Annotated in this window: 33 protein-coding genes and 1 riboswitch (1 of these 34 running past the window's edge); of the genes, 15 read left to right on the forward strand and 18 right to left on the reverse strand. The window is 71.9% G+C overall.

Annotated elements, in window-relative coordinates:
• Together RB614_RS32080 and RB614_RS32085 are read right to left on the reverse strand one after the other, a co-directional pair.
• Positions 1-748 carry the 5' portion of a branched-chain amino acid aminotransferase gene (locus RB614_RS32080; RefSeq protein WP_308716426.1) on the reverse strand. 350 nt of this gene lie to the left of the window's left edge, so 748 of the gene's 1,098 nt are visible here — the first part of the coding sequence; it begins with the start codon at positions 746-748; its stop codon lies beyond the left edge, outside the window.
• Positions 749-836: 88 nt separating this feature from the next.
• Positions 837-1,892: a 3-isopropylmalate dehydrogenase gene (locus tag RB614_RS32085; protein ID WP_308716427.1), complete on the reverse strand. Its 1,056-nt coding sequence runs from the start codon at positions 1,890-1,892 to the stop codon at positions 837-839.
• 126 nt (positions 1,893-2,018) lie between these two features.
• Between RB614_RS32085 and RB614_RS32090 the strand changes: the two genes are divergently transcribed.
• Positions 2,019-2,891, forward strand: coding sequence for an FAD:protein FMN transferase (locus RB614_RS32090; protein WP_308716428.1), 873 nt, complete (start codon positions 2,019-2,021; stop codon positions 2,889-2,891).
• 330 nt (positions 2,892-3,221) lie between these two features.
• A complete protein-coding gene (locus RB614_RS32095; protein ID WP_308716429.1) occupies positions 3,222-3,575 on the forward strand; it encodes a hypothetical protein in 354 nt (117 codons plus the stop codon).
• A gap of 71 nt (positions 3,576-3,646) precedes the next feature.
• On the opposite strand, the gene serA is transcribed toward RB614_RS32095, so the two are convergent.
• Complete coding sequence (gene serA / locus RB614_RS32100) at positions 3,647-5,245, reverse strand: phosphoglycerate dehydrogenase (RefSeq protein WP_308716458.1); 1,599 nt, start codon at positions 5,243-5,245, stop codon at positions 3,647-3,649.
• A gap of 361 nt (positions 5,246-5,606) precedes the next feature.
• Positions 5,607-6,788, reverse strand: coding sequence for a mannosyl-3-phosphoglycerate synthase (gene mpgS / locus RB614_RS32105; protein ID WP_308716459.1), 1,182 nt, complete (start codon positions 6,786-6,788; stop codon positions 5,607-5,609).
• Between mpgS and RB614_RS32110 the strand changes: the two genes are divergently transcribed.
• Positions 6,717-6,875 carry a hypothetical protein gene (locus RB614_RS32110; RefSeq protein ID WP_308716461.1) on the forward strand — a complete coding sequence of 53 codons (159 nt, stop codon included), beginning with the start codon at positions 6,717-6,719 and terminating at the stop codon, positions 6,873-6,875. The genes mpgS and RB614_RS32110 overlap by 72 nt on opposite strands.
• 138 nt (positions 6,876-7,013) lie before the next feature.
• On the opposite strand, the gene ilvC is transcribed toward RB614_RS32110, so the two are convergent.
• From ilvC to RB614_RS32130, 4 genes are all read right to left on the reverse strand, one after another.
• Positions 7,014-8,027: a ketol-acid reductoisomerase gene (ilvC, locus tag RB614_RS32115; RefSeq protein ID WP_308716430.1), complete on the reverse strand. Its 1,014-nt coding sequence runs from the start codon at positions 8,025-8,027 to the stop codon at positions 7,014-7,016.
• Positions 8,028-8,086: 59 nt separating this feature from the next.
• Entirely contained in the window at positions 8,087-8,602 is a 516-nt protein-coding gene (gene ilvN / locus RB614_RS32120; RefSeq protein ID WP_173041747.1) for an acetolactate synthase small subunit, read from the reverse strand.
• Between the two features lie 13 nt (positions 8,603-8,615).
• Complete coding sequence (locus RB614_RS32125; protein ID WP_308716431.1) at positions 8,616-10,460, reverse strand: acetolactate synthase large subunit; 1,845 nt, start codon at positions 10,458-10,460, stop codon at positions 8,616-8,618.
• Between the two features lie 158 nt (positions 10,461-10,618).
• On the reverse strand, positions 10,619-12,937 hold the full coding sequence (locus RB614_RS32130) for a putative bifunctional diguanylate cyclase/phosphodiesterase (protein WP_308716432.1): 2,319 nt from the start codon (positions 12,935-12,937) through the stop codon (positions 10,619-10,621).
• A gap of 135 nt (positions 12,938-13,072) precedes the next feature.
• Between RB614_RS32130 and ilvD the strand changes: the two genes are divergently transcribed.
• Positions 13,073-14,917 (forward strand): dihydroxy-acid dehydratase, encoded by a 1,845-nt coding sequence (ilvD, locus tag RB614_RS32135; RefSeq protein WP_308716433.1) that lies wholly within the window; start codon positions 13,073-13,075, stop codon positions 14,915-14,917.
• A 67-nt stretch (positions 14,918-14,984) separates the two neighbouring features.
• Here ilvD and RB614_RS32140 read toward each other — a convergent pair whose 3' ends face one another.
• Genes RB614_RS32140 through RB614_RS32155 form a run of 4 tightly spaced genes read right to left on the reverse strand, consistent with a single transcriptional unit; the run spans position 14,985 to position 20,685 of the window.
• Entirely contained in the window at positions 14,985-17,546 is a 2,562-nt protein-coding gene (locus RB614_RS32140) for a glycoside hydrolase family 2 protein (RefSeq protein WP_308716435.1), read from the reverse strand.
• Positions 17,547-17,552: 6 nt separating this feature from the next.
• Complete coding sequence (locus tag RB614_RS32145; protein ID WP_308716436.1) at positions 17,553-18,443, reverse strand: carbohydrate ABC transporter permease; 891 nt, start codon at positions 18,441-18,443, stop codon at positions 17,553-17,555.
• A complete protein-coding gene (locus tag RB614_RS32150) occupies positions 18,443-19,417 on the reverse strand; it encodes a carbohydrate ABC transporter permease (protein ID WP_308716437.1) in 975 nt (324 codons plus the stop codon). The genes RB614_RS32145 and RB614_RS32150 overlap by 1 nt, the downstream gene beginning before the upstream one ends.
• A 5-nt stretch (positions 19,418-19,422) precedes the next feature.
• Positions 19,423-20,685: an extracellular solute-binding protein gene (locus tag RB614_RS32155; RefSeq protein WP_308716438.1), complete on the reverse strand. Its 1,263-nt coding sequence runs from the start codon at positions 20,683-20,685 to the stop codon at positions 19,423-19,425.
• A 93-nt stretch (positions 20,686-20,778) separates the two neighbouring features.
• Between RB614_RS32155 and RB614_RS32160 the strand changes: the two genes are divergently transcribed.
• Both RB614_RS32160 and RB614_RS32165 read left to right on the forward strand, forming a co-directional pair.
• Positions 20,779-21,858: a LacI family DNA-binding transcriptional regulator gene (locus tag RB614_RS32160; protein ID WP_308716439.1), complete on the forward strand. Its 1,080-nt coding sequence runs from the start codon at positions 20,779-20,781 to the stop codon at positions 21,856-21,858.
• 180 nt (positions 21,859-22,038) lie between these two features.
• A riboswitch (ZMP/ZTP riboswitch) is annotated at positions 22,039-22,124 on the forward strand.
• Positions 22,125-22,149: 25 nt separating this feature from the next.
• Complete coding sequence (locus RB614_RS32165) at positions 22,150-23,418, forward strand: serine hydroxymethyltransferase (RefSeq protein WP_308716440.1); 1,269 nt, start codon at positions 22,150-22,152, stop codon at positions 23,416-23,418.
• 52 nt (positions 23,419-23,470) lie between these two features.
• Here the strand turns inward: RB614_RS32165 and RB614_RS32170 are convergent, their stop codons facing one another.
• A complete protein-coding gene (locus RB614_RS32170) occupies positions 23,471-24,022 on the reverse strand; it encodes a hypothetical protein (RefSeq protein ID WP_308716441.1) in 552 nt (183 codons plus the stop codon).
• Between the two features lie 311 nt (positions 24,023-24,333).
• The gene (locus RB614_RS32175; protein WP_308716460.1) at positions 24,334-26,985 is read right to left on the reverse strand and encodes an EAL domain-containing protein; all 2,652 of its coding nucleotides are present in this window, start codon (positions 26,983-26,985) and stop codon (positions 24,334-24,336) included.
• A 247-nt stretch (positions 26,986-27,232) separates the two neighbouring features.
• Here RB614_RS32175 and RB614_RS32180 point away from each other — a divergent pair, with 247 nt between their 5' ends.
• Positions 27,233-27,598: a PH domain-containing protein gene (locus RB614_RS32180; protein WP_308716442.1), complete on the forward strand. Its 366-nt coding sequence runs from the start codon at positions 27,233-27,235 to the stop codon at positions 27,596-27,598.
• A gap of 77 nt (positions 27,599-27,675) precedes the next feature.
• Here the strand turns inward: RB614_RS32180 and RB614_RS32185 are convergent, their stop codons facing one another.
• Positions 27,676-28,602 carry a 2-hydroxyacid dehydrogenase gene (locus tag RB614_RS32185; RefSeq protein ID WP_308716443.1) on the reverse strand — a complete coding sequence of 309 codons (927 nt, stop codon included), beginning with the start codon at positions 28,600-28,602 and terminating at the stop codon, positions 27,676-27,678.
• A gap of 78 nt (positions 28,603-28,680) precedes the next feature.
• Between RB614_RS32185 and RB614_RS32190 the strand changes: the two genes are divergently transcribed.
• The 4 genes from RB614_RS32190 (at position 28,681) to RB614_RS32205 (ending at position 34,923) form a co-directional block, all read left to right on the forward strand.
• Positions 28,681-30,825 carry an ArnT family glycosyltransferase gene (locus tag RB614_RS32190; protein ID WP_308716444.1) on the forward strand — a complete coding sequence of 715 codons (2,145 nt, stop codon included), beginning with the start codon at positions 28,681-28,683 and terminating at the stop codon, positions 30,823-30,825.
• Positions 30,822-32,051, forward strand: a complete 1,230-nt coding sequence (locus tag RB614_RS32195; RefSeq protein WP_308716445.1) for a bifunctional glycosyltransferase family 2/GtrA family protein — start codon at positions 30,822-30,824, stop codon at positions 32,049-32,051. Before RB614_RS32190 ends, RB614_RS32195 begins: the two co-directional genes overlap by 4 nt.
• Positions 32,052-32,152: 101 nt before the next feature.
• A complete protein-coding gene (locus tag RB614_RS32200) occupies positions 32,153-33,307 on the forward strand; it encodes a PQQ-dependent sugar dehydrogenase (RefSeq protein ID WP_308716446.1) in 1,155 nt (384 codons plus the stop codon).
• Between the two features lie 92 nt (positions 33,308-33,399).
• Positions 33,400-34,923 (forward strand): metallophosphoesterase family protein, encoded by a 1,524-nt coding sequence (locus RB614_RS32205; protein WP_308716447.1) that lies wholly within the window; start codon positions 33,400-33,402, stop codon positions 34,921-34,923.
• 43 nt (positions 34,924-34,966) lie between these two features.
• Here RB614_RS32205 and gatB read toward each other — a convergent pair whose 3' ends face one another.
• The 3 genes from gatB to gatC are packed head-to-tail and all read right to left on the reverse strand — an operon-like array spanning position 34,967 to position 38,235.
• Entirely contained in the window at positions 34,967-36,457 is a 1,491-nt protein-coding gene (gene gatB / locus RB614_RS32210; protein ID WP_308716448.1) for an Asp-tRNA(Asn)/Glu-tRNA(Gln) amidotransferase subunit GatB, read from the reverse strand.
• A complete protein-coding gene (gatA, locus tag RB614_RS32215) occupies positions 36,454-37,932 on the reverse strand; it encodes an Asp-tRNA(Asn)/Glu-tRNA(Gln) amidotransferase subunit GatA (RefSeq protein ID WP_308716449.1) in 1,479 nt (492 codons plus the stop codon). Before gatA ends, gatB begins: the two co-directional genes overlap by 4 nt.
• A 3-nt stretch (positions 37,933-37,935) precedes the next feature.
• Entirely contained in the window at positions 37,936-38,235 is a 300-nt protein-coding gene (gatC, locus tag RB614_RS32220; RefSeq protein ID WP_308716450.1) for an Asp-tRNA(Asn)/Glu-tRNA(Gln) amidotransferase subunit GatC, read from the reverse strand.
• A gap of 184 nt (positions 38,236-38,419) precedes the next feature.
• On the opposite strand from gatC, the gene RB614_RS32225 reads away from it, so the two are divergent.
• The 4 genes from RB614_RS32225 to RB614_RS32240 are packed head-to-tail and all read left to right on the forward strand — an operon-like array spanning position 38,420 to position 43,253.
• On the forward strand, positions 38,420-40,564 hold the full coding sequence (locus tag RB614_RS32225; RefSeq protein ID WP_308716451.1) for a HAMP domain-containing protein: 2,145 nt from the start codon (positions 38,420-38,422) through the stop codon (positions 40,562-40,564).
• A 1-nt stretch (position 40,565) separates the two neighbouring features.
• Entirely contained in the window at positions 40,566-41,762 is a 1,197-nt protein-coding gene (gene pgsB / locus RB614_RS32230; RefSeq protein ID WP_308716452.1) for a poly-gamma-glutamate synthase PgsB, read from the forward strand.
• Complete coding sequence (locus tag RB614_RS32235) at positions 41,759-42,250, forward strand: poly-gamma-glutamate biosynthesis protein PgsC/CapC (protein ID WP_308716453.1); 492 nt, start codon at positions 41,759-41,761, stop codon at positions 42,248-42,250. The genes pgsB and RB614_RS32235 overlap by 4 nt, the downstream gene beginning before the upstream one ends.
• Before the next feature lie 31 nt (positions 42,251-42,281).
• Positions 42,282-43,253 carry an NlpC/P60 family protein gene (locus RB614_RS32240; RefSeq protein ID WP_308716454.1) on the forward strand — a complete coding sequence of 324 codons (972 nt, stop codon included), beginning with the start codon at positions 42,282-42,284 and terminating at the stop codon, positions 43,251-43,253.
• Positions 43,254-43,929 lie beyond the last annotated feature (676 nt).

Genomic DNA, 43,929 nt, shown 5'->3' on the forward strand with positions numbered 1-43,929 from the left:
AGACGAAGAAGACGTTCATGCCGCCGAGCTCGTCGACGTACTTGCGCTCGACCGCGTCCAGGAACACGACCTGGTCGCAGCCGTGCTCGATGGCCTCGGCCTGGGCGGCCAGCGAGGCGGCGTAGTTGCCACCGCACTTGGCCGCGCCGGTGCCGCCGGGTGCGGCCCGCGTGTACTCCTGGGAGATCCACACGGCGACCGGCTTGACGCCGCCCGAGAAGTAGGCGCCGACGGGCGAGGCGATCAGAACGTAGAGATACTCGAGCGCGGGTCGCACGCCGAGGAAGACCTCGCTGGCGTACATGAACGGGCGCAGGTAGAGGCTGCTGTCTTCGGTCGCCGGGATCCACTCGCGGTCGATCTCGACGATATGGTGCAGCGAGTCGAGGAAGACCTGCTCGGGCAGGTGTGGCATCGACATGCGCTCGGCCGAGATGTTGAACCGCCGGGCGTTGGCGTCCGGGCGAAACATCGTCACACCGCCGTCGGCCGCGTGGTACGCCTTCAGCCCTTCGAAGATCTCCTGCGCGTAGTGCAGCACCGCGGAGGCGGGATCCATCGGGATCGGGCCGCGCGCCTCGACCCGGGCGTCGTACCACCCTTTACCGTCGGCGTACCGGATCGTGACCATGTGGTCGGTGAAGATGCGACCGAAGCCCGGGTTGGCCAGCAGCGCGGCGCGCTCGGCGGCCGATACCGGCTGAGGATTCGGACGGATCTCGAAGTCGAGCTTGTCACCACCGCTCATCGCGCTGGAACCTCCGTAACTATGGGAGTGCAGGATACCCCGAACGCTCGTTAAAAGCGCGGGGGTGAAGAAGGGGGAAGAGGAGCGGCTACGCCGCGGCAGCGGCGGCGAGCCGGTCGCCGACCTCGGCGGTGCGCAGCGGGGCACCCGGGGTACGGGACGCCAGCTCGGCCGCGACCGCCTCGGATACTCGACGGGCCTCGTCCGCGTGGCCGAGGTGGTCGAGCAGGAGGGACGCCGACAGCACGGCCGCGACCGGGTCGGCCAGGCCCTTGCCGGCGATGTCCGGAGCCGAACCGTGGACCGGCTCGAACATCGAGGGGAACTCGCGCGACGGGTTGATGCATCCACTCGCGGCGAGCCCGATGCCGCCCGTGACGGCGGCGGCGATGTCGGTGAGGATGTCACCGAAGAGGTTGTCGGTGACCACCACGTCGTAGCGCTGCGGCTGGGTCACCAGGAACATGGCGGCGGCGTCGACGTGCTGGTACTCCGTCTCGACGTCCGGAAACTCGGCCTTGACCGCCTCGAAGGCGCGCGACCACAGCGAGCCCGCGTGGGTGAGGACGTTGGTCTTGTGCACCAGCGTCACCTTGCGCCGCTCGCGGCGCTGCGCCCGGCCGAACGCGTCGCGGATGACCCGCTCGACGCCGTGCCGCGTGTTGAGGCTCTCCTCGGTGGCGACCTCGGCGGGCGTGTCGCGGTGCAGCGAGCCACCGGCCCCCGCGTACAGCCCCTCGGTGCCCTCGCGCACCACCACGAAGTCGATCTCGCCGGGCTTGACCTGGGCGAGCGGGCTGGCGGTGCCCGGCCAGAGGCGGGAGGGGCGGAGGTTGACGTACTGGTCGAAGGCGAAGCGGAGCTTGAGCAGCAGGCCGCGCTCGAGCACGCCGGGCGGCACGGTCGGGTCGCCGACGGCGCCGAGCAGGATCACGTCGTGCTGGGCCAGCTCGGCGAGCACGGAGTCGGGCAGCACCTCGCCCGTGCGGTGGTAGCGGGCGGCGCCCAGGTCGTACTCCGTCGCGGTGACCCCGGGGAGCACGGCGTCGATGACCTTGCGGGCCTGCGCGACCACCTCGGTCCCGATGCCGTCACCGGCGACCACCGCGATGCGTGCCACGTCGAACCCCTCCGGCCTATGCATGCTCGTGCTGAAGGAACGTTAATCGCCCGTCTCGGTTCTCGGTACGCGAGTCCCAAGATTTGGTACACAGGTCTTTCTCAGGCAATCCCCATGATCCGGTCAACTTGAGGGCCTACCTTCTCCATCATGACGATCCAGCGGGCCCCGTTGCCGAGCCGAAGCGTCGCACGGGCGGCGCGACCCAGAGACGGGCGGGGGCGCGCCGACCTCTGGCTCGGCTACCAGGGTCAGGCCAACCGGCCGTTCGGGGCGGCCACCGCGGCCGCCACCGGCCGCCTGGTCGCCCGGCACGCGGTGCACACCTCGGCCGCCGACTTCTCGCTGATGCTCGTCGCGCCCGAGTGGATGACCCGCCGCACGGTCAGCCTGGCCATCGCCGACGCGGTCGCCGAGCTCCGCGCGATCGACGTGACCTACAGCCCGCTGCGCCGCGGCAGCCTGGTGTCGCTGCTGCGCCGGGGCGAGGTCACCGCGGAGGCATACCCGCCGCTCGCCGACATCGTGGCCCGCTGCGACGCGATGCGCGCGGCCACCGACGGGTGGTTCGACGCGTGGGCGGTGCCGGGCGGCTTCGACCCGGGCGGGCTGCTCAAGGGCTGGGCGGTGGAGCGGGCCGCGGCCCGGCTGCGGGCCGCCGGCATCAGCGACTACGCCGTGGTCAGCGAGGCGGATCTGACGGTACGGGGCAGCGCGCCGCACGGCGGGCCGTGGCGCGTCGCGATCCACGACCCGCGCGAGCCGCGCCGGGTGGCGATGGTGCTGGAGATGACCGAGGGCGCGGTCGGCACCTCCGGCATCACCGGCCACCGGGGTCACGTCGTCGACCCGCACACCGGAGCGACGGTGCGCCACGTCGGCTCGGCCGTGGTGACCGGTCCCGACCTGGCCATCGCCGACGCGTACGCCACGGCCCTCTTCGCCGCCGGGCCGGCGGGGCTGGGCTGGTTTCCCACTGTGGACGGTTACCGGATGCTCTTCGCCGACTGCCGTCCCGCCTGAGCCGGGGCGGTGACCACGTCACCGGCGCGGAGGCCGGCCCGGGATCGGGCACGAGAGCTCTACTCCAGGGGGTAAGGAAGATCAGCCTCCGCGGTCTCGGCAAGTGACCGCGGAGGCTGATCGGCAGTTCGGGTACGCGTGGCTCGCGCACACGGGAGGTGCGGAAACACACCTCGCCGGCCGCGTCACCCGAAGACCGGCCCACGCGGTGCGTAACCAAGTGAACACGCTATCGATTCGGGCCGACCTCGCGCAAGGCAAGCACCCCCCGCAGCGTGTCGCGCGGGGTGGGCACCCCCGATCGTTCACCGGATGGCAATATCTGTGCCCGTGAGTTTTGACCTCGTCGTGTGGGCCCTGGACGATGGCGCCACGCCAGCGGACGTACGGGCGGCGCATGAGCTGTGCCGCGAAGGTGAGCACGCGGAGGGCGAAGTCGACCGCCGGATCGGGGCCTTCTACGCCGAGCTGACCGCCCGGTACCCGGACAAGGAGCCGGTCCCGGACACTCCCTGGGCCGACACTCCCCTGCACGTCGCGACCGACCACGTGCTGATGTGCCTCACCGAGTCGTGCGCCGACGCCGTGCTGGAGGCGATCGAGCACTTCGCCGGCGAGTACGACCTCATGCTCCTGGACCTGCAGGACGGCACGGTCTACCCGCCGCCGAGCCGGGTCGTATGACGCCCTCGTGATCAAAGCTCCCCTCAAGTCGCTAGAACGACTTGAGGGGAGCTTTGATCACGTAAAGGTGGCTACTCGTCGCGCAGGTCGGCCGCGCTCGCCGCGGTCGCGCCGATCACGTCGGCGGACTGGGTGAGCAGCTCGGCACCGACCGAGGAGTCGACGGTGAGCGTCATCAGCGCCTCGCCGCCGGCCTCGCGCCGGGCCACCTGCATGGCCGCGATGTTGACGCCCGACTCGCCCAGGATCGAACCGATCGCGCCGACCACGCCGGGCCGGTCCACGTACCGGAAGAAGAGCAGGATGCCGTCGGCGGTGAGCTCGATGTCGAAGCCGTCGACCTCGGTGAGCTTGATGGTCTCCCGGGTGCCGCTGACGACCACCGTGCCGGAGACGCTGACCGTACGGCCGTCGGGCAGCGCGCCGCGGACGGTCACCAGCGTCGGCTCGTCGACCGAGTCGGCGAACGTGGCGAGGTCGACCTCGACGCCCCGGTCGGCCGCGAAGAGCGGCGCGTTGACGTACGTGACCTGCTCCTCGACCACCGAGGCGAAGAGGCCCTTGGTGGTGGCGAGCTTGAGCACCGAGACCTCGTTGGCCACGGCCTCGCCCCGCACCTCGACGGTCACGCTGGCGGCCACGCCACCGGCGACCGCGGTGAAGACCTTGCCGAGCTTTTCCGCGAGCGGGAGCAGCGGGCGCACGTCTTCGGCGACCACGCCGCCGGCCTGCACGTTGACCGCGTCCGGCACGAACTCGCCCTGCAGCGCCAGCTTGACGCTCTTGGCGACCGCGAGGCCGGCCTTGTCTTGCGCCTCGGCGGTGGAGGCGCCCAGGTGCGGGGTGGCCACCACGTTGTCGAACGCGAACAGGGGCGACGCGGTGCACGGCTCCTTCGCGTACACGTCGATGCCGGCACCGCCCACGCGCCCCTCGGCGATGGCGTCGGCGAGCGCCTGCTCGTCGATCAGCCCGCCACGGGCGGCGTTGACGATCCGTACGCCCGGCTTGACGATCGCCAGCTCCTTTTCGCCGATGAGGCCCACAGTCTCCGGCGTCTTGGGCAGGTGGATCGAGATGAAGTCGCTCTCCCGCAGCAGCTCCTCCAGCCCGACCAGGCGGACGCCGAGCTGGGCCGCGCGGGCCGGCTGCACGTAGGGGTCGTACGCGATCAGGCGGGTGCCGAAGGCGGCGATCCGCTGGGCGAAGAGCACGCCGATGCGCCCGAGGCCGACCACGCCCACGGTCTTACCCTGGACCTCCACCCCGGTGTACTTGGAGCGCTTCCACTCGCCGGCCTTGAGCGCGGCGCTGGCGCTGGCGGTGTTGCGCGCGACCGCGAGCAGCAGCGCGAGGGCCTGCTCGGCGGCGGAGACGATGTTGGAGGTGGGCGCGTTGACGACCATGACGCCGCGGGCGGTGGCGGCGGGCACCTCGACGTTGTCGAGGCCGACGCCGGCCCGGGCGACGACCTTGAGGCGCGGAGCCGCGGCGACCGCCTCGGCGTCGATCTGGGTGGCGGAGCGGACGATCACGGCGTCGGCCTCGGCCAGCGCGGCGAGGAGTGCTGGGCGGTCGGTGCCGTCGACGTGACGGACGTCGAAGTCGTGCGCGAGCACGTCGATGGCGGCGGGAGCGAGCTCTTCAGCGATCAGTACGACAGGAGTCAATGCGACGGGTGTCATCTGTCCTCGTAGGGTTTTGTGGGCGGGTTGGTGGCAGCGCGTCGACCTTGAGTGTGTGGCCGTGACAGCGCGCCGCTCTGCGCTCTGCGCCTCCCCGCGAGCGGACGGCTCTCGCGGTCTCCGCCCTCCGCCACACCGGCCGCCAGGACGCGACGATCGGCGCGGGGAAAGCGTGCGTGCCCTCTTCGGCGATCGTAGGCGCACGAGGACGCTCCGTCGCTCCCGCGTCGGCGTGAGCGCCCTCACAACCCTTTACAAATGCGACGTAACCGGCGCCTGACTCCGGCCTCTCCCGCCCGTCGCTCCGCCCCTCGCTCGGACCGGGCCCTGCCCGCCCCGGGGGCGCCTACCCGACCGGGTGCCGATCGATGTCGGCGAGCACCCGCCCCACCTGCCGGAACGAGGTCGCCTCCGAGCTGAGCGCGTCGAGGAACGTGCCGAAGGAGAGCGAGCCCACGGGCGGGTAGATCCGCTCGCGCGGCGGCTCCTGCCCCGGCGCCAGCGCGCCCTCGCTGACCATGAACTCGAGGATCGCCTCGCGCACGGCCGGCAGCGCGACCGGCGAGTGGTACAGCACGTTGAGAGCCTGCATGCGCATGCCCTTGACGTGGTCCTCGCCCTTGTTGTCGTGGAAGTGCGGGTTACGCGTCTCGATCTGCAACACCGGTACGGAGTGCGGCAGCACCTGCGTCGCGACGACCGGCAGCACGCCGCCGAACTGCTCGAACAGCTCGACGTACTCGAACGGCTCCACCGCGAACCCACCGGCCAGCCGCATCCGCATGCCGAGCTCGAGGCTGAGCGCGTGCTCGCCGGCGTTGCCGGTGGCGATCACCTCGGTGCCGAAGCCGGAGTACTCGGCGACGAGGCGGTTGAGGAACATGTTGGTGACCTCGGAGCTGCGGCCGCGCCGGCTGAAGAAGAGCCGGCCGTCGCGCAGCTTGGGCTTGGAGTGCCAGGAGATGCGGACCATCGAGTACGGGCTGTCGGCCGAGGCCAGGTGCAGGCCGGCCGCGTAGGCCTTGCAGTACTCGTTGACCGCGCCGGGGACGTAGTTGTCGGCGTCGACGTAGCCCAGGTAGCGGCGGCCGGTCATGGCGGCCATCGCCATGCCGATCAGCATCGCCTCGCCCTTACCGGTGCGGACCAGGCCTTCGTCGTCGATCAGCTCCGGCATGCCGGCCGCTTTGACCGCAGCGGCGAGGCCGGGGTCGCGCTGGTGTATCGCTATGGCCGGCCGTTCCGCCGAGCGGCAGAACTGCTCCAGGCTCTGCACCTCAATCTCGTACCGATCGACAGGCGTGCGAGCACTGTTACTCACGAGAATGATGAGGCAGTCGTGCGGAATTCCAGAGAGCACACCCTCAATTACTCTGCGTGTCTCATTCATGCACGGAATAACGACGACCAATTGCTCTTCGACCGCTCGCATGGCGTCGGGCGGCACCAACTGGCTATGGGATCCACCCTGGTCAGCGCCGCGTTGCGCGCCCGAGTCCAGCTCGATGACGCGCTGAAGCTCATGGATCCGGACGGCGCCGAAGCGCTCGGTTCGGTGCGGTTGCTCCAGACGCATGAATCGACGGTACCTGAGGGTTCGATTAAGTGCGCGTAAGCGAACACAGATTGGGGGGTGGGTGGGGGGCGCCGATCGTAATAGTTCCACGCGCGCAATGTGCTGGTAACGCAGTCTCGGCCAGATCGTGATCAAGGCGCCCCCCGGCGAACCGGAGAGCGCCTCGCATACAGCCGACTAGGCGGTCTCGGTGATCGGGCGGTCGACCCAGCTCATCATGGCCCGCAGCTTCTTGCCGGTGTCCTCGATCGGGTGTGCGGCGCCCTGCTCCCGATACTTGTTGAAGTTGGGGCGGCCGGCGTCGTCCTCGGCGATGAGCTCGCGGGCGAAGCTGCCGTCCTGGATCTCGCCCAGGATCCGGCGCATCTCGTCCTTGACCCGCTCGTCGATGACGCGCGGGCCGCGGGTGTAGTCGCCGTACTCGGCGGTGTCCGACACGCTGTACCGCATCCGGGCGATGCCGCCCTCGTACATGAGGTCGACGATCAGCTTGAGCTCGTGGAGGCACTCGAAGTACGCCACCTCGGGCGCGTAGCCGGCCTCGGTGAGCACCTCGAAGCCGGTCTGCACCAGCGCCGAAGCACCGCCGCAGAGCACCGCCTGCTCGCCGAAGAGGTCGGTCTCCGTCTCCTCCTTGAACGTCGTGGAGATGACGCCCGCCCGGGAGCCGCCGATCCCCTTCGCGTACGACAGGGCGAGCGCGAGCGCGTTGCCGCTGGCGTCCTGCTCGACGGCGACCAGGCACGGTACGCCCTTGCCGTCCACGTACTGGCGGCGGACCAGGTGACCCGGGCCCTTCGGCGCGACCATGGCCACGTCGACGTCGGCCGGGGGCTCGATCAGCCCGTACCGGATGTTGAGCCCGTGCCCGAAGAAGAGCGCCTTGCCCGCGGTGAGGTTGGGCGCGATGGACTCCGCGTAGATCTTCCGCTGCGCGGTGTCCGGCGCGAGCAGCATGATGACGTCGGCCCAGGCGCTGACCTCGGCGGGCGTGCCGACGGTCAGGCCCTGCTCCTGCGCCTTCGGCCGGCTCTTGGAGCCCTCCGGCAGGCCGATCCGCACCTCGACGCCGGAGTCCCGGAGGGAGAGCGCGTGGGCGTGACCCTGGCTGCCGTACCCGATGACGGCGACCTTCTTCCCCTGGATGATCCCAAGGTCGGCGTCGTCGTCGTAGAAGACCTCAGCGGCCATTTCTTCCCTTTCTTGGTTCGTTTCCGGGCGTCCGCGGTGCCCGCGGCCGCCGAACGATGTCAGGCGGCGCGCAGCGCCGGACCCGTGGTGATCGAACGCGAGCCGCGCCCGATGGCCACCATGCCAGACTGCACCATTTCCTTGATTCCGTACGGTTCGAGGTCGCGCAGCAGCGCGTCGAGCTTGTCAGCCGTGCCGGTCGCCTCGATCGTGAGCGTGTCCGGCGCCACGTCGACGACGCGCGCGCGGAAGAGGTTGACCGTCTCCAGCACCTGCGAGCGGACCGGGCGGTCGGCCCGGACCTTTACCAGGAGCAGCTCCCGCTGGACCGCCACGGTCGGGTCCAGCTCGACGATCTTCAGGACGTGCACCAGCTTGTTGAGCTGCTTGGTGACCTGCTCGAGCGGGGACTCCTCGGCGTTGACCACGATGGTCATCCGGGAGACCTCGGGGTGCTCGGTCTCCCCGACCGCGAGCGAGTCGATGTTGAACCCCCGGCGGGCGAACAGGCCGGCCACGCGGGCCAGTATCCCGGGCTTGTTCTCCACCAGAACGGAGAGCGTGTGCTTGGTCATCTATCGCTCAACCTCACAGGTCGTCATCGTCGAAGCTCGGGCGCATGTCGCGAGCGAACATGATCTCGTCGTTGCTGGTGCCGGCGGCGACCATCGGCCAGACCATCGCGTCCTTGCCGACCACGAAGTCGATCACGACGGGCGCGTCGTTGATCTCCATGGCCGCCTGGATGGTCTTGTCGACGTCGGCCGCGCTCTCGCAGCGCAGGCCGATGCAGCCGAGCGCCTCGGCCAGCTTGACGAAGTCGGGGATGCGGTGCTTGTGGGTGCCCAGGTCGGTGTTGGAGTAGCGCTCGCCGTAGAAGAGCGTCTGCCACTGCCGCACCATGCCGAGGTTGCCGTTGTTGATGATGGCGACCTTGATCGGGATGCTCTCCAGCGCGCAGGTGGCCAGCTCCTGGTTGGTCATCTGGAAGCAGCCGTCGCCGTCGATCGCCCACACCGTGGTGTCCGGCTTGCCGACCTTGGCGCCCATCGCGGCCGGGACCGCGTACCCCATCGTGCCGGCGCCGCCGGAGTTGAGCCAGGTGTGCGGCTTCTCGTACGAGATGAACTGGGAGGCCCACATCTGGTGCTGGCCGACGCCGGCGACGTAGACCGCGTCCGGCCCGGCGATCTCGCCCAGCCGCTTGATGACGTACTGCGGGGACAGCGTGCCGTCGGTCGGGTCGTCCCAGCCCAGCGGGTACCGCTTGCGCAGGTCGTCGAGCTGGGCCCACCAGTCGGTGCGGTCGCCGGTGCGGCCGGCCGCCCGCTCGGCCGAGACGGCCTGGATCAGCTCGTCGATGACGTGCCGCGCGTCGCCCACGATCGGCACGTCGGCGGTGCGGTTCTTGCCGATCTCGGCCGGGTCGATGTCGGCGTGCACGATCGCCGCGTCCGGCGCGAACGAGTCGAGCTTGCCGGTCACCCGGTCGTCGAAGCGGGCCCCGAGCGCGACCAGCAGGTCGGCCTTCTGCAGCGCGTACACCGCGGCGACCGTGCCGTGCATGCCGGGCATGCCCAGGTGCTGCGGGTGCGAGTCGGGGAACGCCCCGCGCGCCATCAGCGTGGTCACGACCGGGATGCCGGTCAGCTCGGCCAGCTTGCGCAGGCTGTCGGTGGCCTCGGCCTTGAGCACGCCACCGCCGACGTACAGCACGGGGCGGCGGGCCGAGCTCATCAGCCGGGCGGCCTCGCGGATCTGCTTGCCGTGCGGGTGCAGCGTCGGCCGGTACCCGGGCAGCTCCAGCGTGGGCGGCCAGCTGAACGTGGTCTGTGCCTGCTGCACGTCCTTGGGGATGTCGACGAGGACCGGCCCGGGGCGTCCGGTGGAGGCGAGGTGGAACGCCTCGGCCAGCACCCGCGGGATCTCGTCCGCCGTGGTCACCAGGTAGTTGTGCTTGGTGATCGGCAGCGTGATGCCCTGGATGTCCGCCTCCTGGAAGGCGTCCGTGCCGATCGCCGGCCGGGACACCTGGCCGGTGATCGCGACGATCGGCACCGAGTCCATGTACGCGTCGGCGATGGCGGTGACAAGGTTTGTCGCGCCCGGCCCGGAAGTGGCGATGCAGACGCCGACCTTGCCGGTGGCCTGCGCGTACCCGGTGGCGGCGTGCCCCGCGCCCTGCTCGTGGCGGACCAGGATGTGCCGGACGGAGGAGTCGTAGATCGGGTCGTACGCCGGCAGGATCGTGCCGCCCGGTATGCCGAACATCACCTCGACCCCGAGGGCCTCGAGCGACTTGACGAGGCTTACCGCGCCGGAGACCTTGGCGGGGGCGGGCGGTGCCGCGGAGGTGGCGGCGTTGGCCGCGGCGGCGAGCATCGCCGGCGACGGTGCGCGGTGGGCGAGGGTCTCAGGTGTTGGTCTCGTCATGGCGTTCAGCCCTCTGGCTCGTGGTGGTGGTCTCGGGGTCACATCGGCTTTTTGCAAGGCACAAAAAAGGCCCGCGTGCGAACGCACGGGGCCAGCGCACTCTCCGAGTCGGAGAGTGCGCTCAGGTAAGTACTCGAGACGACCAAGTCGGCATGCGGCTAAGCCTGACGCATCTCACGCGCTGAGTCAACTGCTCTCATATTTTGGGCGCGGCGTGACGTTGGCCCTGCATTTTGGTCTCTGTCACTCTTCTGCCCGGGCACCGGCACGACCCGAGCGGGTGACGAGACGGACTCCAGCCGGGCCTCGAAGTGCTCGGCCGGCACCGGCCAGCCGGACAGGTAGCCCTGGCCGAGCTTGCACCCCGCGTCGACCACCATCGCCATCTGTGGCTGCTCGCCGATGCCCTCGGCGATGACCTCCAGCCCGAACTGGTGACCGATGGCGACGACGACCTTGACCATCTCCTTGACCACCAGCGAGTGGTCGATCTTGAGGATGTCGACCGGGAGCCGGCGGAGCTGGCCGAGCGAGGAGTAGCCGGCGCCGAAGTCGTCGAGCGCGATCCGCACCCCGGTCTCGCGCAGGTCGCGCAGCCGCCGGATCAGCTCCTCGACGTCGGTGGAGACGGCGTGCTCGGTCACCTCCAGCACCAGCCGCTGCGGCGGCACCCGGTGCGCCCGCAGCGCGTCCTTGACCTGGTCGACGTATCCGGTGGCGTGCAGCTCGCGGGGAGAGACGTTGACCGACACCCACACGTCGTGCCCCTCGGCCAGCCAGCGGGACAGCTGGTGGCAGGCCTGGTGCAGCACCCACGCGCCGAGCCGGTTGATCATCCCGCACTCCTCGGCGAGCGGGATGAACTCGTCCGGCCCCACCTTGCCCAGCGTGGGATGCTGCCACCGCAGCAGCGCCTCGGCGCCGACCGGCCGCACGTCGGGCAGGATCACGACGGGCTGGTACTGCAGGTGCAGCTCGTCGCGGTCGATCGCGCCGCGCAGCTCGTGCTCCAGCTCGGTGCGGCGGCGCAGCTTCACGTCGTACTCGATGTCGTAGAGCTCGACCCTGTTCTTCCCGTGCGACTTGGCCCAGCGCAGCGCGATGTCGGCGTTGCGCAGCAGCGTGGTCACGTCGGGGACGGTCGCGCAGCCGGCCAGCCCGATGCTGACCGAGAGGAAGACCGTGCCGGTCTCCTGCTCGTACGGCCCGCCGAGCGCGCCGAGCAGCCGGGCCGCGGCCCGCTTGGCCTCGGCCGGCCGGGCCCACATCAGCACCGCGAACTCGTCGCCGCCGAGCCGGGCCGCCACGTCACCGGGGCGCAGGTTCATCCGGAGGCGCTGCCCGACCTCGACCAGCACCGCGTCGCCCACGTCGTGACCGCGCATGTCGTTGACGTTCTTGAAGCCGTCGAGGTCGAGCGCGAGCAGCACCGCCTCGGCGCCGGCCGCCCGCTCCTCCTCCAGCGCGGTGAGCAGGCCGCGCCGGTTGGCCAGGCCGGTGAGCGGGTCGGTGTGCGCCAGCTCGCGGAAGTACGCCTCCCGGTCGCGCAGGCGCTCCGCGTACCCCTTCACGTCGCGCAGGGCCAGGAACTGCCGCCCCACCAGGGCGAACCCCTCCAGGCTGCCGACCACGATGCCGACCATGTCGAAGGTGCCGCCGCGGACCAGGTGGATCAACGCGGAGGCGGCCATCGCGGCCATCGGCAGGAACGCGTACGCACTGCCGCGGCGGCTCAGCTCCTCGTCTTCGAAGCCCTCGTCGCCGTCCGGCCCTGGCGGGGCGGCCGGCCGATCGGTGCGGCGGGCGGCGAACGCGACGACGCCGAGCGCGGCCGGCAGCGCCACCGCGCTCGCGTCGACCAGCGCGGCCATGCCCTGGCACACCCCGCCGGCCAGGCCCATGCCGGCGACGGCGGCGAGCGTCACGCCCGCGCCCACCCAGACGATCGGGCCGCGCGGCGCGGGGGCGCGCATCGCCGTGATCGCGCCGACGCCCAGCGCCAGCGCGGCGATCGCGGCCGGGACGAGCAGGGGAACGCACCAGAGCGGCGTGTGCTCGCCCAGCACCCGCGCCGGCTTGGAGACCGCCACCCAGCCCACGAACCACACCGCGGCCGCGATCACCAGGGCGTCGAGCAGGTAGCGCAGCGTGCGGGACCGGGAGCGCGCCGAGCCGGGGAGCAGGAGCAGGCCGGCCAGCAGCAGCCCGCCACTCAGCGCGACGCCGAGCGCCAGCAGGCCACCCAGCGCGGTCCGGTCGGGCTGGCCGTGCACGACATGGTCTCGCACGGCGACGCCGGCCACGATGCCGCCGGCGGTCGTGAGGGCACCGATGGCCACGCCCGCCGCGAGCAGCCGGTGGGCACGGCGGGTCACACCAGCGCGCGCTCGCGCCGACGCGGCCAGCAACACGACACAGACCAGCGCGAACACCACGCCTGCCGTCGCGACGGCCGCCACCACCGAGGGGAGGGGCACGCGAACAATGCTGCCGGATATCGGCGCACCGTGGGGGACTGCATGTGCGACTCGCACCTTATTGGCACGAAGCGCCTAATCGGACGGGTACTCCCTTCTCCGATCCCGAATATTGAAACGTGACAGACTGGTTTCATGCCTGAGCTGCGGTCGAAGACCTCCACGCACGGTCGCACCATGGCCGGCGCCCGCGCCCTGTGGCGCGCCACCGGCATGACGGACGACGACTTCGGCAAGCCGATCGTCGCCATCGCCAACAGCTTCACCCAGTTCGTACCCGGGCATGTGCACCTCAAAGACCTCGGCGGCCTGGTCGCCGACGCGGTGGCCGAGGCGGGCGGCGTCGGGCGCGAGTTCAACACGATCGCGGTCGACGACGGCATCGCGATGGGGCACGGCGGCATGCTCTACTCGCTGCCCAGCCGCGAGCTGATCGCCGACGCCGTCGAGTACATGGTCAACGCGCACTGCGCCGACGCGCTCGTCTGCATCTCCAACTGCGACAAGATCACGCCGGGCATGCTGATCGCCGCGCTGCGGCTCAACATCCCCACGGTCTTCGTCTCCGGCGGCCCGATGGAGGCCGGCAAGACGATCGCCATCGAGGGGATCGTGCACGACAAGATCGACCTGATCGACGCGATGATCGCCTCGTCCAACGACGCGGTCACCGACGACCAGCTCGGCGGCATCGAGCGCTCCGCCTGCCCGACCTGCGGCTCCTGCTCCGGCATGTTCACCGCCAACTCGATGAACTGCCTCACCGAGGCGATCGGCCTCGCCCTCCCGGGCAACGGCTCGACCCTGGCCACCCACGCCGCGCGCCGGGCACTCTTCGAGCGGGCCGGCCGGCTGATCGTCGACATCGCCAAGCAGTGGTACGAGGGTGACGACGCCTCGGTCCTGCCCCGGTCGATCGCCTCGCGGAGCGCGTTCGAAAACGCGGTCGCGCTGGACGTGGCGATGGGCGGCTCGACCAACACTGTGCTGCACCTGCTGGCCGCGGCCCGCGAGGCGGAGCTCGACTTCAGCGTCGCGGACATCGACGCGATCTCCCGCCGGGTGCCCTGCCTGTCCAAGGTCGCGCCGAACTCCCCCAAGTACCACATGGAGGACGTGCACCGCGCCGGCGGCATCCCGGCCATCCTAGGCGAGCTCGACCGGGCCGGCCTGCTCCGCCGCGACGTCCGTTCGGTGCACGCCCCCTCGTTGGACGACTGGCTCGCCGACTGGGACGTGCGCGGCGGCACGGCGACGCCGGAGGCGATCGAGCTCTTCCACGCCGCGCCGGGCGGGGTGCGCACCACCGAGCCGTTTTCGACGAAGAACCGCTGGGACCGGCTCGACCTGGACGCGGCGCAGGGTTGCATCCGCGACCGGGCCCACGCGTACACGGCCGACGGCGGGCTCGCGATCCTGCACGGCAACCTGGCGCCGGACGGCTGCGTGGTCAAGACCGCCGGCGTACCCGAGGAGGTGTGGCGGTTCGCCGGCCCGGCGCGCGTCTTCGAGTCGCAGGAGGCGGCCGTCGACGGCATCCTCAACAAGCGGGTCCAGGCCGGCGACGTGGTCGTGATCCGGTACGAGGGGCCGAAGGGCGGGCCGGGCATGCAGGAGATGCTCTACCCGACCTCGTTCCTCAAGGGCCGCGGGCTGGGTCGCGCCTGCGCGCTGATCACCGACGGCCGCTTCTCCGGCGGCACCTCGGGCCTCTCCATCGGCCACGTCTCCCCCGAGGCGGCCGGTGGCGGCCTGATCGCCCTGGTCGAGGAGGGCGACGAGATCGTCATCGACATCCCGGCCCGGTCGCTGGAGCTCAACGTCCCGGCCGACGTGCTCGACGCCCGCAGGATCGCGCAGGAGAAGCGCGTCAAGCCGTACACGCCGGTCGACCGCGACCGCCCGGTCTCGGCCGCGCTCCGCGCGTACGCCTCGATGGCCACCTCGGCCAGCGACGGCGCCTACCGCCTGGTCCCCTGACCGACTCCCCGTTGATCAGGGACCTGGTGGGCGTGTCGCGCGGCGCGTCGCTCCACCAGCTCCCTGATCAACGCGCGGGGACGTCGTTGACGCAGCGGAGGACGGGGTGGCGCGTCAGCGCCGGCCCGTCCAGAGTGGTGGCCGACGTGACGAGGAAGGTCGCGGACTCCCCCGGCAGCAGGGTGACCAGCGACTCGTCTACCGAGGCGGCCGGGTCGAGGCGGTCCGGAAAGAGGGACAGGTCGCGCAGGATCGTGCCGGCGTGCACCGTGACCCGCCAGCCGTCCGGGACCGGCTCGGCGGTGGCCTCGTACTCGGGGGCGGGGTAGGCGACGTCCTTGTCCTCGGCGAAGAACCACCACGCCCGCCGCCCGTCGCTCTCGGCCAGGAGCAGCTCGGCCGGGGGCAGCTCGGCCGGGGGCAGCTCGGCCGGGGGCAGCTCGGCCGGGGGCAGCTCGGCCGGGGGCAGCTCGGCCGGGGGCAGCTCGGCCGGGGGCAGCTCGGCCGGGGGCAGCTCGGCCGGGGGCAGCTCGCGGCGCGGGTCTTCGCCGCCGGTCAGCTCGCCGGGCAGCGGGAGCGTGACGGCGGAGCGCGGCGGCACGTCCAGGTCGACGGCGGTCTTGGCGCGGGGTTCGCCGGAGATGGCCAGGCGGGTGACGCTGGCCGGGCCCCGCCACGGGTCGGCGCTGTCGTTGACCGCCACGAGCACCAGGTCGCCGTCGCGCGGCTGGATCGTGAGCAGCCGGTCGGCGTACGCGCGGCGCAGCGCGTACCAGAGGGGCTTGCGCCGGCCGTCGCCGTCGATCGCCGCCCACGAGGTGACCGGCCAGCAGTCGTTGAGCTGCCACACGACCGTACCCATGCACAGTGGACGGAGCGACCGGAAGTGCTCGATGCCGAGCGCGACCGCACGGGCCTGGTTGACCTGGGTGAGGTAGTGCCAGTCGGCGAAGTCGCGGGGCGGGGGCAGGTGCGCGTCGAGTCCACGTTGGAGCTTGGCGTCGCCGTCGATCGCCTTCTGGTGGTGGAGCATGCCGGGTGAGTCGTGGCTCAGCGGTTCGTCGCTGATCGAGCGCCGCAGCGTGGCGTACGCGGGCGGGGCCTGGTAGCCGAACTCGGCGACGAACCGGGGGCGGTAGTCGCGGTAGTGGGTGTAGTCCTTCTGGTTCCACACGTCCCAGATGTGCATGCTGCCGTGCGCCGGCTCGTTGGGGTGCAGATCGGGGCGGCCGGAGTACGGGCTGCTCGGCCAGTACGGGCGCGTCGGGTCGAGCTCGGCGACGATCGCCGGCAGCACCCGCAGGTAGTAGCCCTCGCCCCAGCTGCGACCGGCCAGCCGCTCCGGCCAGCCCCAGTCGTGAAAGCCCCAGATGTTTTCGTTGTTGCCGAACCAGGCGACCAGGCTGGGATGGCTGGCGAGGCGGGTGACCTGCTCGCGCGCCTCGGCCGCCACCTCGGCCGCGATCGGCTCCTCCTCCGGGTAGGCGGCGCAGGCGAAGAGGAAGTCCTGTACGGCGAGGAGCCCCAGCTCGTCGGCGAGGTCGTAGAAGTCCTCGGACTCGTACCGGCCACCGCCCCAGACCCGGAGCAGGTTGACGTTGGCGTCGCAGGCCTGGGCGAGCCGTTCCGCGTACCGCTCGCGGGTGACGCGGGTGACGAACGTGTCGTCGGGGATCCAGTTGACGCCCCGGGCGAAGACCGGCACGCCGTTGACCACCAGGGTGAACGGGGTGCCATGCGCGTCCGGCGCGGTGTCGAGCCGCACCGAGCGGAAGCCGATCCGCCGCTGCCACGTGTCGACCGCGTCCCCGGCCGCCGAGCGCAGGGTGACGTCGAGCGGGTGGCGCGCCTGCTCCCCGTACCCCCTGGGCCACCAGAGCTCGGGATCGCGGACCTCGACCGTCACGACGGCCGTGCGCTCCCCCGGCGCGATGGTGGTTTCCGCCCGGACACCCGCCACCGCCGCGCTCAGCGCGAGCGGTTCGTCGCTGTCCCGCTCGACCTCCACGTGTACGGCGACCCGCCCGACCCCGTCCTCGACCGTCACCAGTGGACGGACGCCGGCGAGCCGGGCGGTACCCCAGCTGTGCAGCCCGATCGGCTGCCAGATGCCGGCGGTGACCACGTTGGGTCCCCAGTCCCAGCCGAAGTTGCAGGCCATCTTGCGGATGAAGTTGAACGGTTCGGGGTACGCGTTGGGGCGCTCGCCGAGCCGCGCCTGGACCTCCTCGGCGTAGCGGTACGCGGATCCGAAGTGGACCCGCAGCCGGTTTTCCCCCGGGCGCAGGTGCGGGCGGGCGTCGAACCGGTAGGAGCGGTGCATGTTGGCGGTGGTGCCGAGCGCGGTGCCGTTGAGGGTCACCGTGGCAACGGTGTCGAGGCCGGCGCAGGCGAGGTCCACACGGGACTCCTCGGTGCCGTTCCAGTGGAACGCCGTCTCGTACACCCAGTCGGTGTGCCCGATCCAGCGCAGGGCGGTCTCGTTGTCGTCGAGGTGCGGATCGGGGATGCGGCCGGCAGCCAGCAGGTCGGTGTGGACGCAGCCGGGAACGGCCGCCGGCACCGGGCCGACCGACGAGTCGGCCGATGCCACCGTCCAACCGTCGTGCAGCGGTCGAAGGACGCTCATGTTTGGTTACCCCTTGATCCCGGACAGCGCGATGCCCCTGGTGAAGTGCTTCTGGAAGATGAGGAAAACGATGACGGTGGGCAGGGAGGTGAGCAAGGACGCGGCCATGATGACCGCGAAGTGTTGCGGGTTGTACGCGTTCGACGCGTTCAGCCGGGAGAGGGCGACGGGCAGGTTGGCCATGCTGTCGCTCTGCACGATGATGAGCGGCCAGAGGAAGTTGTTCCACTCGGCCAGCACCACGAAAATGGCCATCGCGGCGAGCGCGGGCCGCATCAGCGGCATCACCACCCGCCACCAGATCCGCCACTCGCCCGCACCGTCGACCCGGGCGGCGTGCACGAGGTCGTCCGGGATCGAGCGCATGTACTGCACGAGGAAGAAGACGACGAACGCCTTGGCGAGCGCCGGGACGATGTACCCCTCGTAGCTGTTGAGCCAGCCGAGGTTGCGCACGATGAGGTAGTTGGGGATGAGGCTGACCTGCCACGGCACCATCATCGAGGCCACGATGACCACGAAGATGACCCGCTTTCCGGGCAGGTCGATCTTCGTGAGGGCGTACGCGGCGAGCGAGGCGAGCAGCAGCGACAGCACGGTGATGGCGGTGGCGACGAAGAGGCTGTTGAACATGAACCGCCCGAAGCCGCCCGGCACGTCGCCGAAGCGCTGGAAGAGCCCGGCGACCACCTGCTGGCCACGCTGCTCCGAGGTGTAGCTCGGGTCGTAGAAGGCGTCCAGCGACGGGTCGTTCGGCACGAAGCTGGGCGGGTTCCTGGTCAGCTCCGGCACCGGCTTGAACGCCGCGGTGAGCATCCAGTAGAAGGGCACCAGCATGGTGAGGCCGAAGAGGTACAGGGGGATCCGGCCGAGCGTGGGCCAGAGGCTCCGTCGCATCACAGCTCCCTCAGCGCGCGGGTGACCCTGAGCTGGATCATGCTCACCACGAAGATCACGACGAACAGCGACCAGGCGATCGCCGAGGCGTAGCCGAGCTGAAACTTCGTGAAGCCCATGTCGTAGAGGTACGGCACCAGCATGAGGCCGCTGTCCTGCACGCCGCCCACGCTGCTGACGCCCCGGAAGACGATGTAGACCGCCTCGAAGACCTGGAACGCGGAGATGAGGCTGGTGATGACGACGTACGTGGTGACCGGCTTGAGCTGCGGCAGCGTGATGTACCAGAACTGCTGCCACGCGCTCGCGCCGTCCAGCCGCGCCGACTCGTAGTGCTCCTCCGGGATCGCGTTGAGCCCGGCCACGAAAATCACCATGCCGTACCCGCAGCCGCCCCAGACCGCCATCACCACGAGGATCGGGATGGTGAGGCTGGGCGTGGCGAGCCACTGCACCGGCTCCACGCCGACCCACCCGATGACCGTGTTGGCGAGCCCGAAGTCCTCGACCGTGAAGATCCACCGCCAGATCAGCGCGACCGCGATGGTGGAGGTGACCGCGGGCAGGAAGAAGAGGGTACGCATGATCCGGTCACGCCAGCTCGTGCCGCGGAAGGCGACCGCGAGGGCCAGCGCGAGCCCGGTGGTGAGCGTGACGGCGGCGGCGACGTAGACGAACGAGTTGACGAGCGCCTTTCCGAAGCGCTCGTCCTCGAACCACAGTCGCCGAAAGTTGTCTATGCCCACAAAGGACGGTGGCTTGACCCCGTTGTAGTTGGTGAACGCGAAGTACAGGGAGTTGGCCAGCGGCCACACGAGAAACCCGACGAACAGCGCGGCGAACGGGAGCAGCATCAGGTAACCGGGAAGCGCCCGCCGCAGCCGCATGCGCCGCAGCTCGGGCGAGCGCTTCCCCGGGCGTACCCGATGGGAAACCTGGACCACCGCGGAGGGTGAGGTCGTGGTCGTCGCCATGGGGTCTATTTGAGGTTGGTGTTCATGATGGTCGCGGCCTCGGAGAGGGCCTTCTTCGGGTCGACGTTGTCGTTGACGACCGACTGGAGCTTCTTGGTGACCTCGGCCTGGCTCACCTCCCAGCCCTTGCAGTTGGGCGGGCCGCTGACCGTCTCCATCGTGGTCTTCAGCGTCTGCTTGACGTTGTCCGTGGTGTTGAGGGTGTCGATCTGGTCCGCCCGCGGCGAGAGCCACAGCTCGCCCGACTTGTTGTAGACCTCCTTCTGCAGCAGCTGGATGGCCTCGTCGGTGTAGAGCCACTTGATGAACTCGGTGGCCGCCTTCGGGTACTTCGTGTACGACATCACGCCGATGATCCGGCCGCCCACGAACGTGCCGGCGCCGGCCGGTCCGGTCGGCAGCGCGGCCACCTGCCACTTCCCCTTGAGCTGCGGGTGGGTGCTGTCGATCGCGTTGGCCACCCAGGAACCGTCGATCGCCATCGCGACCTCGCCGTTGGCCAGGCCGGCGGCGGAGTCGGTGGCCGCCTTCGGCACGCCGTACCTGCGGAACTGGTCGGCCCAGGTGGCGGTGGCGAGCACGGCCTGGTCGCTGTCGATGGTGGCCTTGGAGCAGTCGTCGGCGTAGAGGGCGCCGCCGGCCTGCTTGAGCCAGTTGAACCAGGGCAGCCACTCGAAGGTGTTCCAGTTTTCCACCAGCGGGGTCTTCACGCCGGCGGCCTTGAGCTTGGTGACCGCGGCGGTGAGCTCCTCCCAGGTCTTCGGCGGGCCGCTCAGCCCTGCCTTCTGGAGCAGGTCGGGACGGTAGAAGAGGAGGTAGAAGGCGTTGTCGAAGGAGACGCCGTACACCTCGCCGCCCGGCGACGTGATCGCCTTGAGCACCTCGGGCCGGGTCTGCGCCTTGATGTCGCCGATCTCCTGCGCGTTGAGGTCGATCATGCCGCCCAGCTCACCGAACTCGATGCCCCACGACATGCCGCCGGAGACGATGTCCGGCCCGGTCCTGGCGGTGGCGGCGGTGAGCACCTTGGCGTGGCCGTCGTCCCAGGAGAGTGCCTGGACCTTGATCGTGACGTCCGGGTGGGACTGCTTGTAGGTGTCCGCGACGGCCTGGAGCGCCGCCGCGTGCTCGTCGGATCCGGTGTTCCAGAACGTGAGGCTCGCGGGGCCCTCGGCCTCCTGGGCCGGCTCGTCGCCGCCGCCGGAGGTGGTGCAGCCGGCCACGAGAGCGGTTATCGCGGCCGCGGCCACCGCCAATCGCGTACGCATGGGTGCCTCCTATGACTCGCGCCACATCATCGATAGATTTCGACTGAACCGGTTTAGTAGGCACACGGTACGACCGGCCATCGGGAGACGTCAATGACATGGTGGGCCTGGTCGCGCGGTAGCGTAGGACGGCTTGTGGCTAAGGAGCGTGGCGTGAAGCGACCCACCATCGCAGACATCGCGCGGCGTGCCGGAGTCTCGAAAGGCGCCGTGTCGTATGCCCTCAACGGGCAGCCCGGCGTCTCCGAGGCGACCCGGCAGCGCATCATCGCGATCGCGCAGGAGATCGGGTTCAACCCCAACAGCGCCGCCCGCGCGCTCTCCGGGGCCACCGCCAACGCGGTCGGGCTCGCCCTCTGCCGCCCGGCCCGCATCCTCGGCATCGAGCCGTTCTTCATGGAGCTGATCAGCGGCGTGGAGGGCGAGCTCTCGGCCCGCTCGTACGCGCTGACCCTCCAGGTCGTCGCCGACCCGGACGCCGAGATCGCCGTGTACCGGCGCTGGTGGGGCGAGCGGCGGGTGGACGGTGTCTTCGTCTGCGACCTGCGGGTCGACGACCGGCGCGTGCCCGTGCTGGAGGAGCTCCAGCTCCCCGCGGTGGTCATCGGCGGGCCGGGCCACACCGGCACGCTGGCCAGCGTGTGGGCGGACGACGCGGCGGCACTGGTGGAGACGATGGAGTACCTGGTCGCGCTCGGCCACCGCCGGATCGCGCGGGTCGGCGGCCTGCCCGGGCTGCTGCACACGGAGATCCGCGGCAAGGCGTTCGTCGAGGCGGGCGAGCGGCTCGGGCTGGAGCAGTCGCTGACCGTCCCGTCCGACTACACCGGCGAGGAAGGCGCCCGGGCCACCCGCCGCCTGCTTGGCGCGGCCGGCCGCCCGACGGCGATCATCTACGACAACGACGTGATGGCGATCGCCGGCCTGGCGGTGGCCCAGGAGATGGGGCTGGCGGTCCCCGGCGACCTGTCGATCGTGGCCTGGGACGACTCCGCGCTCTGCCAGCTGACCCACCCGCCGCTGACCGCGCTGGGCCGCGACATCCCCGCGTACGGCGCGCACGCCGCCCGCCAGCTGCTCGCCGCGATCGAGGGGCGCGAGATCGGCGCCTACCAGGACGAGACCGCCCATCTCACCCCACGAGGCAGCACCGCCGCGCCAAGTCCCGCCTAGATAAAGCCCTGTCTGTGCGTGCGCCGCGGTGGGCTTGCCCCGCGGAGCCGGCAGCGGAGGCCGGGGAAGTCGGCGAGCGCCAGCTCGCCGCCGGCCGCAGCGGTGCCCGCGGGAAGGCCAGCCCGCCCCTGACGTCTTCTGGTGTCCGCGCCGCGGCGGGATGGGCGTTCGCTAAGCTCGTCGGGTACTCGCGACTGGCGCATTGAGGTGGAACCGACCACCGGGGAGCGACCACGATCGCGGCACCGCGCGCCTGGGTGCCGGTCATCGTTGACATGCCAGGAGGTCGCTGTGCACGTACCACCGATTCCACACCTGACCGCCGCCGACCCGGAGCTGGCCCGCCTCGTCGAGGGTGAGGCCCAGCGCCAGCACGACAAGCTTCGGATGATCGCCTCGGAAAACTACGTCTCCGAGGCGGTGCTCGAGGCGAGCGGCACGGTGCTGACCAACAAGTACTCCGAGGGGTACGCGGGCAAGCGGTACTACGAGGGCCAGCAGTTCGTCGACCAGATCGAGACGCTCGCGATCGAGCGGGCCAGGTCACTTTTCGGCGTCGACCACGCGAACGTCCAGCCGTACTCCGGGTCTCCCGCCAACCTCGCCGTCTACCTGGCGTTTCTCGACCCGGGTGACACGGTCATGGGCATGTCGCTGCCGATGGGCGGCCACCTGACCCACGGCTGGTCGGTCTCCGCGACCGGCAAGTGGTTCAACTCCGTCTCGTACGGAGTGTCGCGCGAGACCGGCCTGATCGACTTCGACGAGGTCCGCGACCTCGCCCGGCGCGAGCGGCCGAAGGTCATCTTCGCCGGTGGCACCGCGATCCCGCGGACGATCGACTTCGCCGCGTTCGCCGAGATCGCCCGCGAGGTCGGCGCAGTCCTCGCCGCCGACATCGCCCACATCGCCGGCCTCGTCGCCGGTGGCGCCCACCCGACGCCGGTCGGCCACGCGGACGTCATCACCACCACGACCCACAAGACCCTGCGCGGCCCCCGCGGCGCCATGATCCTGTCGACCGAGGAGCACGCCAAGGCGGTCGACCGCGCGGTCTTCCCGGGCCTGCAGGGCGGCCCGCACAACCACACCACGGCCGGCATCGCGGTGGCGCTGCGCGAGGCTGCCACGCCGGCTTTCCGGGACTACGCCGCGCAGGTGGTGGCGAACGCGAAGGCGCTGGCCACCGCCCTGATCGAGCGGGGCTTCGACCTCATCTCCGGCGGCACCGACAACCACCTGATCCTCGCCGACCTGACCGGCAAGGGCATCGGCGGCAAGCCCGCGGCCAAGGCCCTGGACCGGGCGGGCATCGAACTCAACTACAACACCGTGCCGTACGACACCCGCAAGCCCTTCGACCCGTCCGGCATCCGGCTGGGCACGCCGGCGCTGACCACGCGGGGTCTCACCGAGGCGCAGATGCCGCAGGTGGCCGCGTGGATGGACGAGGCCGTGACGGCGGCGGTGAAGGAGGACGACGGGACGCTGGACCGGATCGCGGGCGAGGTCCGCGACCTGCTCGCGGCGTACCCGATGCCGGGCTACAAGGCGGCCTGACCTCTCGCGCGGAAGGCGCCGCGGCCACCCTGCGGGCCGCGGCGCTTTCCCGTCACAGCATCGACTGGTACCGGTCACCGGCCTCGCTGATCGGGCGGTAGGCCTCGTCGGCGGCCAGGCGGTGGAGCGCTTCGAGCAGCCCGTCGGCCGCCGGCAGGTCCAGTGCCTCGCGCAGCCGCACCCGGTTGGCGTCGAGGTCGGGCCAGTCCTCCCGGACCTCTTCGTCCGCCTCGGCGAGCCAGGAACGCAGGGCCGCACCCCCGTCGTCGCCCAGCGGGCGGGCGGTCGCGTCGTGGATGCTGGAGACGCTCCCGATCAGCGCCAGCGCGTCGCGCAGGCTGGTCGCGATGAGGCCGCCTTCGCCCTCGGAGCCGACGTACACGACGGGGCGCTCGTCGCCACCGCCCACGAGCATGAAGGCGCCGCCGGAGGCGTCACCGGCGACCATCTCGAGGGGCTCGCCGCTGGCGAGGTGGACCTCCTCGACCGGCCCGTTGGCGACCCGCTCGATGTCGAAGTCGAAGTCGGTCAGCAGCTTGGCGATCGACGGCGTGCTGCGGATCCGGTCCAGGATGGCAGCGTCAGTGGTGAAGGGCTCGGACACGCGCGCGACTGTAGCGGTCCACCGCACGCCGGATCTCCGGCCCGAACTTGATCAAAACCAGGGTGAGTGGCATCGGGGTCCGGACCGCTCCCGCCGCCTCACCCTCCACGGTCGGCGTCCGGGGCGGGCCCGCACACGCCGAGCCTGACCAGCGGTACCCCAGATACCTTATGGAGTCGCCATAACGTACTTCCGGTACCGCTGGTGCTCAGATCCTCCAGGGCGGCACCCCAGCGACCGTTGCCGGCTTCGCCGGCCCGCTAACCGGTCAAGGCCGCCCGGCTGTGATCTCTTGGCATTGATCGCCGGGGTCAGTTGGAGGGGGCGCGGCGCTCTTCGAGGAAGGCCTCGACGCGTTCGGCCGGCGCGGGGCGCACCAGTGCGAACCCCTGGCCCAGCCCGCAACCCGCCTCCTGGGCCTGCCGGATCTGGGCGACCGACTCCAGCCCCTCGGCGATGATCTCCACGCCGAGCCGGCGGCCCAGGTCGGCGACGACGTCGATCAGCGGGCGGCTGTGGCCCTGGAGGTCGGCGGGGAGCTGGTCCGACGGGGCGGCGATGATGGTGCCGTCGATCTTCAGCAGGTCGACGGGGAGGCGGCGGAGCTGCTGCAGCGAGGCCTGGCCCGCCCCGAAGTCGTCCAGGGCGGTGCGGACGCCGAGCGACCTCAACGCCGCCAGCTGGGTGACCACCGGGGCGACGTCGGCGGGCAGGCGGGACTCGGCGACCTCGACCACGAACAGCTCCGGCGGCACCGAGCGTTCGGCGAGGGCGGCCTTGACGCGCGTGACGTAGTCGTTGGCGGCCAGCTCGCGCGGGGCGACGTTGATGGACATCCACAGCTCCCGGCCGGGGACCGTCCACATCGCCAGCTGCCGGACGGCCGTGGTCAGCACCCACTGGCCGATCTCGTCGATCAGCGCGAGGTCTTCGGCCACGGGCAGCAGCTCGCTGGGGAGGACCGTGCCGAGCGTGGCGTTGCGCCAGCGCAGCAGCGCCTCCACGCCGACCGGCTGGCGGTCCGGGAGGGAGAGGACCGGCTGGTACACCAGGTCGAGCTCGCCGCGCGCGGCGGCGCCGGGCAGCTCCCGCTCCAGGTCCATCCGGCGGACCAGCTGCTCTTCGAGGTACGCGTCGTACCACTCGATGCGGTCGCGGCCGAGCTGGCGGGCGCGCCGGCGGGCCAGGTCGGCGCGGCGGAGTACGTCGTCAACGTTGTCACCGCCGGAAAGCTCCGCCAGGCCGATGCTGACCTTGAGGTGCACGATCGCGCCCGGAAGCTGGTACGGCTCGGTGAGGATCGTGAGCAGCCGGGTGCCCAGCGCGTACGCGAGGACCGGCCCCTCGACCGTGACCACCGCGAACTCGTCACCGGCCAGGCGGGCCGGCAGGTCGTCGGAGCCGACGGCGGTACGCAGGCGGCGGCCGACCTCGATGAGCACCGCGTCGCCGATCTCGCGCCCCCGCACCTCGTTGACGTCGGCCATGCCGTGCAGGTCGATCACGAGCAGCGCGCCGGTGTGGCCGGCCACCTCACGCTGGCTGACGATCGTGCGCATCAGCTCGCGGCGGTTGGCGAGGCCGGTCAACTGGTCGGTGAAGGCCAGCTGGTGCAGCGTGCGCTCCAGGTGGCGGCGCTCGCCAACGTCCCGTACGTGCACGACGAGCGCGGCCACCTCCGGCACGGAGCGCTGGTCGCCCACAGTGGACTCGGTGTCGCGCCAGGCGCCGTACCCGTCGCGGAGGCGGGCCTCGACGAGCGGCGGGCGGCTGGGCGCCTGGCGCTCGGCCAGGACGGCGGTGAGCAGCGCGGTGACGTCGGAGGCGTCGTCCGGGTGCATCAGGGCGGGGAACGGCCGGCCGACCACGTCGGCGTCGGAGAGGCCGAAGAGGCGGGCGGCGGCGGGCGACTGCCAGCGCACCACGAGGTCTTCACTGACGATCATGATGAGGTCGTTGGCGCCGGCGACCAGCGAGCGGAAGTGGGCCTCCTGCTCGACGAGGCGGCGGGCGTAGCGGCGTACGTCGGCGGCGGCCATGATCTCGCGGACCACGACGGTGGGGATGACCATGAGGCCGATCAGGATCGCCGTGTGGTCGAACTCACCCACCGTGATCAGGTGGTAGAGCGCGGCGAGCATGGCGAGCAGCGCGGGCACGGTCAGCAGCGGGTAGCCGGAGAGCCGGGTCTCGGGCTCGTCGGGCGGCGGGAGTTCGCCGTCGGCGTCCGCGCGGTACGCGCCGAGCAGCACCAGCGCCGGTCCGACCACCACCAGGGCGGCCGGGTAGAGCAGGGCGCGGTCGCTCACGCCGTACGCGATCATCATGGTCAGGATCGCGAGGCCGAGCACGGCGGCGCCGGCGCCCGCACCGCAGAGGATGGCGGCCTGGCGGTAGCGGGCGGCGCGCAGCGCCGTCACGGTGACGATCGAGAGGCCGCCGACCGCGAAGAGCATGCCGGCCAGCGCGGCGGGCGGCATGCCACCGGGCGGCGGCAGCAGCCAGCCGGCGAACGCGAGGCTGACGCCGATGCTGACCCCGTCGCACGCGCGGCGCAGGCGCATGCCGAGGGTGGTGGCGGCGCCGGGCAGCAGGAGGATCCCGAGCACGTACGCGGCGACGGCCCCGCCCAGCCCCACGGCGCTCACGGCGGCCTGGTGCGCGCCCTCGACCTGGGTGAGCGCGACCGCGGTGAGACCGCCGAACAGCGAGCCCATGCCGAGGAAGCCGGCACCGCGGCACGGGCCGTAGCTGTGCCGCGTGGCGTGGATCTGCAGCGCGAGGCGCCACAGCCGGTACGTCACCAGCGCGGCGATCCCGCCGACGCCGGTCACGAAGCCGAACGCCGGCGGGGTGAGGCCGGCGAGCGAGCCGGCGAAACACACCGAAGCCGCGGCGGCCACGGCGATGTCCACTGTGGGGACGGCACCGAACCGGGTGCTGGCGTCGGGGTTGTACGGCATTGTCACTGCCGGGTCCTCTTCACGAGGGGGTGAGGGGATGGCACGGCCTCGCTTGCGGCGACACCGCACCTATGACCGGTAACGAAACGCCGGCCGTACGGGTTACGGGTCAGTATCGAGCCAGATGATCAGTCTCCATCCACCGAGGGGATGATCCGGAGGGATAGTACGACGTCAGCGGCCTCCGGAACGGCCCGGCTCGCGGCCCGCCGGCCGGCGCCGAGCGGGCCGTGACAGTATCGTTCGGGTGAGTACCGACCAGCCAAGCCGGATCCGCTTCCGGCCGCACGGCGCGATCGCGATCGCGGCCCTCGTCGCCCTGATCGGCGCGGTCCCGCTGGCCAGCGCTGGGTGGTACTACCTGCCCATCCTGCTCGTGCCGATCGCCGTGGTGGCGTGGGCGCTACGCGCCGGCACCGAGGTCGGCCCGGACGGGCTGCGGGTGCGCGCCCTCCTCGGCGAGCGCCGCATCGGCTGGTCCGAGATCAGCGAGCTCGGCTCCGACCGCCGCGGCCGGGTGCTGGCCCGCCTGACCGACGGCCAGGTGGTGCCGCTCACCTCGGTCCGCGACCGCGACCTCCCCCGCCTCGTCAAGCTCGGCGAGGCGAAGTAAACGTACGTCCGTGATCGAAGCTCCCCTCACGTCGCTAGAACGACTTGAGGGGAGCTTCGATCACGGCCCATCAACCCCTAGTAGCCGTCGGTGACCTGGTTGATCAGGGGCTGGCCGGCGGTGAAGCGGCGCAGCTGCTCGCCCACCAGCTTGTAGGCGCGCGGCAGCAGCCCGCGGACCGAGCCGCCCACGTGCGGGGTCAGCAGGAAGTTGGGCATGCTCCAGAGTGGATGGCCGGCGGGCAGCGGCTCGGGCTCGGTGACGTCCGCGGCGGCGGCGATGCGGCCGGTGGCCAGCTCGGCGACGAGCGCGTCGGTGTCGACGACCGGGCCGCGGGCACCGTTCACGAGCAGCGCGCCGTCCGGCATCGCGGCCAGGAACCCGGCGTCGACCAGGCCCCGGGTCTGGTCGGTGAGCGGCACGATGAGCACCACCACGTCGTGCCGCGGGAGCAGGCCGGGCAGCTCCTCGACGGCGTGTACGCCCTCGTCCGGCCGGGCGGTGCGGGCCACCTTCGTCACCGACACCTCGAACGGCGCGAGCCGGGCCGCCAGCGCCGCCCCGATCGAGCCGGCCCCCACGATCAGCACCCGCTTGCCGGCGAGCTCGTCGGTCGGGGTGTGCTCGGCGTACGACCACTCGCCGCGCGCCTGGGCCCGCACGAACGCCGGGAACGCCCGCACGTACGCCAGGATGGCCGTCATCACCCACTCGGCGGTCGGCGAGTCGTGCACGCCCCGCGCGTCGCAGAGCACCATGCCCTCGGGCAGCTTGCCCACCCACACGTCCGCGCCCGCCGAGAGCAGCTGCACGACCCGCAGGTCGGGCATCTTGCCGGCCAGGCTCGCCGACTCGGTCTGGGCGAGGAAGGGCGGCACCCAGAACCCGACGCCGGCCGGGTCGGAGGGGAGCGCGTCGGGCCGGGCCGCCACCTCCAGCGTCACCCCGGACGGCACCTCGCCGATCAAGTGGACGCCCTGCTCGTGCGGAATCCAGACCTTCACAGGTCACGACAGTAGCCCACAGCCGGGACACAGCCACGGGACAAGGACCGGTCAGCTTCGGCCCCCAACCTCGACCGCATGACCTCGACACTGCCCCATGCCGTGCTGGCCACACCGACGCCGGCGCCTGCCCGGCGTACCAACGTCGCCTCCCGCCTGCTGCGCGGACCCGCCGGCGACCCGGCCTGGACGCGCCCGGCGCTGCTGGTCCTGCTCGTCGCGACGGCCCTGCTCTACCTGTGGGGGCTCGGCGCCTCCGGCTGGGCCAACTCGTTCTACTCGGCGGCCGCCCAGGCCGGCTCGGCGAGCTGGAAGGCGTTCTTCTTCGGCTCCTCCGACGCCTCGAACGCGATCACCGTCGACAAGCCGCCCGCCTCGCTCTGGGTGATGGCGCTCTCGGTACGGGTCTTCGGGCTCAGCTCGTGGAGCATCCTGGTGCCCCAGGCGCTGATGGGCGTCGGGTCGGTGGCCCTGCTGTACGCGGCGGTGCGCCGCTGGTCCGGGCCGGTCGCCGGGCTGCTGGCCGGGGCGATCCTGGCGACGACGCCGGTGGCGGTGCTGATGTTCCGGTTCAACAACCCGGACGCGCTGCTGGTGCTGCTGATGGTGGCCGGCGGGTACGCCACCGTGCGGGCGATCGAGACGGCCAGTACGCGCTGGCTCGTGCTCACCGGCGCGCTGGTCGGCTTCGGCTTCCTCACCAAGATGCTGCAGGCGCTGCTGGTGGTGCCGGCGTTCGCGCTGGCGTACCTGGTCGCCGCCCCCACTTCGCTGCGCCGCCGGATCGTACAGGTGCTGTGGGGCGGGCTGGCGATGCTCGTCGCGGCCGGTTGGTGGGTGGCGATCGTCGAGCTCGTCCCGGCGCGCTACCGGCCGTACGTCGGCGGCTCGCAGGACAACAGCATCCTGGAGCTCACGCTCGGCTACAACGGGCTCGGCCGGCTCAACGGCGACGAGACCGGCAGCGTCGGCGGCGGGCCGGGCGGCGGCTGGGGGCAGACCGGCCTCACCCGCCTCTTCGACGCCGAGAACGGCGGCCAGATCGCCTGGCTGCTGCCCGCCGCGTTGATGCTGCTGGTCACCGCGTTCGCGCTGCTGCGCCGCGCCCCGCGTGCCGGGGCCGGCAACGTCCGGCCCGAGGAGCGAAGCGACGAGGACGGACGGCGCCGGCAGCCGGTACGCAGCGCGAGCGAAGCGAGCGCCGACAAGCTCAGCACGGACCGGAGCCGGGCGAGCCTGATCCTGTGGGGCGGCTGGCTGCTGGTCACCGGCCTGACCTTCAGCCTGATGCGGGGGATCTTCCACGCCTACTACGACGTGGCGCTCGCACCCGCCGTCGGCGCGGTCGTGGCGGTCGGCGCGGCCGTGCTGTGGCGGGAGCGGACCAACCCCGCGGTCGCCGCGATCCTCGCCGGCACCACCGCGATCACCGCGCTGTGGGCCTGGGTGCTGCTCGGCCGCAGCGCCGACTGGCACCCGTGGCTGCGCGCCGCCGTGCTCGTGCTCGGCCTCGCCGCCGCCGGCGCGCTGCTGCTGGCCGGGCGCCTGGCCCGGTGGGCGGTCGCCCTGGTCGCGGCCGCCGCGGTCGGTGCCGGGCTGCTCGGACCCACCGGGTACGCGGTGAGCACCGCCAGCACGCCGCACGGTGGCTCCATCCCCACCGCGGGTCCGGCGGTGGCCGGCGGCCGGGGATTCGGCCCGGGCGGCGGTGGCGGTCCCGGTGGCGGCGGCTTCCGGGGCGGGTTCCCGGGCGGCGGCGCCAACGGCGGTGGCCAGGCGCCCGGCGGCGGCCAGGGCTTCCCCGGCTTCCAGGGCGGCGGCCAGGCACCCGGCGGCGGCCCTGGCGGCGGCACGAACGGCGGTGGCATGGGCGGGCTGCTCGACGCCACCACACCGAGCGCCGAGCTGGCCGCCGCGCTGGCCGAGGACGCCGGCTCGTACACCTGGGTCGCCGCGGCCATCGGCGCCAACAACGCGGCCGGGTACCAGCTCGCGACCGAGTTGCCGGTGATGGCGATCGGCGGCTTCAACGGCAGCGACCCGTCGCCGACGCTGGAGCAGTTCCAGCGGTACGTGGCCGAGGGGAAGATCCACTACTTCATCGGCAGCGGACTTGGGCGCAGCAACGGCGGCAGCGACGCGGCGCAGCGGATCGCGGCCTGGGTGGCGGAGAACTTCACCGCCACGACGGTCGGCGGCACGACCCTCTACGACCTGTCATGACGGCCACCGCTTCGATCACCGGGCCGGCGCCCGCGGCCGCGGACCGCACGGACGCCGTACTCGACGTGGTGATCCCGGTCCACAACGAGGAACGCGACCTGGAGCCCTGCGTGCGCCGGCTGCACGCCCACCTGAGCGGGACGTTCCCGTACCCCTTTCGGATCACCGTCGCCGACAACGCCAGCACCGACGGCACCCTCTCCGTCGCCGAGGAGCTGGCCCGGGATCTGCCCGGCGTGGCGGCGTTCCACCTGCCGGCGAAGGGGCGCGGGCGGGCGCTGGCGGCGGCCTGGTCGGCGTCGGACGCGCCGGTGCTGGCGTACATGGACGTGGACCTCTCCACCGACCTCGCCGCCCTCCTGCCGCTGGTGGCGCCGCTCCTGTCCGGCCACTCCGACCTCGCGATCGGCACCCGCCTGTCGCGCGGTTCGCGGGTGGTGCGGGGCGCCAAGCGGGAGCTCATCTCGCGCGGGTACAACCTGCTGCTGCGCGGGGCGCTCGCGGCCCGGTTCTCCGACGCGCAGTGCGGGTTCAAGGCGATCCGCAAGGACGTGGCCGAGCGGCTCCTCCCGCTGGTACGGGACACCGGCTGGTTCTTCGACACCGAGTTGCTGGTGCTCGCCGAGCGGGCTGGGCTGCGCATCCACGAGGTACCGGTGGACTGGGTGGACGACCCGGACAGCCGGGTGGACATCGTGGCCACCGCGGTCGCCGACCTCAAGGGGATCTGGCGGCTCGGGCGGGCGCTGGCCACCGGCCGCCTCCCGCTGGGCGACCTGGCACGTCAGCTCGGCCGGGAGCCCGCCGCACCGCCGGCCGGCGTACCCCATGGGCTCACCGGCCAGGTGATCCGCTTCGCCGGGGTGGGCGCGGCGAGCACGCTCGCGTACCTGATGATCTTTTGGGTCCTGCGCGGCACGACCGGCGCGCAGGCCGCGAACCTCCTCGCCCTCCTGGTCACCGCCGTCGGCAACACGGCGGCCAACCGGCGGCTCACGTTTCGGGTCACCGGGCGGCGCGGCGCGGTCCGGCACCAGGCGCAGGGGTTGGCGGTCTTCGCGCTGGGGCTGGCGCTGACCAGCGGCTCGCTCGCCGCGCTGGCGGCCGCGGCACCCGGCGCGGGGCGGGTGGTCGAGCTGACCGTGCTGGTCGCGGCGAACCTCGGGGCGACGCTGCTGCGGTTCCTGCTGATGCGGGGGTGGGTGTTCGCCCGCTCCCCCACCTGAGCCCGCCGGGGGTGGGAGAAGGGCGGAACCTGGCGGGTGGCGTCCGCCTCGTCCTGCGCGTGGACGCCTCTCATCACAGCGGGCGCGGCTACCCTGGCCGGGTGGACGCCCGCCCCCCGTACCGTGCCACCGTCGCCGCCCTGGCCTTGACCCTGGCGGTCGGCGGGTGCACCTTCGGCCCGCCCCAGCCCGACGAGGCGGGTGAGCCGCCATCGTTCCCCACGCCCTCGGCGACCGCCACCGCGCCCGCCGGCAACAGCCAGGAGGTGGCCGCGACGGTGCTGGCCACGAGGCTGCGGGTGCCGTGGGGCGTCGCGTTCCTGCCGGACCGCGGCGCGCTCGTCACCGAGCGCGACACCGCCAAGATTCTCAAGGTCGGGCCGGAGTCCGGCACCGAGGGGCTCAAGGTCACCACCGTCCAGACGCTCGCCGAGGTCGATGCCGAGGGCGAGGGCGGGCTGATGGGCATCGCCGTCTCCCCGGAGTACGACACCGACAAGACCGTCTTCGTGTACTACTCGACCGCCACCGACAACCGCATCGCCAAGCTCGTCCTGGGGCAGCGGCCGGAACCGATCCTGACCGGCATCCCCCGGTCCGGCATCCACAACGGCGGGCGGCTGGCGTTCGGGCCGGACGGCTTCCTCTACGCCACGACCGGTGACGCGTCCCAGCGCGGGTTCGCCCAGGACACCCGCAGCCTCGGCGGCAAGATCCTGCGCATGCGGCCGGACGGCAAGCCGGCACCCGGAAACCCGATCCCCAACTCGCTGGTCTGGTCGTACGGTCACCGCAACGTGCAGGGCATCGCCTGGGACGAGAGCAAGCGGATGTACGCGACCGAGTTCGGCCAGAGCACCTGGGACGAGATCAACCAGATCCAGCCGGGCAAGAACTACGGCTGGCCCACCGTCGAGGGGCGGGCGAGCGACCCCAAGTTCGTCAACCCGCTCGTCGCGTGGTCGCCGGCCGAGGCGTCCTGCTCGGGACTGGCCGCGGTGGAGCGGCTGCTGGTCACCGCCTGCCTGCGCGGCGAGCGGCTGTGGTCGGTCGAGCTCACCCAGAGCGGCACCGTCTTCGGGCAGCCCCGCGCCCTGCTCGACGGGGAGTTCGGCCGCCTCCGCACGGCCGTCACGGCACCGGATGGTTCACTCTGGGTAACCACGTCAAACCATGACGGCCGGGGCGAGCCAAAGCCCGAAGACGACCGGATCATCCGGCTCGTCTTCTCCGGTGGCGGGGCCGGAAAGAGCTAGTTTCGGCTGAGGATGCCTGGGCACGACAGAACACGGTGATGGAAGAGCACACAGAAGGCGACCGGCGTACCGCTTGGGCGGTGCGTCGCGTCATGGGTCGAATCGGGTCGAGTTTCCGCGGAATCGGGTCGATTTTCCGCAGCCGCGCGTCCCGCCGCGCCGGCCTCGGACTGCTGGTCTTCGCCGTCGCGCTGGCCGGTGTGGTGATCGGCGTCCTGCTCGGCGCCCGCACCGAGACCGACGTGGGACCGTTCCGGGCGGAGATGTCGGTCGCTCCCTCGTTCGTCGGCGACACCGAGGTGGCCATCCCGCCGCTCGGCTCGCTCCACCTGGACAGCCACGACGGCCCCACCCACCTCAACGTGAGCCTCGGCGCGCTCGACCAGGGCCGCACCGAGGCGCTGATCGACGACCCGGCGGGCATCACGCGGGCCAGCCAGACCGCCGTCGACGACGTCAAGAAGGGGCTCATCCAGCTCGGCATGCGTACGGTCGCGGTGTCGGTGCTCTTCGCCATGGCGCTGGCCGCACTGGTCTTCCGCAACGTACGGCGGGTGGCCTGGTCGGGCGCGCTGGCGCTGGTCATCGTCGGGGCGAGCCTGGGCAGCGCGTTCGCCACCCTGCACCCCGACTCGATCGAGGAGCCGCGCTACGAGGGGCTGCTGGTCAACGCGCCGGCGGTGGTCGGCGACGCGCGGCGGATCGCGGACGACTACGGCAAGTACGCCGAGCAGCTCCAGCAGCTCGTCGCGAACGTGAGCCGCATCTACACCACGGTCTCCACCCTGCCGGTGTACCAGCCGGAGGAGGGCACCACCCGCGTCCTGCACGTCTCCGACCTGCACCTCAACCCGAGCGCGTGGCCGCTGATGCGCACGATCGTGGAGCAGTTCGGCATCAACGCGGTGATCGACACCGGCGACATCACCGACTGGGGCAGCGAGCCGGAGGCGTCGTACGTGGCCTCGATCGGCCTGCTCAAGGTCCCGTACGTCTTCATCCGCGGCAACCACGACTCGGCCGCGACCGGCACCGCCGTGGCCCGCCAGTCCAACGCGATCGTGCTCGACAACTCGATCACCGATGTGGCCGGCCTGCGGATCGCCGGCATCGGCGACCCGCGCTTCACCCCGGACAAGGAGACCTCACCGAGCGGCTCCGGCACCTCCAAGCAGACCGTGGAGCAGGTGATCGGCGCCGGCGAGCGGCTGGCCGCGACGATCCGCGGGTCCAAGGAGCCGGTCGACATCGCCCTGGTACACGACCCGGCCTCGGCCGGCGCCCTCTCCGGCAACTGCCCGCTGGTCCTGGCCGGGCACACCCACCAGCGCGACGTGCGCATGCTCGACCAGGTACCCGGACAGATGGCGACGCGGCTGATGGTGGAGGGCTCCACGGGCGGTGCCGGCCTGCGCGGGCTGGAGCACGAGGAGCCGCTGCCGCTGGCGATGTCGGTGCTCTACTTCGACAGCGAGACCCGGGCGCTGCAGGCCTACGACGACATCAAGGTGGGCGGCACCGGCCAGTCCCAGGTCACGCTGGAGCGCAAGGTGATCGAAGACGTGCACCCCGCGCCCGCCGAGGGCCAGCGCCCCGCCCCGACGCCCACGCGCTGAGCCGCGCCCACGGGCACGCGGGCGCGGCTGCGGCGGGCGTCAGTCAGCTCAGGCGGGCGATGATCAGCTCGCGGACGGTCTTGGCGTCGGCCTGGCCGCGGGTGGCCTTCATGACCGCGCCGACCAGCACGCCGGCCGCCGCCACCTTGCCCTCGCGGATCTTGGCGGCCACGTCCGGGTTGGCGGCGATGGCGTCGTCGACGGCGGCGGTCAGGGCACCGGTGTCCGAGACGACCTCCAGGCCGCGGGCGGTCATGATCTCGGTCGGCGTACCCTCGCCGGCGATCACGCCCTCCAGCACGGTGCGGGCCAGCTTGTCGTTGAGCTTGCCCCCGTCGACCAGGCCCTGCAGCTCGGCCACGTGCGCCGGCGTCGCGCCCACCTCGACGAGCTCGACGCCGGCCTCGTTGGCGCGGCGGGCCAGCTCGCCCAGCCACCACTTGCGGGCGCCCTCGGGGGAAGCGCCGGCCGCCACCGTCTCCTCGATCAGCTCGACGGCGCCGGCGTTGACCACCGACTGCATGTCGAGGTCGGACAGGCCCCAGTCGGTCTGCAGCCGCTTGCGGTGCACGCGCGGCAGCTCGGGCAGCGACTCCTTCAGCGTGGCGACCCAGGCGGGGTCCGGCGCGAGCGGCACCAGGTCGGGCTCCGGGAAGTACCGGTAGTCGGTCGCCGTCTCCTTGGACCGGCCGGCCGTGGTCTCGCCGGTGTCCTCGTGGAAGTGGCGGGTCTCCTGCTTGATCTTTCCGCCGGCGTCGAGGATGGGGGCCTGGCGGAGGATCTCGGAGCGCACTGCCCGCTCGACCGAGCGGAGCGAGTTGACGTTCTTGGTCTCGGTGCGGGTGCCCCACTCGGCGCCGGGCAGGCTGAGTGAGGTGTTGACGTCGCAGCGCAGCGAGCCCTGCTCCATCCGTACGTCGGAGACGCCCAGCGAGCGGATCACGTCGCGCAGCTCGGTCACGTACGCCCGGGCGACGATCGGGGCCAGCGCGCCGGTGCCCGGGACCGGCTTGGTGACGATCTCGACCAGCGGGATGCCGGCCCGGTTGTAGTCGACCAGCGACTCGGTCGCGCCGTGGATGCGCCCGGTCGCGCCGCCGACGTGCAGCGTCTTGCCGGTGTCTTCCTCCAGGTGGACGCGCTCGATCCCGACGCGCACGATCTCGCCCTCGACCTCGACGTCCAGCCAGCCGTCGACGCAGAGCGGCTCGTCGTACTGGCTGATCTGGTAGTTCTTGGGCATGTCCGGGTAGAAGTAGTTCTTCCGGGCGAAGCGCGACCAGGTGGCGATCGTGCAGTTGAGCGCCAGGCCGATCCGGATGGTGGCCTCGATCGCGGCCTTGTTGGCCACCGGCAGCGAGCCGGGCAGCCCCAGGCAGACCGGGCAGATCCGGGTGTTGGGCTGGCCACCGAAGTCGATCGGGCAGCCGCAGAACATCTTCGTCCTCGTGCCCAGCTCGACGTGCGTCTCCAGGCCGATCACCGGCTCGTAGCGGGCGACGACGTCGTCGTAAGGCGGAAGGGTGACGGTCATGACAGCTCCCCGGGGGTCAGCGTGCCGACGGCGGACTCGAGCGCGGCCGCCACCCGGTACATCCGGTCGTCGGCGAGGGTCGGCGCCATGATCTGGAAGCCGACCGGCAGCCCCTCCGACAGTCCACAGGGGACGGAGATGGCCGGGCCGCCGTACAGGTTGACCGGGATCGTGTAGAGGTCGGCCAGGTACATCTGGTACGGGTCGGAGGTGCGCGAGCCCAGCGGAAACGCCACGAACGGCGTGGTCGGCGACACCAGCACGTCGACCCGCTCGAAGGCGGCGGTGAAGTCGCGGGTGATGAGCGTGCGCACCTTTTGCGCCTGCCCGTAGTAGGCGTCGTAGTAGCCGCTGGAGAGCGCGTACGTGCCGATGATGACCCGCCGCTTCACCTCCGGGCCGAAGCCGGCCTCGCGGGTCAGCGACATGACCTCCTCCAGCGCCCGGTTGCCGTCGTCGCCGACCCGCAGGCCGTAGCGGACGCCGTCGAAGCGGGCCAGGTTGGAGGAGCACTCGCTGGGCGCGATCAGGTAGTAGGCGGGCAGCGCGTACTGGAAGTTGGGGCAGGAGACCTCGACCACTTCGGCGCCGAGCTTGGTGAGCGCGTCGAGGCCGTCACGGAACGCGGCCGTCACGCCCGCCTCGGCGCCCTCGCCGCCAAACTCGCGCACCAGCCCCAGCCGCACGCCGGTCAGGTCGCCGGTCGCCCCCTGCCGGGCAGCGCCGACCACGTCGGGCACCGGCTGCGGGATGGAGGTGGAGTCACGCGGGTCGTGGCCGGCCAGCACCGCGTGGAGCAGGGCGGCGTCCTCGACGGTACGGGCGCAGGGCCCGGGAGTGTCCAAAGAGGAGGAGAACGCGACGAGCCCGTACCGGGAGGTGCCGCCGTACGTGGGCTTCGCCCCGACGGTACCCGTGACGGCTCCTGGCTGGCGGATGGAGCCGCCGGTGTCGGTGCCGACGGTGAGTGGCGCCTCGTAGGCGGCGAGTGCCGCGGCGCTGCCGCCGCCGGAGCCGCCCGGGATGCGGCCGAGGTCCCAGGGGTTGTAGGTGGGGCCGTACGCGGAATATTCGGTGGAGGAGCCCATCGCGAACTCGTCCAGGTTGGTCTTGCCGAGCATCACCAGCCCGGCGGCGCGCATGCGCTCCACGATCGTGGCGTCGTACGGCGGGCGCCAGCCTTCGAGGATCTTGGAGCCGGCGGTGGTCGGCACCCCGCGGGTGACCACGATGTCCTTGACCCCCACCGGCACGCCGGCCAGCGGCCCGAGCGGCTCGCCCGCGGAGCGGCGCTCGTCGACGTCGAGCGCGGCGGCCCGGGCACCCTCCGCGTCGACGTGCAGGAACGCGTGCACCCGGTCGTCGACCGCGGCGATGCGCTCGAGGTGCGCGTTGGTGACCTCGGTGGCGGAGGCCTCGCCGCTGGCGATCGCGGCCGCGAGCTGCGCCGCGCTCATCCTGGTCAGGTCACTCACGGCTCAGACCTCCTCTTCCAGGATCCGCGGCACGCGGAAGCGGCCCTCTTCCACGTCGGGCGCGCCGGCGAGCGCTTCGTCCGCGGTGAGGCAGGGCACCTCGATGTCGTCGCGCAGCACGTTGGTGAGCGGCACGGAGTGTGAGGTCGGCGGGATGTCCTCGGCCACGACCTCACCCACCCGGGCGACCGCCTGGAGGATCACGTCGAGCTGGCCGGCGAAGAGGTCGAGCTCCTCCTCGGTTACGGCGAGCCGCGACAGGCGCGCGAGATGCGCGACCTCCTCGCGGGAGATGGCGGCCATGACTGCCCCCTTCGAAACGTCTGCCTGTGGACCGAGCGTGGCACGCGCCCGGTGACCCGAGCGAGTCTATTTGTCACCCTCCGCCGTCCACAGAGCGACCCCACGGAAGCCGACCACGGGGCGACCTCCCGGAAAACGAAGGCATAGACCGAACTCCTCACGGTCGCGGTCCGTATAAGTCGGTATGCCCATACGGCGCGAGGTGATCCTGCCTGCCGCCGATCCTCTCGTCGCATGGCGTCGGATCGCACTGGACAAGCAACTGCCGGCACCGAGGTTTCCGAGCGGCATCCGCGCACCCTCTGTGGCGCTGCTCTGCGCGCTGCTCGTTCTCGCGGTGGTGTGCGCCGTCTACCTGGGCATGTTTCACGGGCGGGTGATTCCGCAGGCGGTGGTCGACTCGCAGGACCGGCTGGTCACCAGCCTGGCCCGGGGTCTCAACGCGACGGTGACCAGCGGCGTGGCGGAGATGGAGGCGGCCGCCGAGCAGGTACCGCCCGGTGGCGACCCGGCCGCGGTGCTGGCCACGGCCGCCGGCGGGGGTACGGCGTGGGCCGGCGCCGCGGTGCTCGACGCGGCCAGCCGGCGCCCGGTCGCCGCGCGCGGTGAGCCGGTCCCGGTCGCGAACGTCCCGCAGGAGGTACCCCGCACCACCGTCACCCCGCTGATCCAGGGCGCCGAGCCGCGCGCGTTGATCGTCGCGCCGCTGCCCGACGGGCGGCTGCTGGCCGGCATGACCTCGCTGCGCGTACGCCCGCTGCGGCTGGCCCCCAACGCCCAGCAGTCCGTGCTCGTGGGGCTGCCCAGCGGGGAGAGCAGGGTCGTGCAGGGCGCGCCGCCCACCGGCGGGCCGGCCGGCGACGTGATCAAGCAGACGCTCGCCGAGACCCGCGCGGGGCGGGCGGTGCGTTCGACCGGCGGGCCGCCCGGGAGCGCGCTGCTGGTGGTGGCCGCGCCGGTCGGTTCGCTGGGCATCGCGGTCGCCTCGACCGTCTCCGCGCCGGTGATCGACGTCGGCTCGCCGTGGAAGGGGCTGGCGCCCGCCGGCGGGCTGATCGTGGCCGCGTTGCTGGCGTACCTGGTGGCGCGCCGCGCGCTGGTCCGTCCGGTCCGCCGGCTGCTGGCCCGCGCGAAGGCGGACGCCTGCGGCGATCCAGGTCCGCGCCCCAAGATCAAAGGCCCAGCCGAGGTACGCCGCATCGGCGCCGCCCTCGAAGACCGTGCCCGCCCCCGCGGCGTACCCGCGGTCGTGCTGCTGCTCGGCGTCCCGGCGGTCGTCTTCGGCTGGTCCGGCGCGCTCGGGTACGCGTTCGCCGGCGGCCCGGTGCCGGTACCCGCGCAGGTGGTCCTGGACAGCGAAAACCAGGTGACCGCCGCGACGGTGGCGCTCGGCGAGTCGCTCGACGGCGGGCTGCGGCAGGCCACGGTCACCGCCGCGCAGAGCGCCCAGACGGCTCCCGCCCAGCTCACGCCGGTGCTGGACCAGCTCGTGGGCAGCGACGACCGGTACCGCGGCGCGTACGTGACCGACCCGGAGGGGCGCGTGGTGAGCACCGCTGGGCGGGACCCGCTGCGCCAGGAGGAGAAGCTGCCCCGCGAGAGCGGCGTGCGGCTGGCCAACACGGGTGGGCGGCTGCCGGTCATCTACGCGTACGCGCACCGGCCGGACGGGCACAGCGTGGTGGTCGAGTTCGACGTGGCCCGCCTCGCCGACCTGCTGCGCCGCGCCGACGGCCGGGTACGCGTGGTCGACACCGAGCTGCGCACGATCCTCGACACCGAGGGCTTCCGGGCGTTCCAGCCGCTGGCCGGTGGCGAGGCGCGCGAGGCGGCACGGGGCGCGCTCGAGGGGCGCACCGGGGCGAAGGTCGCGGGGCAGGCGCTGGTCGCCGGTACCCCGCTCGCCGAGCCCGGCTCCGCCGCGGGCCTGCGCTGGTCGGTGGTGGCCGAGCAGGCCGTCGGTGACCTCGCCCTGCCGGTCAACAGCCTGCGCCGGGCGAGCCTGGTCCTCGGCGGCGCCGCGGCGTTCCTCGCCGTGATCGCGCTCGGCTGGCACTACTTCGTGCTGGTCCTCCCGCTGCGCCGGGTCGCCGCCGCGGCCGACCGCATGGCCGACGGCGACACCGAGACGGTGATCTCGCCGCACCGCCCCGACGAGATCGGCGCGATCGCGAGCTGCCTGGAGATCTGCCGCCAGGTACGGGTGCACGGCCCGAACCGCCTCGGCGGCGCCGAGCGCCTGCGCGGCACCGGCGCGCCGCCCACGGTCGTCGTGCGCCGCCCGCCCAACCGCCGCAAGACCGGCGCCCGCCGGGTGGGGAGGCGCTGAGGTGCTCTTCCTGTACGGCGTCTTCGCCGCCAGCTGCCTCGTGCTGCTGGTCGCCGGCATCATCGAGCAGCGCGGTCACTACGCCAACCTCCGCAAGATCCCCACTCGCATCCTGGTCAACGGCATCCGCGGCAAGAGCTCGATCACCCGCCTCTGTGCGGGCGCGCTGCGCGGCGGCGGGCTCGCCGTGGTCGCCAAGACCACCGGTACCGCCGCCCGGTTCATCTTCACCGACGGCAGCGAGGAGCCGATCTACCGCAAGTTCGGCATCGCGAACGTGGTCGAGCAGATCGGCATCGTCCGCCGCGCCGCGATGTTCCACCCGGACGCGCTGGTCATGGAGTGCATGGCGGTGATGCCGGCGCTGCAGGAGGTCAACCAGCAGAAGCTGATCCGCTCGACGATCGGCGTGCTCTGCAACGTACGCGAGGACCACCTGGCCGAGATGGGGCCGACGCTCGACGACGTGGCCCGCTCGCTGAGCCGCTCGATGCCGCTGGGCGGGATCTGCGTGACGGCCGAACGGGACCGGCTGCACATCCTCCAGGAGGAGGCGGACAAGCGGCGCTGCCGGCTCGTCGCGGTCGACCCGGAGTCGGTCACCGACGAGGAGATGCGCGGGTTCGGCTGGATCACGTTCAAGGAGAACGTGGCGATCGCGCTCGCCGTCGCCCGGCTCGTCGGCATCGAGCGGCGGGCCGCCCTGGCCGGCATGTACGGCGCGCCGCCCGACCCGGGTGTGCTGACCGTCGAGACGTACGAGGCGAACGGGCGGCGGCTGCGCTTCGCCAACGTCTTCGCCGCCAACGACCCGGAGTCCACATTGCTCAACGTGCGCCAGCTCGCCCAGCAGGGGCTGATCCGCCGGCCGGTGCACCTGGTCATCAACTGCCGACCCGACCGGGTCGAGCGCAACGGGCAGATGGGAGCGCTGGTGCCGCGGCTGGACCCGGACCGCGTACTGCTGATCGGCGAGCCGACCCGCAGCGCGCTGTCGAAGATCCCGGAACGGTGGCAGGGTCGGGTACTCGACCTGGGCGGACGGCAGCGCCCCGGCGCGCTGCTCGACGCGCTGCTGGGCCAGGTGCGGGGTACCGCCTCGGTGGTCGCGGTCGGCAACATCCACGGCCAGGGCGAGGTGCTGCTGGAGGAGCTGGCCCGGCTGCGCCGGCCCGCACTGGCGGGGAGCGTGCGGTGACGTTCCTGCCCGGCGGCGAACTGAGCCCGCAACTGGCCACCATGTGCCTCGGCGTGGGGCTGATCTTCGCGCTGATCTGCTACCTCACCACCAACCTCTCCCCCGGCGGCATGATCACGCCGGGCTGGATGGCGCTCGCCATGGTGGAGGACCGCCTCCAGGCGGCGGTGATGGTGGTCATGACGGTGGTGACCTTCGCGCTCATGAAGGTGCTGCAGCGGATCGTCATCCTGTACGGCAAGCGCCTCTTCGCCGCCGTCGTGCTGCTGAGCGTGCTGCTGCAGGTGACCGCGTTCCTGGTCATCCAGCGCGACGTACCGCTGCTCTTCGCCCACCAGACGCTCGGCTTCGTGGCGCCGGGCCTCATCGCGTACCAGCTGATCCGCCAACCGAAGGGCGCGACCATCCTCGCGACCGCGGTCGTCTCGGCCGCCACCTACGGCGTGGTGATCAGCGGAATCCTGACCGGCCTGGTGCCGGTGACGTAGCCGTCGTGTCGTTCGTGGAGGGAGTGTGTCGATGCATCGGGGTCTGACAGGCGTGGCGGTTTTCGCGCTGCTCGCGGGTGGCACCGCCGCCTGCCAGAGCGGCGAGGGCGCGGCGGCACCCGCGGCCGCGCCCGACTACGTGTCCGCCCCGCCGGTGGAGGAGCTGCGGTTCGAGCGGGCGAGCGAACCGGCACGCACGCTCGTCGTGGACGCCGAGGGGAGGACGCTCGCGGTCTTCACCGACAAGGCCCGCACGGTACGGCTGACCGGCCCGTCGCGCACCTTCGCCGAGGCGTCGCACACCGCCGCGACGGTCACCACCGACGCCTGGGTACGCCTGGCGCCGCGGGCCTGGCAGAAGGACTCCACCGACGAGACCTGGGTCCGCCCCTGGCTGGAGAAGGCACTGGCCGACCGGAGTCCCGACGCCCTCGCGATCGCCATGGAGTACGTCGACGGCGGCAAGCGCGACGCCTCGTTCGGCCCGCTCTCCGACACCGACCCGGACGGCCGCGCGGAACGCTCCGACTTCTACGACTACCTCGGCGTCGACTGGGAGTTTCCGGACGGCAAGACGGAACGGCCCGACCCCGACCACATCCGCAGCCTCGACTGCTCCGGCTTCCTGCGCATGGTGTACGGCTACCGGATGGGCTACCCCCTGCGCGGCACCAACACGCCCGGCACCGGCCTGCCCCGCCGCGCCTACGCCATCGCCGAGTTCGGCCCGGGCGCGCAGCTGATGCCCAACCGCGGCACCCAGGCCCGCGAGTACGAACGCCTCAACGCCGGCGACCTGGTCTTCTTCAACGGCGGCCCGGTCCTCAACGACCACATCGAGCACATGGGCATGTACCTCGGCGTCGACAGCGACGGCCGGCACCGCTTCATCTCCAGCCGCACCAAGGCCGACGGCCCCACCCTGGGCGACACCGGCGGCGACTCCCTCCTGGACGGCTCCGGCCACTACGGCATCCGCTTCCGCACCGCCCGCCGTATCTGACCCGCCAGGGGCCCCTCTGCCACCAGACCACCGCCGAAGACCGCGGGGGCGCGGCGCGCACGGGCCGCTGTCCCCGACACCGCCACCGGGCGGAGGCCGATGTCACGCGCAGCTCTCGAGCTGCCCCGTCCGTGCGCCCAACTCAAACACCCTCCCGCACCCACACCACCACCCGCCCCGCGATCGACGGTGCCGGCCGACGTCAGCTCGGGCCGGAAGCGCGGACCTGCCGGCAATGCCACTCAGCTCACGTTAATCAAGGCTGCGACGTGCGCTCCCGGTGTCCGACCCGCGTGCAGATTTAGATGATCTATTCCAAGGGTGGGCTCGCTCAGCGGTACTGGAAGTACGTTATGAGGCCGCCATAACGTACTTCCAGTACCGCTGAGCAGAGACTCGGTCCTTGACCGACGGCCAGTGCCACCTGACGCCTCGGGCGGGCCTGTCGGGGCCGGGTGGGTTGCGGTCGCCTAGCGCGGAGGCTGAGGTCGCGGGAGCAACGGTCCGGACCCAACGCCAGTCAGCTTGAGTTGATCAAGGTCGGCCGACGGTGCATCCCGGGCGACCGCGACGATCCCATGATCGACACTTCGATCGGGATCGTCCCAGTAGATCGTGGTACGGATCGGCCCGCCTGAGGGCAGCTGCGTACCACGATCTCGACGCCCGCCCGGTG

It is taken from the genome of Phytohabitans maris, from assembly GCF_031085175.1.
GTDB classification, from domain to species: Bacteria; Actinomycetota; Actinomycetes; order Mycobacteriales; family Micromonosporaceae; genus Phytohabitans; species Phytohabitans maris.

Excerpts from the sequence above, each read along its gene's own strand:
- RB614_RS32145 (WP_308716436.1), bottom strand. The coding sequence starts at position 18,443 with ATGCGACGGAGCCTCTGGCCCACGCTCGGCCGGATCCCCCTGTACCTC.
- RB614_RS32090 (WP_308716428.1), top strand. The coding sequence starts at position 2,019 with ATGACGATCCAGCGGGCCCCGTTGCCGAGCCGAAGCGTCGCACGGGCG.
- RB614_RS32150 (WP_308716437.1), bottom strand. The coding sequence starts at position 19,417 with ATGGCGACGACCACGACCTCACCCTCCGCGGTGGTCCAGGTTTCCCAT.
- RB614_RS32175 (WP_308716460.1), bottom strand. The coding sequence starts at position 26,985 with ATGCCGTACAACCCCGACGCCAGCACCCGGTTCGGTGCCGTCCCCACA.
- RB614_RS32195 (WP_308716445.1), top strand. The coding sequence starts at position 30,822 with ATGACGGCCACCGCTTCGATCACCGGGCCGGCGCCCGCGGCCGCGGAC.
- RB614_RS32085 (WP_308716427.1), bottom strand. The coding sequence starts at position 1,892 with ATGCATAGGCCGGAGGGGTTCGACGTGGCACGCATCGCGGTGGTCGCC.
- RB614_RS32125 (WP_308716431.1), bottom strand. The coding sequence starts at position 10,460 with ATGACGAGACCAACACCTGAGACCCTCGCCCACCGCGCACCGTCGCCG.
- ilvN (WP_173041747.1), bottom strand. The coding sequence starts at position 8,602 with ATGACCAAGCACACGCTCTCCGTTCTGGTGGAGAACAAGCCCGGGATA.
- RB614_RS32110 (WP_308716461.1), top strand. The coding sequence starts at position 6,717 with ATGGGATCCACCCTGGTCAGCGCCGCGTTGCGCGCCCGAGTCCAGCTC.
- gatC (WP_308716450.1), bottom strand. The coding sequence starts at position 38,235 with ATGGCCGCCATCTCCCGCGAGGAGGTCGCGCATCTCGCGCGCCTGTCG.
- RB614_RS32140 (WP_308716435.1), bottom strand. The coding sequence starts at position 17,546 with ATGAGCGTCCTTCGACCGCTGCACGACGGTTGGACGGTGGCATCGGCC.
- ilvC (WP_308716430.1), bottom strand. The coding sequence starts at position 8,027 with ATGGCCGCTGAGGTCTTCTACGACGACGACGCCGACCTTGGGATCATC.
- ilvD (WP_308716433.1), top strand. The coding sequence starts at position 13,073 with ATGCCTGAGCTGCGGTCGAAGACCTCCACGCACGGTCGCACCATGGCC.
- RB614_RS32190 (WP_308716444.1), top strand. The coding sequence starts at position 28,681 with ATGACCTCGACACTGCCCCATGCCGTGCTGGCCACACCGACGCCGGCG.
- RB614_RS32205 (WP_308716447.1), top strand. The coding sequence starts at position 33,400 with ATGGGTCGAATCGGGTCGAGTTTCCGCGGAATCGGGTCGATTTTCCGC.
- RB614_RS32225 (WP_308716451.1), top strand. The coding sequence starts at position 38,420 with ATGCCCATACGGCGCGAGGTGATCCTGCCTGCCGCCGATCCTCTCGTC.
- RB614_RS32160 (WP_308716439.1), top strand. The coding sequence starts at position 20,779 with ATGACATGGTGGGCCTGGTCGCGCGGTAGCGTAGGACGGCTTGTGGCT.
- RB614_RS32155 (WP_308716438.1), bottom strand. The coding sequence starts at position 20,685 with ATGCGTACGCGATTGGCGGTGGCCGCGGCCGCGATAACCGCTCTCGTG.
- RB614_RS32240 (WP_308716454.1), top strand. The coding sequence starts at position 42,282 with ATGCATCGGGGTCTGACAGGCGTGGCGGTTTTCGCGCTGCTCGCGGGT.
- gatB (WP_308716448.1), bottom strand. The coding sequence starts at position 36,457 with ATGACCGTCACCCTTCCGCCTTACGACGACGTCGTCGCCCGCTACGAG.